This is a genomic window from Aeoliella straminimaris (genome assembly GCF_024054565.1).
GTDB lineage: Bacteria > Planctomycetota > Planctomycetia > Pirellulales > Lacipirellulaceae > Aeoliella > Aeoliella straminimaris.
Window position 1 is genome coordinate 57,672 of record NZ_JAMXLR010000073.1, and the last position, 57,671, is coordinate 115,342.

The 57,671-nt window shown below is 61.0% G+C and carries 44 protein-coding genes (2 of these 44 cut by a window edge); 24 read left to right on the forward strand and 20 right to left on the reverse strand.

The window, feature by feature from the left end; all coding sequences use genetic code 11:
* Positions 1-907, forward strand: partial view of a phenylacetate--CoA ligase family protein gene (locus NG895_RS21295; protein ID WP_252854556.1) — the 3' portion only. The gene continues 491 nt to the left of window position 1, outside the view; the window shows 907 of its 1,398 coding nt (coding positions 492-1,398); the start codon falls outside the window, past its left edge; the stop codon is at positions 905-907.
* A gap of 10 nt (positions 908-917) precedes the next feature.
* Here NG895_RS21295 and NG895_RS21300 read toward each other — a convergent pair whose 3' ends face one another.
* The gene (locus NG895_RS21300) at positions 918-2,009 is read right to left on the reverse strand and encodes a DUF2817 domain-containing protein (protein WP_252854557.1); all 1,092 of its coding nucleotides are present in this window, start codon (positions 2,007-2,009) and stop codon (positions 918-920) included.
* A gap of 89 nt (positions 2,010-2,098) precedes the next feature.
* Positions 2,099-3,001 (reverse strand): ABC transporter ATP-binding protein, encoded by a 903-nt coding sequence (locus tag NG895_RS21305; RefSeq protein ID WP_252854558.1) that lies wholly within the window; start codon positions 2,999-3,001, stop codon positions 2,099-2,101.
* Positions 3,002-3,115: 114 nt separating this feature from the next.
* Between NG895_RS21305 and NG895_RS21310 the strand changes: the two genes are divergently transcribed.
* From NG895_RS21310 to NG895_RS21350, 9 genes are all read left to right on the forward strand, one after another.
* Entirely contained in the window at positions 3,116-4,210 is a 1,095-nt protein-coding gene (locus NG895_RS21310; RefSeq protein ID WP_252854559.1) for an aromatic ring-hydroxylating oxygenase subunit alpha, read from the forward strand.
* Entirely contained in the window at positions 4,207-5,982 is a 1,776-nt protein-coding gene (locus NG895_RS21315) for an AAA family ATPase (protein WP_252854560.1), read from the forward strand. The genes NG895_RS21310 and NG895_RS21315 overlap by 4 nt, the downstream gene beginning before the upstream one ends.
* Before the next feature lie 117 nt (positions 5,983-6,099).
* A complete protein-coding gene (locus NG895_RS21320; protein WP_252854561.1) occupies positions 6,100-7,938 on the forward strand; it encodes a hypothetical protein in 1,839 nt (612 codons plus the stop codon).
* Positions 7,939-8,024: 86 nt separating this feature from the next.
* Positions 8,025-8,951 (forward strand): vWA domain-containing protein, encoded by a 927-nt coding sequence (locus NG895_RS21325; RefSeq protein ID WP_252854562.1) that lies wholly within the window; start codon positions 8,025-8,027, stop codon positions 8,949-8,951.
* A gap of 100 nt (positions 8,952-9,051) precedes the next feature.
* Positions 9,052-10,599 carry a phosphate ABC transporter substrate-binding/OmpA family protein gene (locus NG895_RS30665; protein WP_252854563.1) on the forward strand — a complete coding sequence of 516 codons (1,548 nt, stop codon included), beginning with the start codon at positions 9,052-9,054 and terminating at the stop codon, positions 10,597-10,599.
* Positions 10,600-10,672: 73 nt separating this feature from the next.
* On the forward strand, positions 10,673-11,398 hold the full coding sequence (locus NG895_RS21335) for a hypothetical protein (RefSeq protein ID WP_252854564.1): 726 nt from the start codon (positions 10,673-10,675) through the stop codon (positions 11,396-11,398).
* 71 nt (positions 11,399-11,469) lie between these two features.
* Positions 11,470-12,279, forward strand: a complete 810-nt coding sequence (locus tag NG895_RS21340; protein ID WP_252854565.1) for a coiled-coil domain-containing protein — start codon at positions 11,470-11,472, stop codon at positions 12,277-12,279.
* A gap of 69 nt (positions 12,280-12,348) precedes the next feature.
* Positions 12,349-13,431 carry a type 2 periplasmic-binding domain-containing protein gene (locus NG895_RS21345; RefSeq protein WP_252854566.1) on the forward strand — a complete coding sequence of 361 codons (1,083 nt, stop codon included), beginning with the start codon at positions 12,349-12,351 and terminating at the stop codon, positions 13,429-13,431.
* 106 nt (positions 13,432-13,537) lie between these two features.
* Positions 13,538-14,332 carry an ABC transporter permease gene (locus tag NG895_RS21350; RefSeq protein WP_252854567.1) on the forward strand — a complete coding sequence of 265 codons (795 nt, stop codon included), beginning with the start codon at positions 13,538-13,540 and terminating at the stop codon, positions 14,330-14,332.
* A gap of 22 nt (positions 14,333-14,354) precedes the next feature.
* Here the strand turns inward: NG895_RS21350 and NG895_RS21355 are convergent, their stop codons facing one another.
* Complete coding sequence (locus tag NG895_RS21355; protein WP_252854568.1) at positions 14,355-16,844, reverse strand: beta-L-arabinofuranosidase domain-containing protein; 2,490 nt, start codon at positions 16,842-16,844, stop codon at positions 14,355-14,357.
* Between the two features lie 192 nt (positions 16,845-17,036).
* Between NG895_RS21355 and NG895_RS21360 the strand changes: the two genes are divergently transcribed.
* Positions 17,037-18,551 carry an alpha-L-fucosidase gene (locus tag NG895_RS21360; protein ID WP_252854569.1) on the forward strand — a complete coding sequence of 505 codons (1,515 nt, stop codon included), beginning with the start codon at positions 17,037-17,039 and terminating at the stop codon, positions 18,549-18,551.
* Positions 18,552-18,554: 3 nt separating this feature from the next.
* On the opposite strand, the gene NG895_RS21365 is transcribed toward NG895_RS21360, so the two are convergent.
* Complete coding sequence (locus NG895_RS21365) at positions 18,555-19,511, reverse strand: carbohydrate kinase family protein (protein ID WP_252854570.1); 957 nt, start codon at positions 19,509-19,511, stop codon at positions 18,555-18,557.
* A 320-nt stretch (positions 19,512-19,831) separates the two neighbouring features.
* On the opposite strand from NG895_RS21365, the gene NG895_RS21370 reads away from it, so the two are divergent.
* Complete coding sequence (locus tag NG895_RS21370) at positions 19,832-20,479, forward strand: SdrD B-like domain-containing protein (protein WP_252854571.1); 648 nt, start codon at positions 19,832-19,834, stop codon at positions 20,477-20,479.
* Between the two features lie 25 nt (positions 20,480-20,504).
* On the opposite strand, the gene NG895_RS21375 is transcribed toward NG895_RS21370, so the two are convergent.
* Entirely contained in the window at positions 20,505-21,779 is a 1,275-nt protein-coding gene (locus tag NG895_RS21375) for a BBP7 family outer membrane beta-barrel protein (RefSeq protein ID WP_252854572.1), read from the reverse strand.
* 693 nt (positions 21,780-22,472) lie between these two features.
* Positions 22,473-23,822, reverse strand: coding sequence for a 1-acyl-sn-glycerol-3-phosphate acyltransferase (locus NG895_RS21380; protein WP_252854573.1), 1,350 nt, complete (start codon positions 23,820-23,822; stop codon positions 22,473-22,475).
* A gap of 519 nt (positions 23,823-24,341) precedes the next feature.
* Here NG895_RS21380 and NG895_RS21385 point away from each other — a divergent pair.
* The gene (locus NG895_RS21385; protein WP_252854574.1) at positions 24,342-24,722 is read left to right on the forward strand and encodes a hypothetical protein; all 381 of its coding nucleotides are present in this window, start codon (positions 24,342-24,344) and stop codon (positions 24,720-24,722) included.
* Positions 24,723-24,753: 31 nt separating this feature from the next.
* On the opposite strand, the gene NG895_RS21390 is transcribed toward NG895_RS21385, so the two are convergent.
* On the reverse strand, positions 24,754-25,215 hold the full coding sequence (locus NG895_RS21390) for a ferritin family protein (RefSeq protein ID WP_252854575.1): 462 nt from the start codon (positions 25,213-25,215) through the stop codon (positions 24,754-24,756).
* A 181-nt stretch (positions 25,216-25,396) separates the two neighbouring features.
* Entirely contained in the window at positions 25,397-26,905 is a 1,509-nt protein-coding gene (locus NG895_RS21395; RefSeq protein ID WP_252854576.1) for a S10 family peptidase, read from the reverse strand.
* Between the two features lie 225 nt (positions 26,906-27,130).
* On the opposite strand from NG895_RS21395, the gene NG895_RS21400 reads away from it, so the two are divergent.
* The 4 genes from NG895_RS21400 to NG895_RS21415 all read left to right on the forward strand — a co-directional run bounded on the left by NG895_RS21400 (position 27,131) and on the right by NG895_RS21415 (position 32,103).
* The gene (locus tag NG895_RS21400) at positions 27,131-28,972 is read left to right on the forward strand and encodes a sigma 54-interacting transcriptional regulator (RefSeq protein ID WP_252854577.1); all 1,842 of its coding nucleotides are present in this window, start codon (positions 27,131-27,133) and stop codon (positions 28,970-28,972) included.
* 73 nt (positions 28,973-29,045) lie between these two features.
* Entirely contained in the window at positions 29,046-30,263 is a 1,218-nt protein-coding gene (locus tag NG895_RS21405) for a PQQ-like beta-propeller repeat protein (protein WP_252854578.1), read from the forward strand.
* Between the two features lie 51 nt (positions 30,264-30,314).
* Positions 30,315-31,601, forward strand: a complete 1,287-nt coding sequence (locus tag NG895_RS21410; protein WP_252854579.1) for a phenylacetate--CoA ligase family protein — start codon at positions 30,315-30,317, stop codon at positions 31,599-31,601.
* A gap of 211 nt (positions 31,602-31,812) precedes the next feature.
* Positions 31,813-32,103, forward strand: a complete 291-nt coding sequence (locus tag NG895_RS21415; protein WP_252854580.1) for a hypothetical protein — start codon at positions 31,813-31,815, stop codon at positions 32,101-32,103.
* A gap of 300 nt (positions 32,104-32,403) precedes the next feature.
* Here NG895_RS21415 and epmA read toward each other — a convergent pair whose 3' ends face one another.
* From epmA to efp, 4 genes are all read right to left on the reverse strand, one after another.
* The gene (gene epmA / locus NG895_RS21420; RefSeq protein WP_252854581.1) at positions 32,404-33,291 is read right to left on the reverse strand and encodes an EF-P lysine aminoacylase EpmA; all 888 of its coding nucleotides are present in this window, start codon (positions 33,289-33,291) and stop codon (positions 32,404-32,406) included.
* Positions 33,288-35,294 carry a M48 family metallopeptidase gene (locus NG895_RS21425; RefSeq protein WP_252854582.1) on the reverse strand — a complete coding sequence of 669 codons (2,007 nt, stop codon included), beginning with the start codon at positions 35,292-35,294 and terminating at the stop codon, positions 33,288-33,290. The genes epmA and NG895_RS21425 overlap by 4 nt, the downstream gene beginning before the upstream one ends.
* Before the next feature lie 77 nt (positions 35,295-35,371).
* Positions 35,372-35,986 carry a LemA family protein gene (locus NG895_RS21430; protein ID WP_252854583.1) on the reverse strand — a complete coding sequence of 205 codons (615 nt, stop codon included), beginning with the start codon at positions 35,984-35,986 and terminating at the stop codon, positions 35,372-35,374.
* A 134-nt stretch (positions 35,987-36,120) separates the two neighbouring features.
* Positions 36,121-36,699, reverse strand: coding sequence for an elongation factor P (efp, locus tag NG895_RS21435; RefSeq protein ID WP_252854584.1), 579 nt, complete (start codon positions 36,697-36,699; stop codon positions 36,121-36,123).
* A 137-nt stretch (positions 36,700-36,836) separates the two neighbouring features.
* On the opposite strand from efp, the gene epmB reads away from it, so the two are divergent.
* Together epmB and rlmN are read left to right on the forward strand one after the other, a co-directional pair.
* Complete coding sequence (gene epmB / locus NG895_RS21440) at positions 36,837-37,853, forward strand: EF-P beta-lysylation protein EpmB (RefSeq protein ID WP_341871474.1); 1,017 nt, start codon at positions 36,837-36,839, stop codon at positions 37,851-37,853.
* Positions 37,850-38,932 (forward strand): 23S rRNA (adenine(2503)-C(2))-methyltransferase RlmN, encoded by a 1,083-nt coding sequence (gene rlmN, locus NG895_RS21445; protein WP_252854585.1) that lies wholly within the window; start codon positions 37,850-37,852, stop codon positions 38,930-38,932. Before epmB ends, rlmN begins: the two co-directional genes overlap by 4 nt.
* 284 nt (positions 38,933-39,216) lie before the next feature.
* On the opposite strand, the gene NG895_RS21450 is transcribed toward rlmN, so the two are convergent.
* The 6 genes from NG895_RS21450 to infA form a co-directional block, all read right to left on the reverse strand.
* Positions 39,217-41,040 carry a DNA methyltransferase gene (locus NG895_RS21450; protein ID WP_252854586.1) on the reverse strand — a complete coding sequence of 608 codons (1,824 nt, stop codon included), beginning with the start codon at positions 41,038-41,040 and terminating at the stop codon, positions 39,217-39,219.
* A 96-nt stretch (positions 41,041-41,136) separates the two neighbouring features.
* Positions 41,137-41,442, reverse strand: coding sequence for a type II toxin-antitoxin system RelE/ParE family toxin (locus NG895_RS21455; RefSeq protein ID WP_252854587.1), 306 nt, complete (start codon positions 41,440-41,442; stop codon positions 41,137-41,139).
* Positions 41,439-41,675, reverse strand: coding sequence for a hypothetical protein (locus NG895_RS21460; protein ID WP_252854588.1), 237 nt, complete (start codon positions 41,673-41,675; stop codon positions 41,439-41,441). Before NG895_RS21460 ends, NG895_RS21455 begins: the two co-directional genes overlap by 4 nt.
* 448 nt (positions 41,676-42,123) lie before the next feature.
* Positions 42,124-43,377: a diaminopimelate decarboxylase gene (gene lysA, locus NG895_RS21465; protein ID WP_252854589.1), complete on the reverse strand. Its 1,254-nt coding sequence runs from the start codon at positions 43,375-43,377 to the stop codon at positions 42,124-42,126.
* A 174-nt stretch (positions 43,378-43,551) separates the two neighbouring features.
* Positions 43,552-45,237, reverse strand: coding sequence for a hypothetical protein (locus NG895_RS21470; protein WP_252854590.1), 1,686 nt, complete (start codon positions 45,235-45,237; stop codon positions 43,552-43,554).
* Positions 45,238-45,589: 352 nt separating this feature from the next.
* A complete protein-coding gene (infA, locus tag NG895_RS21475) occupies positions 45,590-45,814 on the reverse strand; it encodes a translation initiation factor IF-1 (protein WP_252854591.1) in 225 nt (74 codons plus the stop codon).
* 283 nt (positions 45,815-46,097) lie between these two features.
* Between infA and NG895_RS30670 the strand changes: the two genes are divergently transcribed.
* From NG895_RS30670 to NG895_RS21490, 3 genes are all read left to right on the forward strand, one after another.
* Positions 46,098-48,212 (forward strand): efflux RND transporter periplasmic adaptor subunit, encoded by a 2,115-nt coding sequence (locus tag NG895_RS30670; RefSeq protein WP_252854592.1) that lies wholly within the window; start codon positions 46,098-46,100, stop codon positions 48,210-48,212.
* A gap of 107 nt (positions 48,213-48,319) precedes the next feature.
* Positions 48,320-49,297: an efflux RND transporter periplasmic adaptor subunit gene (locus NG895_RS21485; RefSeq protein WP_252854593.1), complete on the forward strand. Its 978-nt coding sequence runs from the start codon at positions 48,320-48,322 to the stop codon at positions 49,295-49,297.
* Between the two features lie 118 nt (positions 49,298-49,415).
* Entirely contained in the window at positions 49,416-51,698 is a 2,283-nt protein-coding gene (locus NG895_RS21490) for a hemolysin D (protein ID WP_252854594.1), read from the forward strand.
* A 37-nt stretch (positions 51,699-51,735) separates the two neighbouring features.
* Here NG895_RS21490 and hypD read toward each other — a convergent pair whose 3' ends face one another.
* Together hypD and NG895_RS21500 are read right to left on the reverse strand one after the other, a co-directional pair.
* Complete coding sequence (gene hypD, locus NG895_RS21495; protein WP_252854595.1) at positions 51,736-54,096, reverse strand: trans-4-hydroxy-L-proline dehydratase; 2,361 nt, start codon at positions 54,094-54,096, stop codon at positions 51,736-51,738.
* Positions 54,097-54,112: 16 nt separating this feature from the next.
* On the reverse strand, positions 54,113-55,024 hold the full coding sequence (locus NG895_RS21500; protein ID WP_252854596.1) for a glycyl-radical enzyme activating protein: 912 nt from the start codon (positions 55,022-55,024) through the stop codon (positions 54,113-54,115).
* Positions 55,025-55,192: 168 nt separating this feature from the next.
* Here NG895_RS21500 and NG895_RS21505 point away from each other — a divergent pair, with 168 nt between their 5' ends.
* Both NG895_RS21505 and NG895_RS21510 read left to right on the forward strand, forming a co-directional pair.
* Positions 55,193-56,590 (forward strand): DUF6055 domain-containing protein, encoded by a 1,398-nt coding sequence (locus NG895_RS21505; RefSeq protein ID WP_252854597.1) that lies wholly within the window; start codon positions 55,193-55,195, stop codon positions 56,588-56,590.
* A 33-nt stretch (positions 56,591-56,623) separates the two neighbouring features.
* A protein-coding gene (locus NG895_RS21510) for a glucuronyl esterase domain-containing protein (RefSeq protein WP_252854598.1) crosses the window boundary here: on the forward strand, positions 56,624-57,671 show its 5' portion. The gene runs 395 nt beyond the window's last position; 1,048 of the gene's 1,443 nt are visible here — the first part of the coding sequence; the start codon lies at positions 56,624-56,626; the stop codon falls past the right edge of the window.

Consider the following 57,671-nt stretch of genomic DNA (forward strand, 5'->3'; position numbering starts at 1 on the left):
AGCGGTGACCCTGAAGCCGGGATTCTACCCGTCGGGTTCGGCGTTTCAGTACATGCCCGACGGCGTCAAGAACTTTATCGACGTACTGCAACTGAGCTTGAACGACGAGAATCTGCTGGCGCGACTGGCAGAGTTCAAGCCAACGCACCTGACTACCTACGCCAGCATCCTGCACGAACTGGCCCGTGCGGTGGAAGCAGGCGAGCTCGATTTTGGCGATCACCTGGAGCAAGTGGTTAACATCAGCGAGAAGCTGATGGCCGGCCCCCGCAAGCGATACGAGAAGCTGTTCGGCGCGCCGGTGCTGGACGACTACGGTATGGGCGAGTGCCTGTTCCTGACCAGCGGCTGCATGACGAGCCAGGGCATGCACGTCAATTCCGACTGGGCCATCCTCGAGGTGGTGGACGACGACAACCAGCCCGTTCCCGCCGGCGAGCGGGGTGCCAAGGTGTTGCTCACCAACCTTGCCAACCAGATCCAACCGTTCATTCGCTACGAAGTGGGCGACGTGGTTGTGATGGCCAGCAAAAACTGCGACTGCGATGTCACGCTGCCACTGATCGCCGAAATCGAAGGACGCAACTCGGAGATTTTCTACACGCAGGTCAATGGCAACTTGAGACCAGTGCACCCCGCGATTGTCGAGCAAGCCATCGGACAAACCACCGAGGTTCGCGAGTATCAGATCGTGCAGGACGGTCCAAAGTTTTTGCAGATAAGCGTCGAGCCCATTGGTTCGGCAAGCATCGATGCCCAGCAAGTGCGGCAGCAGGTACTCGAGCGGCTGGCGGACGAGGGCGTTACCGAACTCGAGGTGCAGGTCGAAGTGGTCGATCGGCTGGTGCCCTCCGACCAGGGCAGCAAGTTCCAACGGGTGATCACCAACTTCGAACCCGAGCAGTGACTCCGAGGTTTCAGCCGGCGAGCACGTTCGCCGCGTGTGCTACCAGTTGGCTGCCGGTGTCGAAGCACTTCTGCCGCCAGTTGGGCCGCTTGGGGGCGAAGGCCTCGGACAATCGCACGCGCGACCAATGGGTGGCCGGCAAGTTCTCTTGCCATTGGGTCCAGCGGTTCTCGTCCGCCAGGCAGCGAACCACCTGCAGGGCCGCGTAAGTGCCAAACTCGGCCGTGGCGTAGTGGTATCGGCAGTCGGGAAACAGCGACTGCAGCCAGGGACCAAAGCTGCCGCGGACCTGGTAGCGGCTAATCTGATCCGACTCGACCACTTGAAACGCGGAGAAGTTGTCGTGCCACCACGCAGCGCCATCCGACGATTCGCTTTCGGAGAGCAGCAGTTCGCAATTGGCCCACCGCCCCAGCCCCGTGTGAAAGTCGAGGTGAATCACCTCTTCGGCGGCGGGCAGCAGTTTCGGTAGCGAAGCGCCCAGCAACTCGCCCGACTGCGCGAGCCGCTGGCCGCCATAGAAAATCCAATCGGGGTGATCGTACTGTCCGACGGGCAGGGTCTCCCAGAACGATCGCTTGCCGTGCCTGGCGGCCAAGTAGCCCATCCGCAGCGTGGAGGTAGCGATGCGGAGTGGCCTGGTGGGCGGCCCCAGTACCTTGCGGAACTTGCCGGCGAGTGGTGGTGCGCCGTGGTACGGCTGGTCGGGCAGCAGGAAGTTGCGATTCAGATCGACGTTCTGCTCGTTAAACCGCCGACGCATGGCAAAGCCATAAGGATTCACCGCGTGGATCAACACGAGCGACTGCCCGTCCTTCGGCAATGTCATCGCGCGCAGATTCTCGAGCACGGCGAGCTGCAAGGCCGAACCGAGGGGCGCCTCGACGCCATGCACACCGCTGGAGAGTGCAACCCATCGCGTCGCTTGGGATGACCCGATCACGGCAATATCAATCGACAGTGGTTGCTCGAAGTGGTCGTCGAGTGCCAGCTCCAGGGCATGATGTTCCCCCCCCGCTGCTTCGCAGGCCGCAACAAAGCGTTGCCGAGCCTCGAAGTAATCGCTGGAGAAAAAATCGATTGCGGAACTGGTGCTAGCCACATCTCCACCAATGAGTGTGTTGGACGGACTAACCCATTATGCGCTATTTTTCTCGCGCATCGAACCGATCAACTCGAGAGAGGACGTGCTCAAACCTTCGTTTCCACCGGCTGTTTTTCGTGTTGGGCCCAGAAGGTGATGAACTTGCGGTGGTCTTTCTGGAACGAGGGGCTGAAGACGCAACTAATCAGTTCTTCCTTCTGCTCGACAAAGCGGGTAACGTCCTTTGGCTGGTCCGGCGCGAAGATGGGAGCCGCGCGGTCGTACACGATCGTAGCTCCGTTGGCCCCGTCGTTGTGATATTGCGATAGGCCCACGACGCGGTCGCTAACAAACAAGGCTTCGTTCAACTCGTGCGTGACGATGATCACCGTGTAGGGGGGCACGCGGTCTTCCTCGCGGGCTCGCACGTTTTCGGCGTACAGCTTCAGCAGCATCAACTGCAGTTCTTCCCGCGTTGCTTCGTCCAGAGCGCCGAACGGTTCGTCCAGCAGCAGAATGCGTGGCTCCATGATCAATGCTTGCGCGATGGCCACCCGCTGCCGCATGCCGCCCGACATCTCGCTGGGGTACAAATCACGGGCGGCGTGGAGGCCCACCTTTTTAAGGAACTCGTCGGCTTGCTCCAAATGTTGCTTGCGCAACTTCCGCCACGAGAAGTATTGAAACACGCGATAGGGCGTGGAAGTCTGGTCCAGCAGCAGGCCAAACGCCACGTTCTGCCGGGCGGTGAGGAACTCGTACAGGCTGTAGTGCTGGTACACGATGCCGACATCGCGCGTGGGACGTTCGACCTGATTGCCACCAACCAGCACCTGCCCCTCGGTGGGCGGGTGGGTGCCGAGCACGGCCCGCAGCAGGGTCGATTTGCCGCAGCCACTGGGGCCCACGAGCGCGACGACTTGCCCCGCGCCGACGCGGAGATTCACCTCGTTGAGCACCTTCTTGGGCCCGTAGCTGTGCGAAACGTTCTCGATAATCAGGTTTGACATAAACAGTCGCGACCAGGGATTCGGGGCAGGTGTTTACCAATCTTTCGTCTCACTGAACGAATTATCGGCACACACGCTATCTCAAACCAGTGGGCCAAGCGGTATACTGCTACCATGGACTATCAGTTCGATCCTTCGACCCCCGTGGAAGCGGCGGCAACGCCGCCTGCGTCGTGGTATACCGATCCGGCGGTGCTGGCCGCCGAGAAACGTCAGGTGTTCGAGAAGATGTGGATCGCGGTGGGACGCAGCGACCAGGTGGCCAGCGCCGGCAGCTATTTTACTGGCGACCTGGTTGGCAATCCTTATATTGTGCTTCGCGACGAATCGGGTGAACTCCGCGCGATGCACAATGTATGTCGCCATCATGCGGCAGTGGTGGCCCAGGAGTGCGGCCGCGCCACGGAGCTAGTGTGCCCTTACCACGGCTGGACTTACCATTTGGACGGCCGGCTGAAGCGTGCCCCGCGGATGGGCAAGATGACGGACTTCAACTTGGACGACTTCTGCCTGCCGACTATCGCCGTGGAAGAGTGGGGGCCGTTCGTATTGGTCGATCTCGATGGTTCGCTCGGCGGGCCAGACAATCCGCGCGACCTGATGGCCGACGTGAAACCGTTGGTGCCGCCGCTGCAGGAGCTTGGCTTCGAATCGATGCGGTGGGTCGAGCGGCGGGTATATGAGATTCGCTGTAACTGGAAGGTGTTTGTCGACAACTCGCTCGACGGCGGATACCACGTGGCCTACGCTCATGAAGGGCTGGCCGAGGGGCTCGAGTTCGGCGGGTACGAGACGCACATCTACGATCGTACCAGCATCCAGATCTGCGACGCCAGCGGCAAAGACGACCGCCTCGGCTCGAAGGTGATCTACGCCTGGCTGTATCCGAATTTTTTCATCAATCGGTACGGCCGGATGATGGATACCAACCTGGTGCTGCCGCTGACCGAGAACACGTGCCAGGTGGTGTTCGATTTTTACGTCGACTACGAGGATATTGAAGACTGGAATGCCAAGCGTACCATACGCAAGTCGGTGAGCCAAAGCCACGTGATCCAGCAGGAAGACATCGAGATTTGCGAGTCGACTCAGATCGGACTGAAGTCGATGTCGTTCAACCGTGGGCGGTATTCGTCCAAGCTCGAACGCTCGGTCCACGCTTTCCACACCATTCTCTGGAACGATATCAAGGACGATTTGCCACCATGAGTCAGACGCACGATTTCTTCACACGCTTCGCCCGACTACTCAACTCCGGCCAGGCCCGCAGTGTGATCCTGTGTGGCAACATTTACGATCTGCTGTGGGATGGCGAGGCGTACGTGCCGCTGAACTCGTTCCTGCTCAAGAAAACGGCCGCACCCGGGTTGTTACAGTTAGTGTACGAGCTGAACGGGCCAGTTCGGATGGACGACACCACCCGCGACAAACTGCGTGGCGCGTGGGTGGAATGGAAGTCGGGGGTCGATGCCAACACGCTGGCCCTGCGCGAGCTGCACCAGCGTGGCTCGAAGCTCGAGATGTACCAGGAAGAGTTCGACCGCAACATTCGCGACGCGACGGGCAATCCGACACTCGCCCTGGAGCTTCTGCGGCAACTGACTATTTGTTCGCGGGCTGCGCTGCGAGAGAATCTGATCATCATCGTCGAAGCAGCCGACATGCTGCTGCCGGAGCAGGGCAACCTGGCGGCGCTCAACGATCGGCAGATGCATCGCATCAGCATCGTGCACGACTGGTTTGGCGATCCCGAATTTGCCGAAGGGGCCGACTCGGTCTGCTTGCTCGCTGAGTCGCGGGCGCTAATCCACAACCGCGTGGCACGGATGCCGCAGGTGTTGAGCGTAGAAGTGCCCGCACCGTCCCTGGAGCACCGTGTTGCATTCATCGAAAACTACACGGAGCGGACCACCCCCAAGCCAAAACTGTGGTCGACCCCGGAGGTGCTGGGCAAATGTACGGCCGGGCTGTCGCTGCAGGCACTGCGGCAGATGCTGGCCGGTGCGGCGTACACCGGCGAAGAGCTGACGGCCGATACGGTGTTTGAGAAGGTGGAGGAGTTTATCCGCACCCAGTTGGGTGACGACGTGGTTGACTTCAAGAAGCCCACACACGACCTGGACGACGTGGTGGGCTTTACGCAGCTCAAGGAGTTCTTGAGTCGCGAGTTGATTCCCCGTTTCAAGGCCGAAGGACCCAAGGCTCTGCCCGGTGCCGCGGTGGCCGGGGCGATTGGCAGTGGCAAGACGTTCATCTTCGAAGCCGTGGCCGCCGAGCTGGATCTGCCCGTGCTGGTGCTGAAGAATATTCGCAGCCAGTGGTTTGGACAGACGGACGTGGTATTCGAACGCTTGCGCCGCGTGCTCGATGCGCTCGACAAGGTGGTGATCTTTGTCGACGAAGCCGACACCCAGTTCGGCCGCGTGGACGCCAACGCACACGAAACTGAGCGCCGGCTTACCGGTAAGATCCAGGGCATGATGAGCGATCCGCAGCTTCGCGGCCATGTGCTGTGGCTGTTGATGACCGCTCGCATTCATCTGCTGTCGCCCGACATTCGGCGGCCTGGTCGCGTAGGCGACCTGATCATTCCGGTGCTCGATCCCGTGGGGGACGATCGCCTGGCGTTCATTCGCTGGCTGCTCGACTCGGTGAAATTTGCGGGCGATGCCGATTCGACCCAAGACGACTTGGTCCGGGAGCTCGACGAAGACTTGTTGCCCACCGAGTACTCTGCCGCGTCGTTTGCTTCGCTTCGCTCGCTGCTGTTGGCGCTGGAACCAGAAACGTGGGAAGACGTCCGCGCGGCGGTCCACGACCAGATCTCGCCCGACATCGGGGCCACGCGCGAGTACCAGACTCTGCAAGCACTGCTGAACTGTACGCGACGTTCGCTGCTGCCGAATCCTGACTTCACGGTCGAAGATCGCCAAAACTGGGAACGCCGCATCCGCGAACTAGAATTGGACGGCATTGGGTAGTTGGGGCTGTGGCCTGAGCGCGGTAAGTTGCACCTAGCAGCTTGATGGCAATTTCTGCACCAATATTGGGCGATTCTTTGCGAATACGCTTTCAAATCCACTCATGGGGAGGTTTTGATGCACATTCAACGTCTATCTTACGTCATGGCCCTGTTGTTGCTGGTGGCAACGCCTGTTGGCGCCCAGCAGCTTTTTTCCAGTTTGACCGGCCCGCTTAGTGTCGAGCCGGTGGAAGACGGCGCCGTTACCAACGTGCCCTACATCACCTGGGGCGGCGACGTGGCCACGTTCTTGGCCAACGGCGGGCTGGAGACCAAGCCCGATTCCATCTACGGCAAGAGCGGACTGAAGCTGAAGCTCACGCCGGGCGACGACTTCGTGCAGCAGGTGAAAGACTACATGGGCGGCAAATCGCCCTACCTGCGGGGCACCTTCCGCATGCTGGGGCAAGCCAGCGAAGTGATTGGCAGCGACCCCCGCACCAAGCCAGTGATTATCCTGCAGCTTTCGTGGAGCGGTGGCGACCACGTCGTGGCGCGTAAAGACTTGCGAACCCTGAACGACCTGAAACGCGATGGCAAGAAGGTCCGCATCGCTTGCCAGCAAGGCGGTCCGCATGTGGGTCTGCTGTTCGACGCCCTGGCGGCAGCCCAGTTGACCAACGAGGATGTCGAGATCGTGTTCGTCGACGACCTCACCGGTCCGAACGGCGCGGCGGAGAAGTTTCGCAACGACAAGACAATCGACGCTTGCTGCGTGATCACTCCCGACATGATTGGTCTGACCGGTGGGCTCGACTCTACCGGCACCGGCGCCGAGGGCACCGTGGAAGGCGCGCACGTATTGGTCTCGACGCAGAACATGTCGCGTTCGATCGCCGACGTCTACGCCGTGCGGAGCGACTGGTATAAGACGCATCGTGAGGAAGTCGAGAAGTTCGTGGCCGGCTACCTGCAGGCGACGGGCGAGGTGACCAAGATGCGCGACGACTTCGAAAAGACACAGCGGATGTCCAACGACTACCGCCAGTTGCTGACCATGAGCCAGCAGATCTTCGGCGAGGACGTGTTGCCCACCCTGGAAGTGGACGCCCATGGATTGCTGCTCGATTGCCGGTTTGTGGGCCTGCCCGGTCAGATTGCCTTCTTCCAGCAGTCGGGTAACCTGAGCGGATTCGAGCCCAAGTTGACGGCCGCTCTGGACCTGGCCACCACCTGGGGGTACGCCAAGAGTCGCAAGGGTTTCGAACCCGCCAACTTCGACTACCGGCAGCTTGCCAACATGGCGGGCGTGAAGTACAGCGAGCCCAAGCGCGTGGTGAAGGCGGAAGGTCTGACCGAGTTCCCCGACGACGATCTCGACGCCGGCACCATCGTTAGCTTCACCATTTCGTTTGAACCGAACCAGACCGACTTCTCGGTCGATCGCTACGGAGCTGAGTTCGACCGTGCCCTGCAGTCGGCCAGCACGTTTGGTGGGGCAGCGGTGGTGATTCGCGGTCACTCCGACCCAACTAAGACCCTGGTGCAGCTCATCAAGAGCGGCATGCAGAAGGGACTCATCCGCCGCTCGGGTCAGAAGGGCAACTACCGCTATTTCCTCAACGCTCAGGGCGGCAATAAGGAACTCGACCTCAGCCAGACCGAAACGATCGTCCAACTGATCGAGTCGGGTGCGTTCGAAGGCGCTGCCGACAGCCCCCTGCAAACCATGCAAGCCGCACTGAACCTGTCGCAGGCTCGCGCCGAGCAGGTGAAGCAGGCCATTATCGATTACGCCGAACAGCGTGGGGTGAACGTGAACCTCTCGCAACTTCAGCCGCTGGGGGCCGGTATCTCCGATCCGATGATCTCGAAGCCCTCCAACATGGCTGAAGCGAAGCAAAACATGCGAGTGGAGTTCCGCATCGTGAAAGTGAACCCTGAAGACCTGTCCGAAGAGGACTTCGACTTCTAGCGTGACCTGGCGTTTGTCTCGGTAATATGATTCGCTGGCGGGTCACGACCCGTCGGAAAGACGCTCCCACAGGAAGGACGAAACCGATGTTGCGAAGCCTGATGATACTTTGTGTCATGGTCGCAGCGATTCTGATCGCCACGCCGGTACGAGCGGCGAGCGATTTGAATCTGGTCGTGATCCTGGACAACTCGGGATCGATGGATCAACGCATGCCCGGTGGCGGCACACGCATCGCCGCGGCCAAGCAGGCGCTGCTGAAGGTGCTGGACCAAACGCCGCCGGACGCCGAGGTAGGTGTGCTGCTGCTTAACGCTGGTCGCAACGGTCGGTGGCTCATCCCACTGGGGCCGCTCGACAAAAAAGCGATGGCTCAGTCGGTCAGAGGTCTGTCGGCCGAAGGGGGCACGCCTTTGGGCGAGACCATGAAGATGGCCGCCGATGCGTTGCTGGAGCTGCGTGAGAAGCAGTGCTATGGAACCTATAAGATGCTGATCGTCTCCGATGGCGAGGCCACCTATCCCAGGGTCGTTGAAAAGTACCTTCCCGAGATACAAGCTCGCGGTATTTTGATCGACGTGATCGGCGTCTCGATGGCCCAACAGCATAGCCTGGCAACGCGAGTGGCTACGTACCGCCGCGCGGACGACCCCGCTTCGCTGGAGCAGGCCATCTCCGAGGTGGTGCTGGGGGAGAGTACCAGCGACGCTGCGGGCGATGCCGGCGAGAGCGACTTCGAAGTAATCGCGCCTATCCCTAACGAGATGGCCGCCGCATCGCTTGCCGCACTTACTCGGCCGCAGAACGTGGCCGTGGGCGAAGGCGATTTCACTCCACCGTCGGCGGTAGCCTCGCCGGCAACCGGCCAAGCGATGCCCGCTCAGCAAGTGCAGCAGCCTCAGCCGCCCAACGATCGTCGTGGGCGTGGCGGACTGTCCTTCACGACTATCATTATCGCTGGAATCGTCCTGATATTCTTCCTGCGTATTTTCGCCTCGATTGGCAATCGCTAGCCACCAAGGCACAATAGTGGCATGAAGCCATTGATGGTCTGTTTTTCGAGCCTGGCCGCCCTGCGTGCGGCAGTCGCCCGGTGTATCGGAGGAGCTTGAAGTGTCCAAGGGCAAGTTACTTGCCGTGAGTATCGTGTGGCTGCTGATTCTTGCAGTTGGCGTCGGTGTATGGAAGATCGTCTTCGCTCCGGCCGTGGAACTGTCGAAAGAAGAACAACAGCGCCGGGCCGCTGAACAAGCGCAGCAAGAGCGTGATGCGGCCCTGCGTAAAGGTGGCTCCGACAGTCGCTACCGCACGCAGGTGAACATTGCCCTGGATGGATTCAGCGGCTACGCCGTACTCCGTTCGCCCGAATTTGCCGAAGAGCTGCGCAGTCAAGGTATCAAGCTCGAGCTGATTGACGACGGTGCCGACTATGAGGAGCGGCTCAACTCGCTCAAACAGGGCGATACCGACATGGCGGTGTTCACCGTGGATGCATTGGTGAAGACTTCCGCCAAGCTGAATGCACTTCCGGCCACGATTGTGGCCCTGGTAGACGAGACGGTGGGCGCCGATGCCATCGTGGCCTACAAGGAGACGTTTCCCAACGTCGCCGCGCTGAACGACCCCGACACAAAATTTATCCTGACGCCCGACTCGCCCAGCGAGACGTTGGCCCGGGTGGTGATGTCGCGATTCGACCTGGATCGGCTCGGTAGTGAGCCGTTTATCAAAGTGAACGATGCCGCGCAGGTTTTGGAGCGATACAAAGCGGCCCGTCCTGGCGATAAGTTCGCTTACGTGTTGTGGGAACCGTACGTTACGCAGATGCTGCAGAACGACCGCGTGCACGTGGTGGTCGATAGCTCGCGGTTTCCGTCGGCCATCGTCGACGTACTGGTTGCCAGCGACGACTACATCGCCAAGAACCGCGAGACGGTGGTCGCGGTGGTAAAGGCCTACCTCAAGGTCAACTACCAATACCGCAGCGATGCTGCCCGCACCAAGCTGGTGATCGCCGATGCCAAGGCCAGTGGCACCGCGCTCAGCGAGGCCGAAGCCAAGAGGTTGGTCGAGGGAGTGTGGTGGAAGAATACGCAGGAAAACCTCGCCCACATGGGGGTCCGCACCGGCACTCGGCTGCCCCATCTGGAGGACATGATTGCCGGCGTGGTGGCGGTGCTGCTGGAGTCGGATTCCATCGCCAGCGATCCCACCGATGGCCACCCCAACTACTTGTATAACGACTCGGTCATGAACGACCTGGCGGCATTTCATCCAGGCGTGGACTCAGAGCAAATTCGCGGCACCGAGATGCCCAAACTCAGCGACAGCCAGTGGAACTCGCTGGTCGAGGTGGGCACCGCACGGGCGCCTACGCTGGTATTTGCCCGCGGCACGGCCCGCCTGACTGAGCGAAGTCGCTCGCTGCTCGACGAACTGGCTGGCACACTGCAGTCAACACGTTACTATGTAATTGTCCGCGGCAACGCATCGCGGCGGGGTAACCTGGAGGCAAACAAGAAGCTTGCCGAGCAACGGGCACATGAAGTAGAGCAGTATTTGACCAGCCAGGGGGTCGACGCCGATCGAATTCGTGCGATTGGAGTCGAGCCGAGCGGCAGTACCTCCGTGACGTTCCTGCTGGGCGAACTGCCGTACTGACACTTGGTCAAGCCGAAGAGATTCGTTTGACGAATTGTGAACACCCAGCCCGGCAAAATGCACATCACGGTTTATGGACGACGTCAAAAAGAAGGTCTTGCTCGATCTGTTCGTCTCGCCGTGGACGGTGGTGCCGATCGTGGGGGGACTTAGCGCCTTTTTGCTGTCTTGGGGAATGGATGGGAGCACCGCGCTGAACCTCGTCGGACTGGCGGGAGTGCTGGCGGGTTTAGGCATCCAGGCCTCGCGGTTGATCTTCGGCATCGAGGAGCTAACTGAGAAGGCGCACGGGTACCTGACCGAACAGGAGCGGCGCGAACAAGAACTACGGCTGGATGCGCTGGCCGAGCGATTGGGCCAAGATGACGACCCGCGGAGCGAAGAGTGTTTGAGGCGTTTGCGAAAACTGTACGCCTCGCTGGAGACGTTGCCGCCCACGGGTTCGACGGCCACGTTGTTCCGCGAAAAAGTCGACAAGTTATTCCGTGCCGCGGTTCGGCAACTGGAAAAATCGCTCGAGCTATGGGAAAAAGCAAATAGACTGCCCGGCCAGACGGGGCGGCCCCTGTTGGCCGAGCGGAAGAATGCCATCGACGAGGTAGTACTCACCGTGAATCACCTGGCCCGCACCGTCGAGCAATTCCATGCCTTTCAACTGCAAGATAGCGACGACGAACTGGCAAAACTTCGCGAGGAACTCGATCGAACCATCGAAGTGGCTCGCAAGGCCGACGAATACATCGACGCCATCGACACCCCCAGCATGTATGACGAGTCGGAATACGAGAACCTGAACTGACATCATTCTCAGCCGGCGCGTGCGCCGCATCGATAATAACGGAATCAACTGTATCAATCACGAGGGTCTAGATGTTCAAAGCACTGGGTAAATACGTTCGAGCCGTGTGGTATCTGGTCACATTTCGCATCGACAAGGCGAGCGAAACGCTCCGCATGAATCCCGGCGTGGTGTCCGCCAATTACGACCGCATCATCGACGAGAAGCGAAGCCGCATCAATCAATACAAGGATGCGATCAGCGCGATGATCGCGCAGGAAGAGACCAAGAAGAGCAAGATCAAGGGGCTGAGCGACGAGATCGAGAAGCTCGAGAAGCTCAAGGCCGGCGCGGCTGCCAAGGCCCGGCAGGTGGCCGAGAAGTTTGGCGGCGATGCCGAAGCGACCCGCAATGATCCGGAGTACCTGAAGTGTCAAACCGCTTTTAAAGATTTCAGCAACACCCTGAGCGAGAAGCAGGCTCGCGTGGCGGAACTCGAAGGCGATGTCGAGCAGTTGATGGAGAACATCAACCGCCACAAGCTGCAGATCCAAACGCAGATGCGCGAGCTCGAGAAGCTGGGCGAGGAGAAGCACGACGCCGTGGCCAGCATCCTGTCGGCCAAGGAAGAACAGCAAATCGCCGACCTGATGACCGGACTGTCCGAGGATCGCACCAGCGAGGAACTGCGAGAGCTTCGCGAACTGCGCCAGAAGGCGTCGGCCAACGCACGCGTCAGCCGCGAACTGGCCGGGCTCGATACCAAGCAGGCCGAAGCGGAGTTCATGGACTACGCTTCGGCGAGTCAGGCGAACGACGAGTTCGATGCGCTGATTGGTCTGACAAACAAGTCGCCGGAAGCGGAATCCGGTCCCGATGCGGCAAGAATTCCCGAATCATGACGAATGAGTGGCAGGCCATGACTTCCAAAACCAATGGCACAACACTCCAACCCAATGGAAGGAACACTGATGACACGATTACAGCTTGCGACTTGTACCCTGCTAGTGGCCGCCTGCATGGTGGGCTGCAACAACAAGAGATCAACAACCACAGGCGGCGGCGGCCCAGGCGGCGAAACCCCTGTGATGAGTCTCGCCTGGAGCGAGTACCCCAGTTGGTCGGTGTTTGGCGTGGCTCACGAGAAGGGCCTGTTGAACAAGGACGAAGGCGCCCAGGGCGAACTTGAGAAGAAGTGGGGTGTCGACATCGTGCTGGTACAGGCCGACTACGATACCTGCCTGAGCGAATACGGTAACTCGACGGTCGATGCGGTTTGCATGACCAATATGGATAGCCTTGCACCTTCACTTGGCCGCGATTCGGTCGCGATCATCCCCACCTCCACCAGCGTTGGCGCCGATGCCTGCATCACAGTGGGGGTCGACTCGCTCGAAGCCCTGAAGGACGTGCCCACGTACGGCCTGGAGAAGTCGGTATCGCAATATGCCTTTGAGCGTTGCCTGGAAATTGAAGGGGCGAACCCCGATGACTACGAATTCAAGAACATGGATCCCGCTGTCGCCGCGCAGGGCATGCAAACCGGGGATGCCAACGTCAAGTCGATCATGGTCTGGAATCCGTTTGTGATGCAAACCTTGCGGGACCGGGAGGGAGCCAAGCGGATGTTCGACTCCAGCAAGATCCCCGAAGAGATCATCGACATGGTGGTCGTCAGCAAGTCGAAGCTGGCCGAACCGGGTGGCGAAAAGTGTGCCTGCGCCATCCTCGATGCCTTCTACCAGGTGAACGCCATGCTGGCCGACGACGCCGAGCGTGACGATACCCTCAAAGCTTTGGGCGAGAAGTTTTCGAGCCTGGGTGTCGAAGATATGGAGGTTGTGGTGAAGGAGACGCAGATGTACGCCACGCCTAAGGATGGAATTGAGCTGTTCGAGAAAACTGAGTTCAAGGACAAGACCATGCCGATGGTGGTCGACTTCTGTTCCGCTCACGACATGCTGGACGAGAAACCGTCGGTGGGCTTTGGTGATGCCGACGCCCAGTTGAACTTCGACGCCTCGTACATGCAGAAGGTGCAGGAAGGGGAGTAGCCGTTTTCTCCCCACAGATTTGATACTACGATGACGAGGGTACAGAGCGGAGGCTTTGTGCCCTCGTCGTTTTTGTTAGTGCTCCCCCTGTTCATAGGATGCCCCGATGATTCGTAAGCCGATTCCCCGCCTGCATCGTATCGTGCTGGGCATCGTGGGCTTTGTGATACTGCTGGCAGGCTACTCGTGGGTATCGCATCGGGCGCACGTCGAGAATCCTCGCAACAAGACGCTGCCCAACTTCTCGCAGTTTCAGGAAGGGTGGCACCGCATCGCCACCGGCGAAGGGGGCATCGAGTTTTGGGCCGATGTCACCGCGTCGGCGAGTCGCCTGGCGATTGGCGTAGGTGCGGGCGTGTTGCTGGCCTTCATCATCGGCTTGGCCATGGGCTGCTTTCCGGTCATCGAGTCGTTGCTGATGCCACCCCTCGCGTTCTTTGCCAAGATACCGCCAACGGCCATGTTGGCTGTGTACTTTGTGTTCTTTGGCGTGACCGGGATCAAGATCTTCATCGCGCTGATTGCGTTTGGTATCTTCCCCACGCTTGCCCAGGCGATTACGCAAGCGGCTCAGAAAGACGTGGATGAACACACCTTGTACAAGTCGTACACGTTGGGAGCTTCCAACTTCGAAGTGGTGTGGGAGGTGGTGCTCAAGCAGATCCTGCCCCGCATCATCGAAAACGCCCGTTTGCAGATTGGTCCCGCCATGGTGTTTCTGATCGCGGCCGAGTTCGCCCTGGCCGACCAGGGCTTTGGCTACACGCTACGCATGCAGTCGCGACTGCAGAACATGAACATCGTGTACACCTACCTGGTAGTGCTAGGTGTCTTTGGACTGGTCATCGACTGGCTGCTGATCCTGCTGCGCCGCCTGATGTGCCCCTGGTTCGGCGATTGAACAGAGCGGCCATCGCGGGCGATCACTCCTCATCCAGCCATGGAAAATACGACACTCGGAGCTTCGTAGCGCCGAACGGTACCAGGCGGACGCGCTCGGTCGGTTGTGCCGACTGCACGGGGCTGGCCGGCGGCTCCTGGGCATCCGAGGAGCCGGACAAGTTGGTAACGCCAACGTAGTAACCGTGGTACTTGTCGAGGCCATCGGCCAGTTCGCCGACGCGGAACAACAGCCCTGCGTTTCCGCCCGGCTCGACCTTCAGCGTGGTTTCCAGCGCGAATTGCTGGCCGACCTGCGTATCGCGCAGAACGGCTTTGGCGCCACGGTGCTTGCCAACGGTCATTTGGCCGTCGACTGGGGCCCAACGCCCGCCATACGACTTCCATTTAGACAGGTCGCCGGCAAAATCGTCCAGCACGCGACCATTGAGTTTGAAGTCGTCGAACTGGGTCGCCGCTTCGTAGGTACGCAAGCCGACCATTCCCTGCTGGGCTCGGCCATCGCGGCCCTCGAGCACCGAGCGGCGTGAGTCGTTCAGGTAGACGCGATACTCGCCGCCGTTCATCTTAATCCGCAGACGGTAGGGCTGTTCGCCCTCGATTTCCACGGCAGCTTCCGCCATGGGGTGCCATGCACCGTTGGCGTAACCGATTTCCACCTTGGCCATTCGCGGACCCAGTTGCCACTCGGGTAATTTGCGGGCGGTGGCGGTCAGCACGACCGGCGCGGACTCCAGTGCCCACGGCACATCGCCCACGGTTTGAGTTGCGACTTCGATCGAACGTTCGGGATGACTCGGATCGATCTCGAGGGCATAGTTCCATGGCGATCCCGGGGTGATGGTGTACTCGTCGAAGGGACCATCGTAGTCGGCGTTTTTGTGCCACTGCTCATTGATCTCCAGGCCATACGTCAGGGGCCCACGCTCGATGCCCAGCGAGTTGTTCGCCCAGCGACTGGTTCGAACGGTCATGGGAAACGTCAGCTCGACGGTGTCGCCGGTCTTCCAGGTGCGCTTTACTCGGTGGAACACCCCCGACTTCGGGGCCGGTTGCTCTTCGCCGTTGATCCGTAGTTGAGGCTCATCGCACCACACCGGGATACGGAGCAGCAGCGGAAACTCGCTGGCTTGAGAGACATCCACGGCCAGGCGAATCACTTCGTCGAATGGGTACTCGGTTGTCTCGCGGATTGTGACGGACGTTCCCCCAGCGATGGTGGTGTGCACCTTGCAGGGGCCATACGCCACGGCCGCCAGGCCGCCATCGCTGGTGGCCGCCCACATGTTCTCGACGAACTTCGGCCACCCCATGTGCCAGTTGTAGCAGCAGCAAGGGAAGCCGCTGTACGGACCCGGCACGATGCTGTTGTGATAGTCCTGCTCGAACCCGTGTGGTGTGTAGACGCAGTTCACCTGGTTGAGTAGTTGGTAGTAGGTCATGCCGGTCATTTGGCTGGTGGTGTGCGCCGGCAGGGAGTTGTAGGCCACTTTTTCCATCGAATCGCCAATCGTGGCGGTGCCAAGAACGCGAATCGCTACGCCATCGGAGACGATCCGCTCGACGTCGGCACACAACTCCACGCCATCGGTGCTGCGGAGGCCGGAGAGCATTTCGGTACCGCTAATCTGGCCGTCGATGCGACCGTACTGTCGCCGCAGATGCTCCAGCCCCTGGGCGTGGGCCGCCTTGTCGGCTGATTGGTGGGTAAGTTGCCACACGACCGGCGGGAACTTCATCGCCTGGCTGACGTTCACGATGTGATGAGGATGAAACTCCTCGAACGTGCCATAGAACTGGTTCTTCGCGTAGATGTCCGACCATGGATAGGCTTGCCGGCGGAGCAGCTCGGCAAGCTCGAGCAGCCACTCGTCGCCCGTTTGGTTGTACACCCACAGTACGATCTCGATATTATCGGCCGCACGGGCTTTGCCCCAATCGCGCAGCGGCCTACCAGGAAGCTCCGCGAGCTGGTAGCGAAAGTAACGCGTAAGAAACGGTAGCACCCGCGAATCGCCCGTGGCTTCGTAGTAGTCGCGGAGGTAATAGAGCACGATCATCCGCGGCCACCAGTCGTCGTTGCTGGTGGGACCAAACGAGCCGTCTTCCTGCTGGCTGACGAAGACCCACTCAATCCACTTCTGCGCCCGCTGCTGAAGCTGCTTGTCGTCCAGCGTGTAGGCCAGGGCGACGATTCCCTTCACGTAGTAGGGGGCTTTCTCCCAACCATCGCCCTGGCCGCCCAGCCAACCGGAGTTGGCGGCCGCGGCATCGTACAGCTGTTCGGCCGCGCCGGTCAGGCCCTGCTTTTGCAGCGTCAACTGGCGTGCGAGCCAACCGTCCGGTTGCACGCTACCGATGGGCAATCGCAGCAGCGGAGTTCTCTCCAAAGGAGCGCGGTTTTCGACCACCGAGCGATGAGCGGCGACAGTTGGAGAATTCTCTGCGGCGTGGGAGGTCAGGCCGCAAGCGACTACTAGCAGGCAAGCAAAGGGGCAAAAATTGGTATTCATGCCCTCCAGTATTGGAAGCGAAACTGCCGCCTTCAAGTGCCAAATGCCATCGCGCAGAGTTTGCCCGCTTCGCATACCCATCTGGGAGTCTAGCTATGTTAGAATGCGACCGACATGTGACCAGAGCTTGCCGGGGGATCAATCCCGCAAGCGACAGGCGGAAGTACCCTTTTTTCGAACTGGCACCCCACCATGATGAATTACCTGCGACAGACAATTGTGTTGGCAGCCGCGCTTTTCCTGACATGCTTGTCCTGCAAGTCAACGTTGGCAGCGGAGCCTGCGGGAGCTCCCGAGCCTTACGGCCCAACGCCCAGCGAGCGGCAACTGAAGTGGCATGACATGGAGTTCTACGGCTTCCTTCATTTCACGACCAACACATTTACCGACAAAGAGTGGGGCTACGGCGACGAAAGTCCCGACGTGTTCAACCCCACCGACTTCGACGCCGAGCAGATCGTCGGCGTGGCGAAGTCAGCCGGCATGAAGGGGCTGATCCTCACCTGCAAACATCACGATGGTTTCTGTCTCTGGCCGAGCAAGTACACCGAGCACTCGGTGCGAAACAGCACCTGGCAGGATGGTCAAGGCGACGTGGTGCGAGCGATTTCCGATGCCTGCAAGGCGCAAGGCATCGCCTTCGGCGTCTACTTGTCGCCCTGGGACCGTAACCACGCCGCGTATGGCAAGCCCGAGTACGTGGAGTACTATCGCAATCAATTGGAGGAACTGCTGACCGAGTACGGTCCCGTGTTCGAGTTCTGGCTCGATGGTGCCAACGGGGGCGACGGGTACTACGGCGGGGCGCGAGAGACTCGCAAGATCGACCGCTCCACCTACTACGACTGGGACAACACCATCGACATCGTGCGCCGCTTGCAGCCCGAGGCGATGATCTTCTCCGACGCTGGTCCCGATGTACGCTGGATTGGCAACGAACGCGGCATCGCTGGCGACCCCTGCTGGGCGACTTATACACCGCATGCCAACGAAGGCGAGAAGAAACCGGCGCCCGGCACGACGAAGTCTCGCGAAGGAACCACGGGCCATGCCGACGGCGAACTCTGGTTACCAGGCGAGGCCGATGTGTCGATTCGCCCTGGCTGGTTCTACCATGCTTCGCAGGACGACCAGGTTCGCTCGCCCGACAACTTGATGGATCTCTACTTTGTGTCGGTCGGACGCGGCGCTTCGCTGCTGTTGAACCTGCCACCCGATCGCCGCGGTCAGATTCATGAAAACGATCAGGCGTCGCTGACCGAGTTTCGCAAGCGACTCGATGCACTGTTTGACACGAACCTGGCGGAGCAGGGCACCCTCACCGCCTCGAACACCCGGGGCGAGAGCCAAGACTTTGCTGCACAGAACCTGGTGGACGGCAACCGGGATACCTATTGGGCGACCGACGACAACGCGAGCGAGGCGAGCTTCACGGTCGAGTTTCCCTCGGCGGTGCGTTTGAATGTGGTCGATTTGCGGGAATACCTGCCGCTGGGGCAGCGCGTACGATCGTGGGCCATCGATCGTTGGGACGACGGGTCCTGGCAGGAATTCGCCAAAGGCGAGTCGATTGGCAGCCGGCGACTATGGCGGGGTGACGACATCGAAACCACGAAGGTCCGCGTCCGTCTCAGCGGACCCATTTGTCCGGCCATCAGCGAATTCGGTCTGTACCGCGAAGCAAAAAACGACGCCGGTTCCGAATAGCCGTTACGCGTTCAGCCCGGCTAGTGCCGCAGTAGAAGCGAAGTCGCCCACCGCGGTCGTGGCGCCCAACGCCGTGACGCACCGCGCGCCGCAGGCGGCGGCCAGCCGACCTGCCTCGGCAAGTGGCATCTCACGCAGCAGACCGCACAGTAGCCCACCGATGAACGAGTCGCCCGCACCGGTGGTGTCGACCACAGGCCCGGGCGGTGGGACCGGCGGTACTTCGATCAAGCGTCCATCGGCGTCGCTGACCAGTGCTCCCTGCGCGCCGAGTTTCACACCGACAACACCGGGCGCGCCGGCCGAACGAAACTTCGCAATCATCTCCGCCGGGTCGGAGAGTCCGGTTTGGTGGCTCGCTTCCTTATAGCTGGGGACGTACACGTCCACTTGGGGCAGGACGGGCGACAGTTCGTCGAAAGTGCCTCCGGTCCCCGCGGCATCGAGAGCCGTCATGCACCCCACGGCGCGAATGGCGGCCAGCACTTCGGGCAGGTCGTCGTGCAGATTGGGCAGCAGCGAGAAGTAGCCCAGCAGCATAAAGCGACTTTGCGCGAAGTAGTCCAACTGCGACAGGAACACCTGCTTGTCGAGCAACTTCGGCGCACCCACGGCATGCAGGAAGCTCCGCTCGCCGGCCGGGTCAATCAACACGGCCGTGGTGCTGGTGGGAGCACTGGGGTGAGCCATCAGGTGGCTGGTGTCGATGCCCTCGGCCTGGTATCGCGCTTGAATGACATCGGCCCACTCATCGTTGCCACGGTAAGTAAACGCCGCGGTACGCATTCCCAAACGCGCAAGCGTGATGCCGGCGTTCGACACGATGCCACCGGTCGTCAGCCGTAGCGGCTCGGTGCGGACTAACTGTCCGCCACCGATCGGAACGTCGAGCGCCACGGGCCGCACCAACACGTCGACCACGCACGAACCACAGGCGATAACGTCTAGTGTTTTTTCCATAAGACAACCTCCAGCGCGAGAAGTGCGGCGACGTCATGTAGTTGATGGTATCAATACATGCCTGTACGGATTGTAATAATGATGTTGGTTGGCAAGCGAATTGGTGTTTTTCTTCTGGCGGTACGGCGACCGCGGATTATAGTGAAACTTGGTGCGGTGCATGGCGCTCAACGAGCGCCGGCGTCCAGCCAGATTTTTCAGTAGGAGAACCGGACGGAACTAATGAACCAAATCTCACGCGACTGACGACGGCGTGCGCCGCTCGTTCGGATGCATTGGTTCATCCTTCTTTCCGTTACTGATTCTTTACCGGTTCTACCATGTTCCTACATCGCTTCGGCGGGTGGTGGCGTGCGTGTGCGTGGTTCATCACCTGTGCCACGTGCGTGTCGTCCACCTCGGCCGCTACTATAACATCTTCCGGCAACAGCATGCTGTCGGGTTGGGTTTACATCGATCGCAACAACGATGGCTTGCTGGCCTTTGATGACGAACCCGATCCCGAGTGGATTATTGCTGGCGCCGAAGTCCAACTGTTTGAACTTTCCTCGTCAGGCGAGTCGCTCGTGGCGATCACTCAGACCGACGAGCACGGACGTTACGTGTTCAGCAACTTGGCCGCGGGCGATTATTCCCTGCGCCAGGTGCAGCCCGTGGAGTTTGTGGACGGGCTCGATACGCTTGGCGCGCTGACCACCTTCCAGGGGCAGCCCGTCTCCCAAGGGGTCGACCCGGGCGTGGTGGCCGCTGATGCGTTCGAGGGTATTCGCATCACCGACAACGTGATGGGCAATTACTACAACTTTGGCGAGCGGGGTTTGCTTCCGGAGTACGTGTCAAAACGATACCTGTTTGGCACCGCACCGCCCATGCAACCGGCGCAGCGAGTTCCCGAACCGTCGGCCGTTGTAATGGCACTGCTGGCGGGCTGGGGGGGATTGATAATTAGCCGGCGCCAGCAGCGCTGAACAGGTCCGCCAGGCGGACGCATCGCTAGTACGTGAATTCCAGGCCTAGGTCGATGCCGTGGGCGACCAGTGTCGAGCCGCGCAAACCGGGAAACTCCGGTTCCGGACCACCTCCCGCTTGAACGGGCGGCAGGTTCCGTGGATCGACTTCCAACCCAGGCGGCAGGTGATGGGCGGCCATCACAACGTCGTCCCACACAATCACGTTGTAGCCAAAGTGTCCACTCACGCGCTGCGTCAACTGACAACCCAGGGCGAGTCGGAAGTTCGGGATCACCGCGGCCCGTGTATCGCTGTAGTGGCCGATGTTCGTCACCTCGGAGGTCAGCAGCCCGCCGGCTGCGGTAGAAGTGCCCACCGCCGGTACGGTGTTGGTCGTGGAACCGTTGACCGAGACGCTGCGATGATGGCCACCTACGGCCACGGCGGCCAGCCCCTCGAGCCAGACGTACGATTGCGTGAGGCGTCCCTTCAGGCCGATCTCGCCGCCGTGGAATTCGTTGCGCGAGCGGAAGCCATCGCTCAGATCAATGGTCGTGCCCGGCACTAGTGGGGTGCTAGTTCCTGGTAGCACGGTCAGGTCCTCGGTAATCGCCAGTTGCGAGTTGTATTGGTAGTAGCGATAGCCGCCCACCAAGTCGAGATTCCAACTGGGACCACAACAGGGATCGCAGCAGCGGCGCAGGCATCGTTGTAGCCCTAAGTAGGCACCGCGAAACTCATCCGACGCCGAGACACGAACATCTCCATCGAGCTCACCATCCAAGTACACCAACTCGGTATCCTCGGTATCCAGCTCGGTATTGTAGAACGGCCGCGTGATGATCAGGGTGGGATCGGAACCCTGGGCGAAGCGATAGTCGTCGCTGCCGACGTCGAAGTACTCGCCGGTAATGGCCCACGTCTGGCAGGCATCCAGCCAATAACCGCCTTGCAGGCGGAATCCGCTCCGCCAACCATTGTTTACCTCGGCGTTGCCCGAGAGGATCTGTGTGGTGGGATCGCCCAGCACACCAGCGTTCGATACGGGCGTGCCCGCCGGGCTGGCGGTAACCAGCGGTGGCAGGTCGGTTCCGCTGAGTTGCCAAGACAAGTAGTCGGCGTTGAGCCACAGTCGGCCCTGTCCGGCCCAACCCGTCAGCGACGACTCGCCGATGATCGGTGCGCAGCAGTCTTCCTGGTCGCTGATGTAGACAAAATCTTGACTGCTTGCGCTGCAGGCAATGCTCAGAAACAGCACCGGCAACAATCCCCCAAGGACGGTCCAGCCATGCTGGCCGCCTGCAAAATCCCCCCTCATTTCCCCCTCCACGATTCAAAAGCAGTCGAGCAGTCAGCCTCCGTGTTCCGGCCGCCGCTTAACTCTATGGAATAGCCACGGTTAACTTAATCGTCACAACCGGCTCCGGCGAATGAGTCGCATTTCTTGAATCAAAAGAATGGATTCCGTCTAAGTTCGTCTGGAATGGTTTGCTTGTCATGCGGGCTATCAGCAAGTCGCCGTGACTCAACCGGAGGGCTCCTTAACAGCTATAGAGTTGGTGGAGAATGCGCTACACCGTGCAAGCACAAGCGCAGGAAATAGACAGCGAGGTGCGGATTCTGGTATTGCCAAATCGAGGTTGGCTAAATTACTTTTGTCTCCAGTGATTGCGCCATCGCTGTTTGTGCGGACAAGAGGTCCGACAACTTTTCTGCCGTATTTCGAGACGGATCTTAACGCGATCGACGGCTTCCCAAGCCACTCGATCTGAATGCGATAGCGATTCGCGTTTTTTCGATAGCTCGTTGAGACCAAAGGGCATTTTGAAGTATAACGATCGTTCGTCCGATTCGGCTGGATGACACGCGGGCGGGCTTGGTAAATGTAACTACGCATGTGGGGCAAGTTTACCAAGAGGGGTAGGGAAGCCGAGACTTCTGCAAGGAAACGAGTCGGGCACACCAGTGGAGGCCATGGCGAGGGAACGCTCATGGCCTCCGCACCTTGAGGTTATCCAACGCCCAATCCGCTTCCTTCGTCGCTCGCTTGGCCGATCTTCTCGCCCAAGCTACCGTCAACGTCCATGGCGGTTTCATTCGCGCGGCCGATTGCGGTGAGCATGTCGCGCACTTGGTTTTCCAGATCGGCCGTCACCGAGGCAGTCGTCGCGCGGCGGTCGGCGGAGTAGTCGTCCCAGCGATCGGCCAGATTCACGGAATCGCCCACGCGCACCATCGCCTTGCGCGGACCCCATACCCGGCGGATGCCGAGTACCTCGTACTCCAGCAGCGCCAGGATGTCCATGAACCGTTCGACCGTCAGCGATTCGGTCACGTAGCCATCGTACACGGCCACGAATTTCAACAGCCGCCACAGTTCGTCGTAGGTCGCCCGAGCCATGCGGACCCGCTCGGTGTGCAGTTGCTGTTCGTAGGTCGAGGTGGGCGGCTCGTCGAGCACAATGCGGTCCACGGCGTTGAACAACGTGCGAATCCGGTCGAGCGGCATCTGTTTCATTTGCGGATTGATGTCGAACTGGTATTCCAGCTTCTCGATCGTCTGCTGCTTGATGTGTTGAATCCGATCGTCCATGGTGCTGTCGGCAGGCGGTTTGACGCCCCGTGCCTTCTCGTTGGCCGCGAGCACCGCCTCGCAGACGCGCCGCAGCCGGGCGTGAAGATCCGCGGGGCAGCCGTCGTCGCCGAGCGACAACCGCTGTTCGACGCGCGTCAGCGATTGTTTCATCTCGCTGGTCATGTCCTGCTCGTAGATGTACTTGATGGCGATCGGTACGCAGTACAATTCCGCCTGGGGATTGGTTTCTCGAGCGTCGTCCAGTCCCTTGAAAGCAAGCTGAAAGACTCCCTGCTGAAACGGCACCAACATGCCGTTCTGCCCCACGGCTTCGCCTTCGGGGAAGATGACCAGCCACCGCTTGCCCTCGGCCAGGATCTTCCGCGTCATGCTGAACGAAGCACGATCGACGGTGCCGCGGAGAATCGAATAGCAACCCAGGCGGGGCATCACCCAACGGTTCACCGCCGACTGCTCGAACACTTCGAGCGCCGCGACGAAGTAGAAGTAGTCGTCCAGCATGGTCGACAAGCACATCATGATGTGAGGTTCCCAGCCGCCTGAATGGCTGGGCGTCAGCAGGCAGCGTTTGCCTTGCAGTCCCTTGAGCCTGGCGAGGTCGTCGTCCGAGATTTCCACGTGCGTGACTCGCAGTTTGCGTCGGATGCTGCCACTAATCCCGCGCTGCACCAGACCGATGACCAGCGAGTTCGGATTCGGTGCATAGAACGACCGCGGCTTCGGCCGGGCATGAGGATCGGTCTTCTTGGAACTGTTGGAATCCATGGACTCGGATAGACGGGGGGAACCTGGGAAATCGGATGAGTACGTGGCGGCGAGTTTTGTCGCAGGCGAGAGTTTTGCCGCAGCAACGCGGCGAAACGATTCACTGCGGCAAAACTCCCTCCCGGCCAGGGCGTGCAGTGGGCGTCTCAGGCTGTGTTTTACGAGCTTTTTTCATCTCGCGGCACCCTCAGCGGAAGGAGTTGTTGCGCACGGTTTGCCGCAGGTGCGACAAAACCCCCATCGGTGATTCTGCCTGCAGCCCACCGCGCACGGCTCGCCAAGTGACATTAGATCAAATCGCCGGGCGATAGCTACAGCGAAATTTTTACAACTCGTGCAGCGACCATCTCGGCCTGAGAGCATGACCGACCATCATGCTCATCCATTCTCGATGCCGCAGGAAATGCTCCTGTCGCGATGGTAGTCCGTGTCGCCACGTGTGCTCGCTGCTTGTTGCACCCCCGCCGCTGTGCTACGCTCGCCTGCGGTTTTTCATGTATTTGGACAAGGGGGATAGCTTTGGCCGAGACAGCGAAGAAGCGACGCGCCGAGCGGTCCTCCATGCATGGGGGACTCGAAGGAAAGCTGGACATCGCCGCCTGGGGGCTGCTCGTACTGGGCAGCGCTGCCGGCTTTGTGGTCCTGCAGGACCGTGAACGCGGGTTCGTCAATACGGTGAGTATTGTTATCGAGGCGATTATTGCTTGGCTGTTGTTCCGCAGCCTGGCCGAGATCATTCGTCTGCTCAAGCACCAGGCGAGGTTGCCATATGGCGGCAAGGTAAGCGGTGTGACTGAAACGGTCGCCTGGGAGTGTTCTGCGTGCGGAGCTACCCTATACGATCCCGGGATCTGCGACCGCTGTGGTTGCGAGATCGTCGGGACGGAGGAGTCTGCATAGGTTTGGGCTTCGTTTCGCGGGGATCCAACGGCTACAAATCCATCCCCCGCAGCGTTTGCTTGGCCATCAGCTTCTCTTCCTGTTGCTCCATGTCGAGTAACTGCAGGAACAGCTCTTGCAGCCAGGCCGGTTCGGCGCGGCGGGATAGCTCCTCGTACACCTCGATCACCTGGTTGGCGATATCGAGGCCCTTTTCAACGAGTTCGTCGCACGACGCGTACGCGTTATGCGCCTCGTCCCAGTCCATCTGATCGATCAAATGGGCCACGGGTACCGTAGTGGTGACCCAGGTGCTGAGCACCTTCTCGCTGGCGCCAGCCTCCGCCTGAAGGATGGCGTCCGCCAGGTGTCGCTCGTGTCCCGCGAGGTAATCGAGCAACATTTTCGCCCGCTGTTGTTTGCACCGCATTGCCAGGTGGGCAAAGTACCTGGCAGCACGTTCGTGAATGCTACGGGTGCCTTTTAACACATATCTCACTTGTTCGCTGGCCATGACCGTTGCTCCTTTCTGTAAGGAGATGTGTCAGGCTACAGCGTGCAAATCGAGTGCCGCGCGCTTTTCGCGCGTAAGTCGAGATTCGACGCTCCGGCAGTGTGCCGGAACGCACAAATCCGTGCGAAATATTCGCCGCGGTGGGCGATTTACGAAGTCGGTTCGACGATTCGTAGCGCTCTTAGGGAGTGGCCGAGTCGTACCATTCGATCAGGTCTTCGCGCAGCTTCTTCGCCGCGGGGTCCAGAATGTACATCATGTGTCCCGCTTCGTACTTTTCGACCTGGACACGATCCAGGTACTCGGGAACCAGCATCAGATGGTCCTTCGTGTAGCGGAACGCGAACTGCGGCGTAGCCAGATCGTAATAGCCACAGGCGACGAACAGTTTGAGGTGCGGGTTCTTGCTCATCTCCGAACGGAGCGTTTCACTGGCGTCGACGTAGCGATTCTCGAAGCTGCCGTAGTTCCAACGTCGGACCCCACCACCCAGGATATACTTCCGCTCGTCTTCGTACTTCAGCACGCGGCGCAGGTAGTCGTTCATGCCGGCGCCAAACACACCGGTAATGGCCGCGTCGGCGGCATCGTAATCGTAACGCTCGCTGACGTTATCGCGATCGACGCCTTTGAAGCGACTGTCGAACCGGCCCACGGTGTAGCCTTCGTCGCGCAACAACTCGCGACCAAACCGCCACATCGGCACCCGCAGGTTCGAGTTGCGGACGTACTTTTCGTCCAGACTCGTGAGTTCCGCAAAACGCTTCACCGCTTTGTCCATCTGCTTCTTGGGCAGTGAGCTCCCCATGAGCATGGCCCGGGAGTAGAGTCCGTAGGCGAACTTTTCCGACTCGGCGACCACTTCCTCGAGCGACTTTTCCTGCAACTCCTTGCTGAGCTTGCCGTGGTACCAGGCCGTGGCCGTATAGCTGGGCAGGAACAACACGTATGGCAGATCGTTGTTGTCCGCAAAACGAATGGTCGAGAAGTCGACCACCGGCGAGATCATCACGATGCCGTTGAGATACATGCTGTAGTGATCCTGCAGCGTACCGCTGAGACCAGCGGAGCGGACACCGCCGTAGCTCTCGCCCAGCACGAACTTGGGCGACGTCCAACGCTCGTGCTTGGTGACAAAGTCGTGGATGAACTGGCCCACGCTCTTGAGGTCTTCCTCGTAGCCATGGAACTGCTTGGTGTCCTCCCCTTCGGCGGGGCGGCTATAGCCGGTGCTCACCGGGTCGATGAACACCAGGTCGGTCACATCCAGCAGCGAGTAGGGGTTGTGCTCGGTGGTGTAAGGGGGCACCGGCGTCGAGGCATCGTCCGGCACACGCACCCGCTGCGGGCCTAGCATGCCCATGTGCAACCACACGCTGGCCGAACCGGGGCCGCCATTGAAGCAGAAGGTGATTGGCCGCTTGGCAACGTCGGTGTCGTTGCGGGTGTAGGCGATCGAGAAGATCTCGGCCTTGACCTTGCCGCTGTCGTCCTTCATCTGCATCTTGCCGGCCGTGGCCGTGTACTTGAAGGTCTCGCCGCCAATGGTGGTCTCGTGCTCGGTCACGACGGGAGGCTGCGGCTTATCGTCCTCTTTTTTACCCTCTTTTTCATCCGCAGCGCGGGCAAGGGGGGCGGCCAACAGGCAGCAAGCCAACAGCAACAGGTGGAGATGGCGCGGTAGGGTCATGATGGTGAATCTCGGGGGGAGAAAGAAGGCGGATGGCGCTAAGCCGCGACCTTGGTGGGCAGTCGAGTCGCGACGGTGGGTCGAGTGCCGATTGTAATCGCCCGGCCGGCGAAACTCCAGCAACGCCAGACCGGGTGGCGATTTCCGCATCGGTGTAGCATTCCCCAGGGATTCGGGTGATAATGAGGAATTGGGCACGGACTCGCGCGTGGGATTTTGATCGACGTGTACGCATATTTGACGCTGCTTTCCGGTGAAAAGGCCGGTACGAACTACCCTCTCGATGCCGCGCACGAGACGCTCTTGGGGCGGGGGACCGACTGCCAGGTGGCACTGGTCGACGCCCTTTGTTCGCGCGTCCACGCGCGGCTGGTGTGGTGCGAGGATGGTTGGCTGCTACGCGACGCGCAGAGCCGCAACGGCACCTTCGTGAACGGGCAAAAGGTTGACGAGGCGATTCTGGCCTCCGGCAACATCGTGCGACTGGGTGATTCGGAACTCGAGTTTCAGGTCTCGGAGGATCCACCAACGGCGGGCTCGGAGACCGGCACTTCGTTCCGCCAGACCATCGTGCAGGACATTAACATCGAGGCGCAGGCGCACAACCGGGATTCGCTCGCCGGACTGCCCGACGCCGAGCAGGTCAAGGAACTGATGCTGCTCTACCAACTGTGCATCAAGCTGCTGGGGTGCAGCGATCCCAATCGAGTGGTCGACACCTCGCTGGAGCTGTTGCGTTCGCGCACCAAGGCGTCGGTCGTCGGCTTCTTATGGATGAGCGACGACGGCACGCTGAAGCCCAAATCGGTGCTGCCGGCCGATGCGGCCGAGCAGGTCACGCTCAGTCCCAATCTCACCCAACTGGTCAGCAATCGCGGGCACGCCGTGTGGGTGGCCAATCAGGCGGACGAGGATTCGAGCGTCGACCACTTTGCCGATGCTATCTGTGCTCCCTTGATCAAACGGCAGGAAGGCAAAGAGCGAAACATTCTGGGGGCCGTGCACGTATACCTCGAAGATGGCCGTTTCCGGCAGTCCGATTTCGACTTCATTATTACGGTTGCCAACCTGGTAGCTATTGCTCTAGTGCGTGCACGCGAATTAATCAGTCTGCAGAAGGATTACCAGCGCTTGTTCGAAAGGTCTGCTGGTACCGAGGAACTCCTGGGCGACAGCAAACCCATGCTGACGCTGAAGAACAAGATCCAGCGCGTGAGCCGCGCCGGCGGTTGTGTGCTGGTGCGTGGCGAAAGCGGTGCTGGCAAGGAATTGGTAGCCCGCGCCATCCATCGCGCCAGCAGCCGCGCCGATCAGCCGATGGTCAGCGTCAACTGCGCGGCAATTCCCGCCGACCTGATGGAGAGCCAGCTCTTCGGTCACAAGGCGGGGGCCTTCACCGGTGCCGACCGCGACCATCAGGGCTTCTTTCAACAGGCCGACCTCGGCACCCTGTTCCTGGACGAAGTGGGCGAACTGACGCTCGAGGGCCAGGCCAAGTTGCTGCGAATTCTCGAAGGCCATCCATTCCTGCCGGTTGGCGCTACCAAGGAGGTGACCGTCGACGTACGCGTCGTGGCGGCCACGAATCGCGATTTGCAGACCTACGTGGGTGAAGGCAAGTTTCGTGAAGACCTGTTCTACCGCCTCAGCGTGTTCGAGCTCTACCTGCCGCCACTGCGCGACCGCGAAGGTGACATCCAGCTGCTGACTAATCACTTCCTGGCCCATTTCCGCCGCGAACATGGACGGCCGGGACTCGAATTGAGCGAAGCGGCGCTCAACAAGTTGCTTGCCTATCGGTGGCCGGGCAATGTCCGGCAGCTTCGCAATGTGATGGACAGCGCCGTGGTCATGGCCGAGGGGGACGCGATCGAGCCTTCCGACTTGGCGCTCCGCGACACCGGTGGCGACAGTCTCGATACGCTGGCCATCGACCAATGGGAGCGCAAACTGATTATCGAGGCGCTGCAGCGGACCGGCGACAACGTACCCGATGCCGCCAAGTTGCTTGGCATTGGCCGCGCAACCCTGTATCGTAAGATCGAGCAGTACAAGATCGAGCGGTAACTCAGCGGTACTCTGTTGGCGGCGGCAAATTGCCATCCGTCCACGACTCGCTTGCCAGGGAGAGCAGAACCCCATGCATCACGCCCTAGCCTTATTCCTCGCCATCGTGTGTGTTACGCCGGCGATGGCCGACGAGTGGACACGCTTCCGTGGACCCAACGGCGCGGGCATCGCCCCGCCGCTCGATGTCCCGGATAGTTGGACCGAGGACGACTTCGCGTGGCGGGCCAACTTGCCCGGCGTGGGACACGGTTCGCCCGTCGTGTGGCGAGATCATGTCTATCTGACCAGTGGCGACACCCAGTTGGGCGAACTGTACCTCCACGCGTTGGACGTCGCCACGGGCCAACGGGTTTGGAGCAAAACGCACGACGTTGCGTCCTACGATATGCACACGCTGAATACGATCGCCTCGACGACACCGGCCGTCGACGAGCGGCACGTCTACGTGACGTTCTACCAGCCCGGCAACGTTACCTTGGTGGCTTACACCCACCAGGGCGACAAAGCGTGGCGCGCCGATCTGGGCGAGTTTACTAGCCACCATGGTTTCGCGGCCTCGCCCATCGTGGTCGATGGGCTGGTCTGCCTGCAGGGCGACAACCCGAAGTCGGGCTACGTCGTGGCGCTCGATGCTGAGACCGGCGACGAGCGGTGGCGAGCCACCCGCGATGCTTCGGGCAGCGAAGCCTACTCGACGCCGACCACCCTTCCGCTGGCCGACGATCGCAAGGCCGTCGTGTTCAGCAGCACCAGCGGCGGTGTGACGGCTGTCGACGCGGCCAACGGAGAAACGTTGTGGCAACAGGCCGACACCCTGCCGGCGCGGACGGTCAGTTCGCCCATCGTGGCGGGCGACCTGGTGCTCGCCGCGTGTGGCAGCGGAGGCAACGGTAAACAGATGGTCGCGCTGCGTGCGACCGACGACGGGCAGGTGCAGCCGGCTTACACGCTGACAAAAAATGTCCCTTACGTCCCAACCGGCATTGTCGCGGGCGATTTGTTATTCTTGGTTCACGACCGGGGGACGATCAGCTGCGTGGAGCTTGCCACCGGTAAACCGCTGTGGACCAAGCGACTGGGGGCCAGATACTATTGCTCGCCCATCCTGCTTGGCGACCGCCTGTTGTGCGTCTCGATGGATGGCGAAGCCATCATGTTGTCGGCCGGCCGCGAGTTCGAGGTCCTCGGCCGCACCGATCTGGGCGAAGGTACCCAGGCCACCCCGGCGGTGGCCGATGGGCGTTTGTTTATTCGCACGGCGTCGCAATTGTTTTGCTTGGCAGAATAAAAGCGAGGCGGCAGGACGCTTGCCTCGGAGCACAACAGCAAATCAGGTTTCATGACGACTCCCAGTTCTATCACGACCCCCGAACAGCGTCGCCAACTCGAATCGCTCGATCGCCCGGCCCTCGAAGCGTTCCAACTCGACCGGTTCAACGCGCTGCTCCAGCGCATCCTGCCCGCCAACGAGTTCTACGCCCAGAAACTGGCCGGCTCGCCCCAGCAGTTGGAGAGCCTGGCAGAACTCGCGCAGCTTCCCTTCACCGTGAAGGACGAACTGCTTCCCACCAGCGAGCAACCACCCCAGCCAAAGAATCTCACCTACCCGCTAGAGGCCTACGTTCGATTCCACCAAACTTCCGGCACGCGGGGGCGGCCGCTGCCGGTGTTCGACACGGCCGAAGACTGGGAGTGGTGGCTCGAAGGTTGGCAGTACGTGCTCGACTCGGCTGGGATCACCGCCGACGATCGGGCGATGCTGGCCTTCTCGTTCGGACCGTTCATCGGCTTCTGGACGGCGTTCGATTCGCTGGTCGCCCGTGGCACGCTCGTCGCCCCCGGCGGTGGAATGAGTACGCTGCAGCGGATCGACGTGATGGAGCGGCTGCAAACGACGGCCCTGTTCTGCACGCCCACTTACGCACTGCACCTGGCCGAGGTGGCCGAGAAGAATCAGATCGACCTCAAGCATCTGCCGGTCAAAAAGATCGTGGTCGCCGGTGAGCCGGGCGGTTCGATACCTTCGATTCGAGACCGCATCGAAAGCACCTGGCACGCCAAGTTGACCGACCACTCGGGCGCGAGCGAGATCGGCGCCTGGGGGTACGGCGACCTTGCAGCCCGTGGATTGCATATCACCGAGAACTTGTGCATTGCCGAATTCATCAGTGTCGACACGGGCGAGCCGGCCGTCGACGGCGAACTGTCGCACCTGATTCTCACCACCTTGGGCCGCGTCGGCGCGCCGCTCATACGCTATCGTACTGGCGACCTGGTGCGGCCGCGGTGGAACGTCAGCGGGGGGAACAACTTTGTGCTGCTCGAAGGGGGCGTGCTCGGCCGCAACGACGACATGATGGTCATCCGCGGTGTGAACATTTACCCCACCAGCATCGAGCAGATCCTGCGCAGCTTCCCCGAAGTGGTCGAGTACCGCCTCACGGCCCGCAAACGGGGCCAGATGGACAGCGTGCTGATCGAAGTGGAAGACCGCCTGGAAGAAACCGACCGCATCGCCGCCGAACTGCAAAAGCAGCTAGGCCTGTCGATCGAAGTCAAGCTGGTCGAGCCGATGTCGCTCCCCAGGTTCGAAGGCAAAGGCCGCCGATTTATCGACGAGCGGTGAGGATTAGCGACGAAGGATTCAGTGAGCCCTTTGTGTCATCCTGAGGGAGCCTAAGCGACCGAAAGATCTACGCTGCGATTCATTGCGAGTTGACCAACCAAACCTACCCCTAAGGGGTTCCGACATCGTAGCCCAGGGTTGCGTGCGGGCGAGGTACGAGCCCAAACGCTACCCTGGATTTTCTGGTGAATGAACAAGACGGAGATTCGGCTTGCGTTACCGTTTACGAACTCTGGTCTTCGTCGTTCCGTTGGTTGTGGCGATTGTGTTTAGCCTCATTGTGCGGGAGATTCTCCACGATCATGCAGTCCGGAATCTGGAGTACGCCATGACCCGCGAGCAAGTGCTCGAGCTGTGTGGTCCGCCTCAAGAAAGGCCAAACGGCGATGAATGGACCTGGACCTATGACATCTGGTGGGCACAGGGCTGGGCGAATGTCTATTTTGATGACCAGGACCAGGTGCACGGAATCGACATCGAATCGCCCTTCGATGGACTGTAAACCTCTATCGGGTAAAGCACGGCCCGGTTGCGGTCTCGGTCACACGCCGGCTGGTGGATTGCTTCTCTCTCGACCACTACCAAATACTCGCGTCAACCTGGGGCGGCACTTGGCTCGTACCTCGCCGGCGCTTGCCCCAGGCTATCATATTTCGCCCCTTCGGGGCTGCTCTCATTCGTTGCTTTTCTTCAAAAATCCGTGCCCATCAGTGTTCATCCATGGCTGAAAAGCTGCCGTAACTGCGCGGAGCTTGTTACGGCCTACGAACTCCGCGTTCTCAGTGCGCTCTGTGGTTGATAGTTAAATCACCACCTCATCAATCGACTCCGCCCCCACGGCCAGCATCAACAGGCGGTCGAAGCCCAGGGCCACGCCAGCGCAGGGAGGCATGCCGGGGTCGGTCATTGCGGCCAGCAGCATTTCGGGCAGCGGCAGGGTAGGGCGGCCGAACTCGGTGCGGCCTTCGTTGGCGATGGCCAGCCGTTCGCGCAGTTCCACCGGGTCGGTGAGTTCGTGGTAGCCGTTCGCCAGTTCGACACCCCCGTGGTACAGCTCGAACCGCTCGGCTACTTGCACGGCCTGCTCGTCGATTGTCGTCGCGGCCAGCGCCGATTGGCTGGCGGGGTAGTGATAAAGCAGCTCGGGCGCGCCCGAGCCCAACGCCGGTTCCACGTGCCTGGCCAGCAGCAGATTCAGCAGCTCGTCGCGATCGTCGAGCACTTCGCCAGCTTTCTTTTGCAATTGTTCGAGCGGAGCAGTGTGGGGATCGATGCCCACGCTGCGCTGGAACGCTTCGCGGTACGAAGTGCGTGTTGCGGTTGGTGTCCCGAGCATTTGCTGCAGCAGCTCGTCCAGCAGGCCCATGCCCGCCTGCATGTCGTCGCCGGGGCGGTACCATTCGATCATGGTGAACTCGGGCCGGTGCAGCTTGCCGCGCTCGCCCCGGCGGAAGCATTGGGCGATTTCGAAGATCGGCCCGCTCCCCGCACACAGCAGCCGCTTCATGTGCATCTCGGGCGAAGCTTGCAGGTAGCCCAACCCCGGGGCCTCGAAAGGGTCGATGTGCAGTTCGGGAATGATCTCCACGTCGACGCGCGGTGTGGCGACTTCGGTGAAGCCTCGGTCGCTGAAAAACTGCCGCACGTTGGCCAGCAGTTCGGCGCGTCGCTTCAATATCGCGCTGGTCATGCGTCCTTCGCTCCCCAGAACGCGGGGGCGGGGTTCACCGGCTGGCCAGCGATCAACGGTGGTACCGGACAGTCGAGCAAATCGGCAATGCCGCGGAGCAACTCGGCCTCGGCCACCTTCACTTCGCCGTCGGCGCAGATCACTTCGGCGCTGGCGTCGAGCACCAGGCCGCGCTGCCGTTCGGCAACGCGCGAAAGGGTGTCGAGGGCGTCCTTCAACTTGGCAAGGCTGCACTGATTGCGGGGCAGCCAGGTGAGCTTCACGTTGGGCAGCATCGGCTCGGCCGTGCGAAACGCCTGCTCGGCTTGCTGGTCGTTGTGACCCACGTGGGCGAGCGTGGCCAGCAGCATCGAGCATTCGTCGCCCAGACGCTGCAAGCCATAGTACAGCGTGACCACGCGACGCTGACTGCGGTACTCTGGCTCGAGGTGCCGCTCGATGATGCGGCCGAGTGTCCACTCGAACAGCCCCAGGTTTTCATCGGCGGCCACCAGCGCGTGCACGCACTTGGTGAATACGTCGAATTGCGAAGCTGACATCGAGCGCAGGGCCGGAATGCACATGTCCACAAGTGGCAGCCTGCCACGGGGCTCGATATTGGCGACATCGCGCTGCAACTTGCTGGCGGCGTGCAGTACCGCAGGATCGGCCGTTTGTCGCAGTGCGGCGATCTGCTTCTCCCGCACTTCGCGGCGGCTGTCGAGCAGCAGGCAGTACACCACGGCGCGGGCTTCGTGGGGTTCGCGGGCCGCGTCGCGGACGGCCGCGGGCAGTTCGGCGATGACCTTGGCCGCGTGCTGGCGATGAATTTCCTGAGGTTCGCCCACCTGTTCGACGGCATCGTCCACAATGCCCAGGTCGACGATATCGCTGGTGTCCGCCGTTACGGCCGGAGTATCACCCGCCAGCGAAGAGACGCCCGCCACGCCGGCGCTCGAGGCCGCGGCGCCGCTTGCTGCCACGCTGGCGATCGGTTCGGGGTACTTTCCATCCCAGGTGGGTTCGATCGCCAGGATGCGTTTGGGCAGCGGCGGGTGGGTGGCCATCAGGCCGCTGAATCCCTCGAACACGCCTTGGGCGAAGAACATGTGGCTGGCTTCGTTGGCGGCTGGTGTCTTGAGTTTCGAACCGTTCGCCGCGGCGCCAATGCGCTTCAGTGCGCCACCAATACCATCCGGATTGCGGGTAAACTGCACCGCCGAGGCGTCGGCCAGGTACTCGCGCTGACGCGAGACGGCCGCCTTCATCAGGCCGCCGATAAATGTGCCGATGAACCCCAGCACCATCAGCGCCAGGCCAATGGCCAGTACCACCAATACGGCGCTTCCTTTGCCGCGGTCGCTTCTACTGCGGCCGCTGAAGAACGTTGACCGCAGGAGCAATTGTCCAGTGAGCCCCAGCAGCAGAATGCCATGCAGGATGCCGATGAGGCGGATGCTCATCTTCATGTCGCCGTTGAGGATGTGGCTGAACTCGTGGGCGATCACGCCTTGCAGTTGTTCGCGCGAGAGTTGCTCGATGGCCCCACGGGTTACCCCCACCACGGCGTCGCTCGGTGTGTAGCCGGCGGCAAAGGCGTTGATACCGGGCTCCTCCATCAGGAATACTGGCGGCACCGGCACGCCCGAGGCGATGGCCATTTCCTCCACCACGTTCAGCAGCTTTCGCTCGGCGAGGCCCGACTCGTTGGGGTGAAGCCGACGGCCACCCAGCCGGCTGGCGACACCTGAGCCACCGCCGCTGCGAAGTTCAAAAACCTTGAACAGCGTACCGCCCACCACCATAACGAGTGCTCCGCCGGCAGCCAGCAGCGGAATCTCGTACCCGCGTTGCTGGCCGTGGCCATCCAGCGCGCCACCGTACGAATCGTACCCTTCCATGGCGAACAGGGTGACAAAGAACGTGGCAACAACGATGCCCAAGGTTGCCAGCAGGAACATGCCGATCAGCCAAACCGTGTTGCGACGCGCCGCGGATTGCCGTTCGAAGAAGTCAGTTGCCATTACCAACCATTTGTGGAATGGATGCGTAGGGTGCGAGCTGGAGCGCTAGTCTGTCCAATGTCCGGCTCGACCGGAAATCAGTCGAACGAGACGGACGGTGCCTCGGCGATGGCGGCCGAGTCGAACTGCAGCAGTTCGGCGTTCATCGTGTGGCCGAACATGCTGGCGAACACCACCGGCGGGAACGACTCGCGGTAGGTGTTGTACTCGGTAACCGAGTCGTTGTAATGCTGCCGGGCGAAGCTCACCTTGTTTTCGGTGGCGGTCAGTTCCTCGGTCAGCTGCATCATGTTCTGGTTCGCTTTCAGGTCGGGGTAGGCCTCGGCCACGGCGAACAGTCGGCCCAACACGCCGCTCAGCCCCTTCTCGGCACTGGCCAGGTCGGCCATCGCGCCGGCCGCCCCAGGATGCTCGGCCGCTGCTTTCAAACTGCCCAAGGCCTGGTTACGAGCCGAGATCACCGCCTCGAGGGTTTCGCGTTCGTGCTTCATGTAGCCCTTGGCGGTCTCGACCAGGTTGGGAATCAGGTCGTACCGTCGCTGCAGTTGCACTTCGATTTGCGAGAACGCGTTCTCGTAGCGGTTCTCCAGCGTGACCAGGCGGTTATAGATGCCGATGCCGTACATCAGTGCAATGACGCCGAACGCAATGACGACGCCCACAATGATCAGCAGAATGGTTCCAGATCCCATGCGTGTATTCCTGTTGGTTGAGGTCGGTTGACGCTAGGTGGTATTCGCCGCTGGCGCTGGAATCTTGATTCGTGGCCGTTTGCTCCGCAAACGAGCAATAGGGCCCTGCCGACGAGCAGAGCTAAATTCTAGCATTATTCCGGCGCGTTGGTCCGCTCGATGTACTCGAAAGTGCGGGTGTCGACGCGGAGCCAGTCGCCCGTGTTGATGAACGCGGGGGCCTGGATTTCGGCGCCGGTTTCCAGCTTCACCGGCTTCGAAACATTGGTAGCCGTGTTGCCCTTAGCGGCGGGCTCGGCGTACTCGACTTGCAGGATGACGTGGTTGGGGGGCGTCACGCCGATCGGCTGGTTGTTGAAGGTAATGATCTGGCAGTCGAGGCCCTCTTTGAGAAACCCGGCGAAGTCGCCCACCTGCTCGGCGCTCAGTTCGTATTGCTCGTAGTCGATGTTGTTCATGAATACGAACGCATCGGCCTGGCGGTACAGGTACTGGGCGGTGAATTCCATGACGTCGGCCGCTTCGAGCGTTTGACCCGCGCGGTAGGTGCGGTCGACCACGGTGTTGCGAATGAGGTTCTTCAGCTTGCATTCATACAGCGCGGTGCCCTTGCCCGGCTTGCGGAAGTTCATTTCCACCATCAGAAATGGTACGCCATCGATCTGGACCTTCAGGCCCTTGCGAAAGTCGCTGGTGTTGTACGTGCTTGGCACTGCTTCGGTTCCGTTTTCAAGTTGATCGAATTTAGTGTATTGTACGAGGTCAGCCTCCATTTCCGGCGAGTCGCAGCTCGTCGGCTGGGGCTTCTGGCGAGACCGATCCCCGTTAAGCCTACCTTAGGGAATCCACCATTTTAGCGACCACCAGCCAATCTGTCCGCCCCACTCCGGATGCCCAAAACCCCAAAGATTGGCGGGATGCCCTGCGCAGTGCGTTCCGCACGCCCGACGAGCTGTGCGACTACCTGGGCCTGCCGCGCGAGGTGGCGGCCGCGGCCCGCGATTTCCCCATGCTGGTGCCGCGGAGCTATGCCGGCCGTATGCGGCATGGCGACGCCGCCGACCCACTGCTCAGGCAGGTGCTGCCGGTCGATGCCGAGCACCTGCCGCTGCCCGGATTCACCACCGACCCGGTGGGGGATCGCCAAGCCGAGTCGGGCCGGGGACTGCTACATAAGTACCATGGGCGGGTGCTGCTGGTGCTCACGGGGGCCTGCGCCGTGAACTGCCGCTACTGCTTCCGCCGCCACTATCCGTACAACACAGCCTCGGCCGGCCCGAAAGAATGGAAGGCGGCACTCGAAGCGATTGCGGCGGACGACTCGGTGGAGGAGGTCATCCTGTCGGGGGGCGACCCGCTGATGCTGGCCGATGCGCTGCTGGCGGAACTCGCCGAGGCTATTGAGCAGATCTCGCACGTCCGTCGGCTCCGCATCCATACCCGGCTGCCGATCGTGATGCCCGAGCGGGTGACCGACCAATGGACCCAATGGCTCGCGGCCGGGCGGCTTACGAAGGTGGTCGTGGTGCACGCCAATCATGCGAATGAGCTCGACCGGCAGGTGGGCAGTTCGCTGGCGCGATTGCGGGCCACCGGCGCAACCCTGCTCAATCAGGCGGTGTTGCTGCGGGGCGTGAACGACTCGACCGCCGCTCAGCGCGAACTGTGCGAGCGGCTGGTCGAACAGGGCGTCACGCCGTACTATTTGCATCAACTCGACCGCGTGGCCGGCGCTGGGCACTTCGAGGTGCCGGTGCCCGAAGGCTTGGAGATTATTCGCCAACTGCGCGCGACGCTGCCCGGTTACATGGTGCCGCGGTACGTGCAGGAGATTGCCGGCGAGCCGAACAAGCGAGTGCTGGCATGAGCGACCTGCCCATCCTCCAGAACGTTTCTCTTTACGACGCCGCTGCCGTGGAATCGCTGCGGCGCGCGCTGGCGCTCGATCCCCACCTGGTGCATCGCCTGCGAACGGTGCTATGGAAGAAGTTCGCTGGCCGCGAGGCGGCGCTCCACGAACTGCCGCCGGCCGCTCGGGAGGTATTCGCCCAGCACGTGGAGTTTCACCCGCTCACACTCGACGTCAGGCTCGACTCGGCCGAAGACGGCGCCACCAAGCTGGTGTTTCGCACGGCCGGCGATCAGCGGATCGAATCGGTGCTGCTGCGGGCCGGGACGGGGCGGACCGCGCTGTGCATTTCGAGCCAGGTAGGCTGTGCGGCCAATTGCGATTTTTGCGCCACCGGCAAAATGGGCTTCTTCGCCAACCTGTCGGCCGGCGAGATGCTCGATCAGATTGTACAAGCCAACGAGCAGATCAAGGACGAGGGCCGCACCGTACGAAACATCGTGCTGATGGGCATGGGCGAGCCGTTTCACAACGAGCCGGCCGTGTACGAGGTGCTCGATACGCTCACGGATGGCCGCGGCTTCAACCACCCGGCCAGCCGCATTTTGATTTCCACCGTGGGCATCCCCGACGCCATGCTGCGTTGCGGGCGGCGTTATCCCAGCGTGAACCTGGCGCTCAGCCTGCACTCGGTCCGTCAGGAGGTCCGCGAGCGGATTATCCCGCTGGCCAGGAAGCACCCGCTCGACGAGCTTCGCCAGGCCATCGTGGAGCTCAACGCCATTCAGCCGTCGACCGTGATGATCGAGTACCTGATGCTCGCGGGCGTGAACGATTCGTTGGAGGACGCCGCGGAGCTGGTCCGCTACCTCGACGGCCTGCGCGTGCACGTGAACCTGATCCCGTACAACCCGATCGAAGGCGCTCCCGAACTGAAGAGTTCGCCGCGCGAGGTTAGCGACCTCTTTGCCGACCATCTAAAGGCGGCCGGGCTGACCACGACCATCCGCTACTCGATGGGCGCGGATATCGAAGCCGCCTGCGGGCAGTTGGTGCAGCAGCTGGAACGCAAGCGGAGAACCACTGCCACTCAGTGAAGGAATTCGTCGCGGATTTGCGCGGATTGGGCCGGATTACCGCGGATGAAAGGTAATCAGGCGGGCCGTCGAGAAAGAAGGCTTGTTCGATTCTCGCGAGATGTTCTTAACCACAACGGCACAACAAACAGGACGTAAGAGAGACGCCTGCATTCCGCTACGATCCAAATCCGCCGTTGTGATCGTTGTGCCGTCGTGGATGATCTGGATCAGCTCTCCGAAACATCTGCGTGCATCCGCCTAGATCCGCGCAAATCCGCGACTGATCTCGCTTGAGTGGGCTTCTACTTCAGGTTCCACTCCGGCTCATACCGCTTCGTGAGATCGACCTTCAGCGGGGCGCGATACTCGCTGCTTGGCAGTTCGTCTTCCAGGATCACCGCGAAACCGGTGACCTTCGACTTGGTGCCGGGGGCGATTACGTGCGTGGCGATCCTGGCGCCCAGGTCGAGTGCTTCACCCACGAACAGGGGCGTGCGGCCCTTGCCCGTCAGCAAGTACACGCCCGCCTGCCCATCAAACTTTGCAGCGGTGCGGACGGTCGGCTTGCGGATGCTGGGGAAGTCGCGAGTGGCGAAGACGTAGTCGTACGCTTTGGCTTCTTCGGCCAGGGCGTGGCGGCTCTTGCGGAAGTCGATGGCCGCCCAGCGGTAGTTGGCCGCGTCGAATCCCGGCGCAAACCGCGCCGCCTGGCGATCGAACCAGGCGGCTTGCTCGGGCGAGATGAAGATTTCGTCGATCGACTCGATGCCGAACTTCTCGCTGGTCAGCTGCCAGGCAATTTCGGCGGCAAACTGGTACTGGTCGAGCTCGGCGGCCGTGACCGGTGTGGTCTTCGCCCGCGGCTGCTTTGGCAACTTGCCCGACTTGCGGAGCCGCACCAGCTCGTGATTCCAGATCTCGCCATTGCCCAACAGGCCCGACTGTTGGCACTGTTCGTGGAACGCCGCCTGCAGTTCGGGGCTGGCCAGCAGGCGGTCGACCGATTGCCCACTGGACGCGGCGAGGAACGCCTTGCCCACGGCGGTTCGCTGGATCTTGCGCAGGTTGATCTTCACGGGGCCCGTGGGGGCAGGTGGTTCCTCGGGGGCGGGCTCTGCGGCAGGGGACACCTCCGCGACCGTCGCCTGTGGCTCGACTGGTTCCGGCTCCTCGGGCAGTTGTTCGGGCGCCGGCTCAGGAGGCGTGAAGTCCGCATTCTGGAACGTGGGCAGCAGCGGCTGACCTTTCAGCCGCCGACCGTTGGCCGTGTTCGGTGCGCTGGCAATGGCGTCGGCCGGTCCGTCGAGTGTATCGTGCTCTTTCACCGACTCGAGTCGCTCGCTGGCGTAGCGGACATACTCTTCGGAAAGCTCGGTGCCGCTGAACTTGCGGCCCAGCTTCTTGGCCACCGCTAGCGTGGTGCCGCTGCCGGTAAAGGGGTCGAATACCATGTCGCCCGGGTTCGAGCTCACGCGGATGATGCGGCCCAACAGCTGTTCGGGCATCTGGCAGCCGTGGAAGCCTTGTCGTTCCTTGAACGTGCCGGCCACGCGGGCAAAGTACCAGGTGTCGTCCATGGCGTCGAAGCCGTAGCGGTCCGACTGAAAATCTTGCGGCCGCAGGATCCAGGTGTCGTCGGGCAATCGACCGTTGGGGTTGGCTCGCTTGTCGCCGTACACCAGGGCGCGGGCCGAGGGGATCCGCACGGCCGGATCATCGGCATTGAACGTGAAGCGATCGGGGTCTTTCACAAAGTGGAAGATGTGCACATGCGAGCGGCTGAACTTACGCTTGCAGTTCACTCCGAACGTGTAGTACCACACCACCCAGCTGCGAGTGGAGAAACCGATTTGCCGATCGGCAATCACCTTCAGGTCGGCCGCATACTCGTCGCCAATCGCCAGCCAGAAGGAACCTTCGGGTGTCAGCAGACGATGGATCTCTTCCATCCACTGCCGCGACCAGGTGAGGTACTCGTCGTCTTCCTGCTCGTCATGATACGTGTCGTATTCGTAGCCGATATTGAACGGCGGATCGGCAAACGCCAGGTCAATCGAACCAGCAGGCATCTCGCGCATCAGCTGGATGCAATCTCCTTGGCGAATCGCGGTATCGACGGCGGGCATGGACGGTTCCTGCGGCATGCGAAAGAGGACAATTGACCTTACAAGCTAACTCAGCTAGCACGCCGCTTCAAGCGGTTGGACTCTACTTAGTCAACCTTACGACGTTCTACCGGTGTGCCTCACCCGCAAGACGCGTACAGTTTGTCCGACAACCTCGAATACAATCCGGTGCGTAGTACTGCCACCCAGCCCAAACAGCATTTGCCGCAGTTCCTCTTCTTTCAACTCCGGCTCGTCGCACAAAGAAAATCTTTCGGGCATCTCCGAAAGCGTATCCAATACCCTGAGGATCTCGCGATACCATCGACCTGCCTGTTCAGGTGAGCGATTCTGAGCCCGCCAGAGATAGGCCTCGTCCATGTCGGACTCGGCCAACGGTGTGATCTCGACCTGGAAGCTCACCGCGCGGAGTCCATGTCTACGTCCATGTCTATGGAGTGTCGCTCGCGAAACTCCCTATCAAATTCCTCCAATGGCCTAACCTTACCGGCTCTAGCCTCTTCAAGACCTTGGAGGATGGCAAGTCGCTCGCGATCTCGTTCGATCAGCTGGACCACGTACTCTTCGACCCGATCGAAACCGGCCATCGAAGCTTGCTGTTTGACGAGATCGCTATTCAGAAATTCGGCTTGCATGGTTCCTCAAGTCCTCCTTCCCAAAGTATACTCCGCCGGTAAGTGGACTGTCAAAATTGCGGTCGCGCCGAGGTTTCCTGTGACGGTCGCGATTCAGCCATCACTAAATGGACTTCTTCATGTCAGATACGCAGTGGTCATTCGACCAACCCAGGAACTCTGCGGTCATCACCCTAAGGTCGATTTTGAGCGGAGACGATGCGATTCTGTATGTCACTCACGATGCCGAAGATCATGGATGGCAATTTCTGCACGGAGGCGAGGTTAATCCTGACAATGCAGCGGTCGTAGGTCTCGGAGAGGTTGTCGAATACGATCCATCTGTGCTCGAAGTCGTAGATTTGCCACCCGGTTGGTACGCGACACGGTCGTCGCCATCATCGGGTTGGCAACGGGCGCAGCACGTATCGACTCGGTCATGAGGCGAATCTAATTACCTGCCCGACCTTTACCCCGGTATCCGTTCGTGACGGATCAAGTCGTCCAGCGATTGACGCTCGCGAATCAGGTGAGGGGAGCCATCGGAGATCAGCACTTCGGCCGTAAGAGGCTTCGAGTTGTAGTTGCTGGCCATCGTGTGGCCGTAGGCCCCGGCGCAGCCAATCACCACGTAGTCGCCTACGTGGGCCTCGGGTAGCGAGCGGCTCGAGACGAAGCCGCCATCTTCTTGCGTGAAGATGTCGCCCGACTCGCACAGTGGGCCGCCGACAACCACCTGTTGATGTGCCCGCTCCGTGTCGCCATTGGCCGGGCAGACGGCCATCGGGTGATACGAACCGTACATGATGGGGCGGGCCAGGTTGTTGAAGCCCGCGTCGAGCAGGTAGTAGCGATTGCCGCCCATCTGCTTGACGGCTCGCACCTCGGCCACCAGGTAGCCGCTCTCTGCCGCCAGGTAGCGGCCCGGCTCGATCTCGAGCGAAACGTGGTGGCCGAACTCTTTGGCCAGGCGTCCGCGGGTGGCGTCCCATTGTTCGTAGTAGGCGGCCGTGTCGACCAGGTCGTCGCCATCGCGGTAGGGCGTGGGCAGCCCGCCGCCGGCGCTGATCGAAGTGATGCTCGAACCAACGACCAATGCCGCCTGCTCCATGGCCGAGCTTACCTGGCTCAGATGCTCCATGTCGGTGCCCGAGCCGATGTGCATGTGCAGTCCCGCGATGGTGAGGCCATGCTCGTTGGCGCGTTCGATGCAGTCTTCGATTTGCTCGTGCCAGATGCCATGCTTCGATTGCTCGCCGCCGGTGTTGGTCTTCTGGCTGTGCCCGTGACCAAAGCCGGGGTTGATGCGGAGCGTGATCGAATTGCCGGGGGCCCGTTGGCCGTACTGCGAGATCATGTCGGGCGAGCCGCAGTTCACGGGCACGCCCAACTCAACGACCATGTCGAGCGTCTGATGGTCGAAGATGTCGGCCGTGTAGACGATTTCGGGCGGGTCGTTGAAGCCCGGCTTGTACCCGGCTGCCATGGCGCGATGGATTTCGCCGGCGCTCACCGCGTCGACCAGCACGTTGTTCTTCCGCACCAGATCGAGGATGGCAATATTCGAGCAGGCCTTTTGGGCATACCGCACCACGTCGAAGGCCGCGAGGTGACCAATTCGTTCGAGAATGGTCCGAGCGTCATATACATACAGCGGGGTGCCGAACTGTTGGGCGAGTTCGGGAATGGCCAGGCCGGCGATCTCGTGAACGAGCGGTGTCATGGGGCGTAGGCGGTTGGGGACCTGCGGAAGGGGGGAGACGCACCACGGCAGCACGTCTATCGCCAACCGTAAACTAGCGCCGTCAGTGCCACCAGGGGCCGCGCATGAAAAAGCGGCGCCGGAAGGACTCCGGCGCCGCTGGAAAGGTTCGATTTTCTCGTCTGCGGAGGGCGACTAGAAGCCGGCGCCCGCACCCTGGCGACGGGCTTCCATCACGGCAGCACCAATGGCGTGCAGGACGCCTTTTTCCAGCTCGAGCCGGGTACGCAGCTTGCCATCGGTGTTGATGGCCGTAATGTGCACCGAGTCCATGCCCTCGCTTTTGGTCACCACGGCATTCAGCATGGCGTCAGCGGCGGGGTTCGGCTCGACTTTAGCGATCAACTCCAGGATGGGGGTCAGTGCCAGCGAGAACTGGACCGGAGTGATCGGCGTGGCCGAGCTACCCGAGGTGTCCATGGCCTCCTTCAGCATGCTGACGGCACCGGGGCCAGCGGTCACGTAGAACTGCTCGGGGCCAATACCGACGGCCACTTCCAGGCTCTCGCCAAACAGTGCCTGCTCATCTGGATTGTTGATCGGAATCAACAGCGTGTGAATCTTCGCGTCGCCGTGCGAATCAGCGTTCCACTGAACTTCGGGGCCATCGCTCAACAAGGCCGAGAGCTTCTTCAGCGAGGCTTCCACCTTGCCGGGCTCCTTGGTGTAGCCACCAGTCACGGCGGTCAGCTTGCCATCTTGAACGGCGACGTGACCGGCCATGTCCATCTTGCCCGACATGGCAGTCGCTTCCAGGGCGTCCAGCAGATCGTTGACGGCCTCTTTCAAGGTTGCGCGTGCTTCTTCGTTCAGGTCGCCCAGCTTCTGGTCGATGCCATTCATGGCCTGCTGACGCATCGAAGCCATCTGGCCTTCCATCTGAGCCTTGTAGTCGTCGAGCAGGTCGGCCGGCGTGGTGACCGAAGCATTGAACGTGACGGCCGCACCATCTTTCAGGCAGCCGGCAAACAACGTCTTGGCGTCCTTGTACACTTCAATGCCCTGCGCCAGCTGGGTGTCCGGCACGGCGCTGTAGGTGAAGTCGAGAATCACGTTGCCTTTATCGGCATCGGTGTTGAAGCCTACCGTCAGTTCGTCCAGGTCGTTGATGAACTGTTCGATCTGATCGATGCTGGCCTCGGTCGACTCGCGACGGGCCTGGTAGGCTTCGTCCGACTCGCCCGGATTCTGCTGCAGGCCCTGTTCGGCCCCAGCACGAAGCTGCTGGATGGCGATCATGCGGAACATCTCGGGCACGTTCTGCACCATCACTTGAGCTGCAATGTCGTAGTCGGTCGTCATCTTGTCGAACATGTCGCCAGGATCCGCCGGGGCATTTTCCAGCATCTCGGGCTTGGCCGAGGCGAAGGCCCAATTGCCGGACTTCTTGACGTACATGCTCTGGTTGGGCATCTCGATTTCGGTGATGCCATCGCCCATTTCCGAAGTGGTCATGCCGAAGCCCTCGACCAGGCCGAGCACGGCATCCAGGTCGGTAACCGGCAGACAGACCACAGCGCCGTCGACGTGCACGATGACGCCCCAGGCCTTGGTCTTGTCGACGCCTTGCAGGCCTTTACCTTGGGTGAAAAGCTGCAGCATGTTGTCGAGTTGCTTGCCGGCGCCGACCTGGCCGCCAAACTGACCCAGATAGTCGATATCGCTCACCAGAGCGTCGTATCCGGTCACGCCCACGATGGCCACTGGCTTGGCGGCATCGGATTGGGCTTGGGCAGCGGGGGCCAGCAGCGGGGCCGTCGCCACGGCGACGGCACAAGCCAGCATTCGAAATGCGGTGCTCGAAAGCAGGAAGTTAGGCACGGTGGTGCTCCTGTGGTTTGAAAAATATCGGCCACGACGCCGGGTTCATCACGACGGTCGCCGCTCTGAGGGACGTTCCCAAGTCTACGCCATGTAAGACGTTGTAGTTCGCAGGTCGAACTTTGAACGGCCGAGAATACTTACCCCCGGCGTCAGCCGGTGGTTTGGGAATTTTGCGGGATTATAGCGATTCTGCACAACTCTGGGCACCCAACCGACAGAGGTGTCTCGATTGGCGAATTCCGACCTCCGCCAAATGGACACTGTTGGACACTATGGCGCAGCGGAGCAGGCGGCAGGCGACCCAGAGGGGGCCACACGCGTAGATAGCGATCTGGCGGCAAGCGCGCTCTTAGCGCTCGCGGTAGGTGATGCGGCCTTTGGTCAAATCGTACGGCGAAAGCTCAACACGAACTCGATCGCCCGGTACAATACGGATAAAGTGCTTGCGCATGCGACCAGCGACGTGGGCTGTGACCAAGTGTCCGCCTTCGATCTCGACGCGAAATCGCGTATTTGCCAGTGCTTGCGTGACGGTGCCCTCTACCTCCAGGGCCTCTTCCTTTTGCTTCGACATATAGACTTGCTGTTCCCCTGGCAGTGCGGGGATCTCCGTTGAGCGTTGGTGAAATCTGGATCCAACCGACGTTTGGCGTGGACCGCTATCACCGGAAAAATACAATCTTTAATAGTATCGCCGATTCCTCGGCCAAGTCCAGTGAGTTAGTGCCTAGAGCCTTGTTGGACTGTTCCGAAGGTGCCGAAAATGCCGATTGACCGCTTTGGGGCCCGAATTCCACGACCTAAGTTGCGCCACATGCTCGCCGCAACTGCAAGCTTGCGATTACATTTAATAGTCTGTGAGCACTGAATATTCCAACGCGCCCCGTTCCAGTGAGTCGTCCGTGTCGGTCGATCCGGAAGATGTACAACGTGCCAAACGCGAGATTCAGTCGATCGTTCAGCAGATAGCAGAGCTATCGCGGACAGATGCCTCGATCGAGCAGTATTACGACGAGTTCCTCAACAAAGTGGTCCAAGCTCTCGCGGCGGCCGGCGGTGCCGTCTGGTCCCTGTCTCCCACCGGGCTGCAGCTCACTTACCAGATCAATCTGCGGAACACCGGCCTGGTCGAGAATCCCATCGGGCAGGAACAGCATGGACGGTTGCTGCAGCGATCGCTTACCTCGGAAGAGGGGTTGCTGGTCGCTCCGCACTCCGGCTCGGCCATGGGCACCGACGATGGCGACGAGCACGCCGCGGCGAATCCCACCGATTTCTTGCTGGTGATGGTGCCCGTGCACAACGACCAGGGCCCCCAGGGCATTGTCGAGGTGTTCCAACGCCCCGGCGCCCGCCCCGCCACGCAGCGCGGTTACCTGCGGTTCCTGCAGCAGACCTGCGACCTGGCGGGCGAGTTTCTCCGCGGTCGCCGGTTGCGGCACCTGGCGGAAAAGCAAAGCCTGTGGGAGCAACTCGAATCGTTCACCCGCTCGGCGCACGAAACGCTGGATGTCCGCGAGGCGGCCTATACCATTGCCAACGAAGGTCGCCGGTTGATTGGTTGCGACCGAGTGAGTGTCGCCATCCAGCGCGGCAGCAAGTGCATCGTCGAGGCCGTTAGTGGCCAGGACACGTTCGATAAACGTTCGAACGTGGTGTCGCTGCTCAATCGCGTGGCCCGCGCCGTCACCAAGACTGCCGAAGACGTGTGGTACACGGGCGACACCTCGGACCTGGCGCCGCAGGTCGAAAGGACGCTGGACGCTTACGTCGACGAATCGCATACCAAGAGCATGGCGATCCTGCCGCTGTTCCGCCCCGAGCGGGACGTGCAGGAAGGTCAGCCCAACGAAAAGAAACGCCGCGACGTGATTGGCGCGTTGATCGTCGAGCAGATGGTCGACACCACGCCCAGCGAAGGTTATACGCAACGCGTCGACGTGGTGCGGACCCATAGCGCCACGGCGCTGGCCAACGCCCTGGAGCACAACAGCCTGTTCCTGATGCCCGTGTGGAAGACACTGGGCAAGGCCACCTCGCTGTTCCGTGGGCAGACCAAATGGAAAACACTGGGCATCACCGCCCTGGTGTTGGGGGTGATTGCGGGGGCCGTATTCTACAAGACCGACTTCAACTTGGAGGGCGACGGCAGCCTGCGGCCCACAACGCTGCAGGGCGTTTACGCCCGGGCCGATGGCGAGATCAGCAAAGTACTCGTTGAGTACAACGAGGAAGTCTCGGCCGATCAGCCGCTGGTCGTGATGTCGAGTCTCGATCTGGACAAGGAAATGGCCACCCTGCAAGGCAAGCTTGACGAGATCATTGCCGAAATATCCCAGGCCAGGGGGGCCGGCCGAAGTGGCAGTCGCCAGGACAGTGACAATGTGGAACTGGCTTCGAAGCTGAACAACTTGCGAATTCAAAAGAAGAGCATCGAGGGGCAGATCGACAAAGTGATGGAGCAGATCAATCGGCTCCAGATCAACAGCCCCATCGCCGGCCGCGTGATTACCGGCAAGAGCCAGATCGAACAGTTGGACAATCGGCCCATTGGCCGCGGGCAAATGCTGCTGGAAGTGGCCGACCTGACGGGCGATTGGTACCTGGAAGTACTGATGCCCGAGACCCGGATGCGACACATTGCCGACGCGGCCCGCGAGGCGAAGAATGAGGACAAGAAGCTGGAGGTCACCTTCTACCTGGCCACGCAGCCCAACGAACTGTTGCACGGGCATGTCGATTTTATCGAAACGACGGCCGAGGCCCGCGGCGAGGAAGGTAACACGGTATTGATGCGTGTGAACTTTGACGAGGGCGAGCTAACGCGGCTTCGCGAAATCCTGCACGGCGCCGACCCCAAGGTGGGGACCGAGGCCATTGCCAAAGTTCACTGCGGCGAGAAGTCGATTGGATACGTTTACCTACACGACGCGATCGACTTCTTCGTCAAGTCGTCGTTCAAATTGTGGTAGCACTGCACGCAGGCCGGAGCGGCAGACTGACTGCTGTTCGTTCATTACTACCAGCAACCTAGGCGCCGCCCCTGGGCGTCGCCCCTTCGCATGAAAGCGAGGCAGACATGAAAACTACCGCCCTGGCCCTCCTGATCGGATTGTCGGCGTCGACGTTGCTAGCCCAGTCGGCCGACAGCGGTAACCCGGTGATCGAAGACTGCCAACTGTCGTTGCTGCCCGAGAACGAGATTGAGATCTCCGCCATCAAGGCGGGCATGCTCGAGCAGCTGAACGTGCACGAAGGCTCCATCGCCGAAGAGGGAGAGGTGATCGCCAAGCTGGACGACATCGAAGCCAGAATGCAGCTTCGCGTGGCCCAACAGAAGCAACAAGCGGCTGCCGATCGAGCGACGGACAAAGTGGAAGAGGAATACGCCGAGGCCGCGGCCGATGCCGCCGAGGCCGATCTGATCGACTTTCGCGCGGCCAACAACGCCGGTGTCGAAGGGGTCGTGGCCCCCACCGAATTGCGGGCCAAGGAACTCGAGCTGACGCGCGCCAAGCTGCAGATCAAGAAGGCCTTCAAGGACCGCCAACTGGCCATCAGCGACTGGCGGGTCGCCAAGGTCGAGACCGAAGCCGCCGACCTGGAAATCACGCGCCGCCGGGTGACCGCTCCGTTCAGCGGTCAGGTGGTCGAGTTGTTTCGCAAGCAGGGCGAGTGGGTCGACCCCGGCGAGCCAATTCTGAAGTTTGTTCGCTACGACGTTCTGCAGTGCGATGGCTACGTGAACCTGGAGAAGTACGATCCCCGCGAAGTCGACGGCTGCGAAGTCACTATCGAGGTCCATGTGGGCCATGGACGCTTGGAGCAGGCCAAGGGCCGCATTACTTATGTCGAGCAGCAGGCCCGCAACGAAGGCTACTTCACCTATCGCGTGGTCGCCAAGGTGCCCAACCATGTCGACCGCGGACGCTGGGCCCTGTATCCCGGTCTCAAGGCCACGATGACCATCCATCTGGGCACCGCCAACCAGGCCATGACCAGCCGCATCGAAGGACTCCCCAGCGTGGAACGCCGGGCGATGAACGAAGGACGATGAGCGGAGAGAACGTGCTAATGGATTTGGCGTTCATCGCTGCTCGCTGCTCGTCGTAGCCCATCGCGGCGATTCGCGATGGATAGGAATGCTATCCCGATAACACATTTTCCCACCTCCCGTGCCTTCCACAACGCTTGCCGATAGCCTGGTTTCGAGTTCGTCCAGGCCGCTCCCCATTCGGGCGCGGCCCGATCTCGAAGCGCGCAAGCAGCGCTACCAGGGACGCATCTATTGGGTGGTGAAAGACCCGGTGGGCCTGCAGTACTTCCGCTTCGAGGAAGAAGAGTTCGCCATCCTGCAGATGCTGGACGGCCAGGCCAGCCTCGACGAGATTGCCGAGCGGTTCGAAGCCGAATTCCCACCGCAGACCATTCGTACCGAGGAACTGCAGCAGTTCATCGGCATGCTGCATCGCAGCGGCCTGGTGATTACCAGCTCGGGCGGGCAGGGGGTGCAGCTCAAGAAGATTCGCGACGAGAAGGTGGGCAAGCAGCGGATTGCCAGCCTCAGCAACATCCTGGCCATTCGCTTCAAGGGGATCGACCCCGATCGCATCCTGAACGTCCTGCACAGCTACTTCTGGTGGTTCTGGACCAAGCAGATGCTGGTGTTGAACCTGTTGTTGATCACGTCGGCCGCGCTGTTGATTCTAGTGCAGTTCGACGTGTTTCAATCGAAGCTTCCCTCGTTCGAGGCATTCTTCTCCGCCCAAAACTGGCTACTGATGGCCGCCGTGCTGGCCTGCACCAAGATTCTGCACGAGTTCGGGCATGGGCTCAGTTGCAAGTATTTCGGCGGTGAGTGCCACGAAATCGGCGTCATGTTCCTGGTGCTCACGCCCTGTTTGTATTGCAACGTTTCCGACTCGTGGATGCTGCCCAACCGCTGGCATCGCGCGGCCATTGGCGCTGCCGGTATGTACGTAGAGCTCGTGCTGGCCTCGATCTGTACGTTCATCTGGTGGTTCAGCGAGCCGGGCCTGTTGAATTACATCTGTTTGAATGTGATGTTCGTCAGCTCTGTCAGCACCATCCTGTTCAATGCCAACCCGCTGCTGCGTTACGACGGCTACTACATTCTGAGTGACATCATCGAGATTCCGAATCTCCGCCAGAAAGCTACGTCGATCCTCAGCCGCAAGCTCGGCCAATGGTGCCTGGGCATCGAGCCGCCGGACGATCCGTTCCTGCCGCAACGCAACCAGGCCTTCTTCGCCCTGTACAGCGTGGCGGCGGCCCTTTATCGCTGGGTGGTGCTGCTCTCGATTCTGTATTTTCTCAACAAGATCTTCGAGCCCTACGGACTCAAGATCCTGGGGCAGGCCATCGCCCTGATGTCCATCTACGGACTGGTGGTCATGCCGATCTGGAAGCTGTACAAGTATTTCAAGGTGCCTGGGAGGTTAGGGAAAGTGAAACGCTGGCGACTGGCAGTATCGACGGCGGTGGTAATCGTGGCGATCGTGGGCGTGATGAGCATTCCACTGCCGGCCTATGTCTATTCCGACCTGGTGGTGCAGCCGCTCGACTTCGAGAGCGTTATGGTCCGTGTCGATGGCGTGCTGGAGGAGGTGCCCGAAGGCATCGAGCCTGGTGCACATGTGGAGAAGGGCCAGGTGCTGGCCAAGCTGTCGAACCTCGAACTCGAAGTGGCCGTGCTGGAACTCGAGGGCCAACTGGAGATGAGCAAGGCGCGGCTCAACTCGCTCCGCACGCTCCGCAGTGTCGCCAACAGCAAAGACCGCCAGGGCCTGGAGAGCGAAATCTCCTCCACCGCCAAACGCATCGATACCATCCAGTCGCAGCTCGAGCTGCAGCACGAAAACCTCGACCGCTTGACGATTCGCGCGCCTCGCTCGGGTGTGATCATTCCGCCGGAACTGGTGCCCGAGCCCAAGCAAACCGAAGGCCAGCTGAAAACCTGGTGGGGTACACCGCTCGACAAACGAAACATTGGCGCCACGCTCGAAACGGGCACCAAGTTCTGCAGTATCGGTGACCCGTCGGTGCTGGAAGCGCGCATGCTGATCGAGCAGGACTTTTCCTCCGAGGTAACCGTGGGCCAGACCGTATACGTGCTGCTGAACCAGTCGACGGCCGACAACCTGATGAAGATCGAGTACTACACCAGCCAGATTCGCGACGTGGAGAAAGGCAAGGAGGTGCCGGTCGCTCCCAGCCGACTGTCGAGCCTGAACGGCGGCCCGCTTCCCGCTCAGATGGACGCCCAGGGCGTGCCGCGTCCGCTGACGCCGCACTACTTCGCCTACGCCCTGTTGCCGCAGGACCAGGATCGCCTGCGGGTGGGCCTGGTGGGCATGGCCAAGATCGCCATCCCCGACCGCACCCTCTGGGAGCGGCTGTACCGCTACGCCGCGCGGACGTTTAACTTCGATCTGTAATTGGGATGGCAGACCACCAGGTTGCACCCGAGATCGGTCAAAACCCCATGTGCTCGGTACGGGCGATGATCTCCTCCTGCAGTTCTTCCGACAGGTCACAGAAGTAGTCGCTGTAGCCGGCCACGCGAACGATCAGATCTCGGTGCGCCGCGGGGTTCGCCTGGGCGCGGCGCAGGGTCTCGGCTTGCACGACGTTCAGCTGCACGTGGTGCCCGTCCATTTTGAAGTAACCCCGCACCAGGCTGGCCACGGCGTTGATGCCGGTCTCGTCTTGCAGCAGGCTGGGTGTGAACTTCATGTTCAAGAGCGTGCCGCCCGTCTTGATGTGGTCCATCTTGGCAGCCGAACGCACCACGGCCGTGGGCCCGTGGCGATCGGCCCCCTGCACGGGCGAGATGCCCTCGGACAGCGGCAGCCCCGCCTGGCGGCCATCGGCGGTGGCTCCCACGACCGAGCCAAAGTACACGTGGCATGTCGTCGGCAGCATCTCGATCTGGTAGCGACCCCCCTTGGTGTTGGGTCGGCCATCCACGCGATCGAACACCGCCTGAAATGCGCGGCGCATTAGCGTGTCGGCGTAGTCGTCGTCGTTGCCATACTTCGGCGTGCGATGCAGCAACTGCTGCCGCAGCGGCTCATGCCCAGCGAAATCGGTATCAAGCACGCCGCAAAGCTCCTCTAGCGACAATTGCTGCTTGTCGAACACCAACTGCTGGATCGCCGCGAGGCTGTCGGTCAGACTGCCGATGCCAACGAACTGAATGAACGTGTGGTTGTACCGCGCACCCCCCGCGTTGTAGTCCTTGCCCTTCTTGATGCAGTCGTCTGTGATCACCGACAGGAATGGCGCTGGCATCAACTGGGCGTACATCTGTTCGATAATCTGGTTGCCGCGAATCTTGATCTCCAGGAAGTGCTCCAACTGGCGGCAGAAAGCGTCGAACAGTTCGTCGAACGAACCCAAGGTATCCACCGACCCCGTTTGTGGTCCCAGTTGCTTGCCGCTTCGCGGGTCGACACCATTGTGCAGCGTGAGTTCCAGCACCTTCACCAGGTTGAAGTAACCCGTGAGAATGTAAGCCTCCTTGCCGAACGCCCCCGTCTCGACGCAGCCACTGCACCCGCCGGCGCGGGCGTCCTCGAGCGACTTGCCTTGGCGGACCTGCTCTTCCACCACCGCGTCCGCGTTGAAGATGGAAGGAAAGCCGTACCCTTTGCGGAGCACCCGCAGGGCGTGCTTCAGCACGGCGTCGGGCGTCTTGCGCGATAGTTGCACGTTGTTGCTGGGTTGCAGCAGGTGCATCTCGTCGATCACTTCGAGCAGCAGGTGCGTCAAGTCGTTCGAGCCATCCGAACCATCCGGTAGCAACCCTGCCAGGTTGATGTTGGCGAAGTCCGTATAAGTACCGCTCTCGGCCGCGGTGACACCCACCTTAGGCGGCGCGGTGTGGTTATTGAACTTGACGAAGAACGCCTCGAGCAGTTCGCGGGCCGTGTCGCGGGTGAGCGAGCCATCGGCGAGACCCTGCTGATAGAATGGCCACAGGTGCTGATCCAGATGACCCGGGCTGAAAGCGTCCCAGCCGTTGAGCTCGGTGATCACCGCCAGATGGCAGAACCAATACGCCTGCAGGGCTTCGTGAAAATCACGCGGCGGGTGGGCCGGCACATGGCGACAAACATCGGCGATCTTCGCCAGTTCCGCCCGCCGCTGTGCATCCGCTTCGCCTCGGGCCAACTCGTCGGCCAGTTCGGCGTGCCGCTCGGCAAATCGGATCACTGCGTCGCAGGTAATGTCCATCGCCCGCAGTTGTTCGCGCTTCTGGTAAAAGTTGCCATCGCTTGTGGCGTCGAGGGCCTCTAGAGCTTGGGCAATGTCGCGTTGAAAGTCGCGCATCCCTTTGCGATAGATCTTGTCGTCCAGCACGGTGTGCCCCGGCGCCCGCTGCTCCATGAACTCGGTGTAGAGACCCGCCTCGTAGGCATCGCACCATTCGGGCGACAGAGCAGCGAAGATCTTGTCACGCATCGTCCGCTCGCGCCAGTACGGAATGACCTCGTGCTCGTAGGTGTCGAGGCACTCCTGATCGACCGAGTACTGCGTCTTCGGCCGGCTATTGAGTGTCCGCAGATCGTCCAGCGAGTGGCACGTCAGTTCGGGGTAAGTCGACACGGCCTTTGGTCGCGGACCACGTTCGCCGACGATCAGCTCGTCCGGCCCCAGGTAGATTGTCTTCTGCTGACAGAGGTTCAGGAACGACTTGGCCCGCATCACCGGTACCGAGTGCTTGCCGTCCTGTTCGCGGTAGAACTCGGTGATCAGCCGGGCTCGTTCGGCAGAGATGGCAGGAGAGACGTCCAAGCTGGACTGACGCAGACGCGTGGTTCGTTCGTTCATGACAGAAAAGGGTCGGCTACGTTACGTACACTTCGTTGATCCCAAACGATTGGAAGAGCTCTGCGGCGTGCTGCATGGTTTCGTTAGTGGGGGCGGTGGCCGTGTGCGAAGAGCTCGATTTGCCAATCCGCTCGTGCTTGTGGCTGCCAAGCGGATGGTACGAGAGTAAGTCTACTCTTTGGATGCCATGGATCGTAGAGACAAATTGTGCCATCGCCTCGAGTTCAGCGGTCGAATCGTTCACGCCGGTTACCACCGGAATGCGAATCCAGACGTTCGTGTGAACGCGGCCTAAGGCGACAAGGTTGTCCAGTATTCGCACGTTCGATACGCCAGTGTGCTCGCGATGCACCGCGTCGTCCATCGCCTTCAAGTCGTAAAGGAACAGATCGGTAACGGGTGCAATCGATATCAGTGCCTGCTGGTCGCAATAACCGCAGGTATCGACCGCGGTGGGAATGGCTTGCTCGCGGCAGGCTAAGAGCAGCGCATGGACGAAGTCGGTTTGCATCAACGGCTCGCCGCCGGACACCGTGACCCCTCCGCCCGACTCCTCGAAGAACAATCGGTCTTTGGCGACTTCCGCCATCACCTCGGCCACAGATTGGCGATCGCCCAGCAGGTTCCGCCCACCGGTGGGGCACACCTCGACGCACTCGCCGCACACTGTGCAATGTTCCCTGTCGTTCAGCGGCCCGGGGCATTCTGCGAGGGGCGAGTTGTGCGGACAGGCCGACCAGCACTTGCCGCACGACACGCACACGGCCGGATTGATGGCCAGCTCTGTGCCCTTGGCTTGGCTCTCGGGATTGTGGCACCACCAACACCGCAGCGGGCAGCCCTTCAGGAAGACGGTGGTCCGGATGCCGGGCCCGTCTTTCACCGAATACCGCTGGATGTTGAACACATTGCCGTAGATGTTGGGCATAGTCGAATCTCGTACCGCAGCGAGTGACGGTTCCATTCTAACTGCGAACCGTGGCTTGGCGTAGAGATGCGTCCGCCTCTGGAGGGACGAACACTTCGTGCAATTCGGGCGCGATTCGTCTACATTGGGCAACGTTGCAGGCGTAACCTACTGCAATCAAGGTTCTGTATGCAAAGCAAACTCTTCCACGGTTCGCTGGCGACCCGCGGCTTCGCACTTGCCATCGCCCTCTTGCTCAGTCCAGCGGCCTGCGCGACGCCCACCGATCAACAGGCGTCCGATGGCAAAGGACTGTTCCTGCCCGAGAAGATCGGCCGCGTCCCGGACGACAACGACTTCGACGATCCCGAAAGCGACTATTGCTTCGACCGGATGGTCCAGGGGCCGAACGTCGCCATCTTCTGGCACAAGGAGTATGGCGAAGATCCGATGGCCAACCCCAACGAGCGGCGGCGGTTCGACGTTCAGAAGATGCTCAGCGAATGCGAGCGGTTCTACGACTACTACGTCGACGAACTGGAAGTCGTGAAGAAGGGCGATTCGATCAGCGACGACTACAAGCTGCTGATCTTCGTGTTCGGCGGCGACGAGGGTACCGCCTACGGCGGCGGCATCGAAGGCAAGGTCGGCGCCCTGTGGACGCCGGCCGTGCGGGTGAATCGCGAGCCGTATGGCGTGCTGGCTCACGAAATGGGTCACAGCTTCCAGTTCATGTCCCGCGTCGATGCGGGCACCGGAGCTGGCGGACCGATTGCCGAGATGTCGGCCCAGTACCTGTTGTGGCAGGTCTATCCCGACTGGATGACGTTCGAGAACTACCACCTGGTCGACTTCATGAAGAAGACGCACTTTGCGCTGTTCCACGCCACGAACATGTACCATTCGCCCTACGTGCTGGAGTACTGGGCCGGCAAGCATGGCAAGACCTTCTACGGCGAACTGAACCGCCAAACACGCCGCGGCGAAGACGTGGTGACCACCTACAAGCGGATGAACGACCTGACGCAGGAGGAGTTCAACGACGAGATGTTCGACGCCTCGCGGCGGTTCATCACCTGGGATCTGCCACGCGTGGAAGAGGTGGCCCGCCGGTATGCCAATCAGCACCAGTGTGCCCTCCAACCGGCGGAAGACGGTTGGTACCGCATCTCGCCTGATCGCTCGCCGCAGGATTACGGCTACAACGGCATCCAGCTCAATGTGCCGGACGAAGGCACCACAGTCGAGCTGGAGTTCAAGGGCCTCACCGTCGCCGCAGGTGCCGACTCGGAGAACGCGGAGAAGGCTGGCTGGCGGTACGGCTTCGTGGCCTACCTGAAGGACGACAGCCGCGTCTACGGCGACGTCTACCGAGATGCCGACGGTAAGGCGACGTTCGAGGTGCCGGCGGAAACCGAGCACTTATGGCTGGTGGTGATGGGTGCACCCACCGAGCATTCGCCTCCCGTGATGCGCCGCGGCCGTCGCCGGCCCGGGCAGAACGTGCCCGAGGCCGAGTGGCCGTATCAGATCAAGCTGACCGGTACGATGCTCGACGAGTCGTGCGTGTCCATTCCCAAGGAATAATGCTCAACGAGATCGTTCGAAGGAGAATCTGCGATGCAATCAAAGGCGGCGGTTTCATTGGCACTGTTCGTTAGCGCCCTGGCCACGATCCTCCTGGTTGGCCACGCACAGGCACAACCGAATCGCGGCGGCTTTGGCGGTCGCAATCAACCGCCGCCCCCGTCGTGGATCGAACCGGGGTACAACGATCACCAGCACATGCTCGATCAGCTCGGCATCAATAAGCTCCGCCCCGGCAAGAACGGTGGCAACCAGTCGGGGCCCGGGTTCGACGAAGCGACCGCCAACGAGTGGATGCCCACGCTGCCCGACGCCCTCACCATGAACGATGGCACCAAGGTCACCAGTCCCGAGCAGTGGCCGCAGCGTCGGGCAGAGATTGTGGAGGACTTCGAGCGCGAAATCTACGGCCGCATCCCCGACAATGTGCCTGCGGTCAAATGGGAAGTCACCGAAACCACCGAGGGCACCGTGGGAGAGTTTCCCATCCTCACCAAGACTCTGGTAGGCCACGTCGATAGCAGCGCGTTTCCCGAGATCACCGTCGACATCCAAGCCAGCTTCACCGTTCCGGCCAATGCGGACGGGCCGGTGCCCATGTTCATGCAGTTCGGTGGATGGTTCGGCGGTTTTGGTAGGGGCGACGGCCGGCTGAATACCAATGGCGTTGCGTACCAGGCGCTTAGCCATGGCTGGGGATACGGCACGATTAATCCCAACAGCATCCAGCCCGATCGCGGCGGCAACGCCCTGCGACAAGGCATTATTGGCCTCGCGAACAAGGGGCAGCCACGCAAGCCCGACGACTGGGGCGCCCTGCGCGCCTGGGGTTGGGGGGTAAGCCAACTGATCGACTACTTCGAGGCCCACCCCGACGCCAAGGTCGATCCCAAGAAGGTGGCCATAGAGGGCGTCTCGCGCTATGGCAAGGCGGCCCTGGTCACCCAGGCGTTCGACCAGCGCGTTGCTGCAGCGCTAGTAGCTTCCTCCGGAGAAGGCGGCGCCAAGCTGCACCGGCACGACTTTGGCGAAGCGGTGGAGAACCTCACAAGTTCCGGCGAGTACCACTGGATGGCCGGCA

Excerpts from the sequence above, each read along its gene's own strand:
- NG895_RS21325 (WP_252854562.1), top strand. The coding sequence starts at position 8,025 with ATGTTGCGAAGCCTGATGATACTTTGTGTCATGGTCGCAGCGATTCTG.
- NG895_RS21370 (WP_252854571.1), top strand. The coding sequence starts at position 19,832 with ATGTTCCTACATCGCTTCGGCGGGTGGTGGCGTGCGTGTGCGTGGTTC.
- NG895_RS21430 (WP_252854583.1), bottom strand. The coding sequence starts at position 35,986 with ATGGGATCTGGAACCATTCTGCTGATCATTGTGGGCGTCGTCATTGCG.
- NG895_RS21320 (WP_252854561.1), top strand. The coding sequence starts at position 6,100 with ATGCACATTCAACGTCTATCTTACGTCATGGCCCTGTTGTTGCTGGTG.
- NG895_RS21365 (WP_252854570.1), bottom strand. The coding sequence starts at position 19,511 with ATGGAAAAAACACTAGACGTTATCGCCTGTGGTTCGTGCGTGGTCGAC.
- NG895_RS21315 (WP_252854560.1), top strand. The coding sequence starts at position 4,207 with ATGAGTCAGACGCACGATTTCTTCACACGCTTCGCCCGACTACTCAAC.
- NG895_RS21340 (WP_252854565.1), top strand. The coding sequence starts at position 11,470 with ATGTTCAAAGCACTGGGTAAATACGTTCGAGCCGTGTGGTATCTGGTC.
- rlmN (WP_252854585.1), top strand. The coding sequence starts at position 37,850 with ATGAGCGACCTGCCCATCCTCCAGAACGTTTCTCTTTACGACGCCGCT.
- NG895_RS21360 (WP_252854569.1), top strand. The coding sequence starts at position 17,037 with ATGATGAATTACCTGCGACAGACAATTGTGTTGGCAGCCGCGCTTTTC.
- NG895_RS21450 (WP_252854586.1), bottom strand. The coding sequence starts at position 41,040 with ATGCCCGCCGTCGATACCGCGATTCGCCAAGGAGATTGCATCCAGCTG.
- NG895_RS21410 (WP_252854579.1), top strand. The coding sequence starts at position 30,315 with ATGACGACTCCCAGTTCTATCACGACCCCCGAACAGCGTCGCCAACTC.
- NG895_RS21305 (WP_252854558.1), bottom strand. The coding sequence starts at position 3,001 with ATGTCAAACCTGATTATCGAGAACGTTTCGCACAGCTACGGGCCCAAG.
- hypD (WP_252854595.1), bottom strand. The coding sequence starts at position 54,096 with ATGAACGAACGAACCACGCGTCTGCGTCAGTCCAGCTTGGACGTCTCT.
- NG895_RS21345 (WP_252854566.1), top strand. The coding sequence starts at position 12,349 with ATGACACGATTACAGCTTGCGACTTGTACCCTGCTAGTGGCCGCCTGC.
- NG895_RS21375 (WP_252854572.1), bottom strand. The coding sequence starts at position 21,779 with ATGAGGGGGGATTTTGCAGGCGGCCAGCATGGCTGGACCGTCCTTGGG.
- NG895_RS21380 (WP_252854573.1), bottom strand. The coding sequence starts at position 23,822 with ATGGATTCCAACAGTTCCAAGAAGACCGATCCTCATGCCCGGCCGAAG.
- NG895_RS21310 (WP_252854559.1), top strand. The coding sequence starts at position 3,116 with ATGGACTATCAGTTCGATCCTTCGACCCCCGTGGAAGCGGCGGCAACG.
- NG895_RS21405 (WP_252854578.1), top strand. The coding sequence starts at position 29,046 with ATGCATCACGCCCTAGCCTTATTCCTCGCCATCGTGTGTGTTACGCCG.
- infA (WP_252854591.1), bottom strand. The coding sequence starts at position 45,814 with ATGTCGAAGCAAAAGGAAGAGGCCCTGGAGGTAGAGGGCACCGTCACG.
- NG895_RS21500 (WP_252854596.1), bottom strand. The coding sequence starts at position 55,024 with ATGCCCAACATCTACGGCAATGTGTTCAACATCCAGCGGTATTCGGTG.
- NG895_RS21390 (WP_252854575.1), bottom strand. The coding sequence starts at position 25,215 with ATGGCCAGCGAACAAGTGAGATATGTGTTAAAAGGCACCCGTAGCATT.
- NG895_RS21395 (WP_252854576.1), bottom strand. The coding sequence starts at position 26,905 with ATGACCCTACCGCGCCATCTCCACCTGTTGCTGTTGGCTTGCTGCCTG.
- NG895_RS21505 (WP_252854597.1), top strand. The coding sequence starts at position 55,193 with ATGCAAAGCAAACTCTTCCACGGTTCGCTGGCGACCCGCGGCTTCGCA.
- lysA (WP_252854589.1), bottom strand. The coding sequence starts at position 43,377 with ATGACACCGCTCGTTCACGAGATCGCCGGCCTGGCCATTCCCGAACTC.
- NG895_RS21460 (WP_252854588.1), bottom strand. The coding sequence starts at position 41,675 with ATGCAAGCCGAATTTCTGAATAGCGATCTCGTCAAACAGCAAGCTTCG.
- NG895_RS21335 (WP_252854564.1), top strand. The coding sequence starts at position 10,673 with ATGGACGACGTCAAAAAGAAGGTCTTGCTCGATCTGTTCGTCTCGCCG.
- epmA (WP_252854581.1), bottom strand. The coding sequence starts at position 33,291 with ATGACCAGCGCGATATTGAAGCGACGCGCCGAACTGCTGGCCAACGTG.
- NG895_RS21485 (WP_252854593.1), top strand. The coding sequence starts at position 48,320 with ATGAAAACTACCGCCCTGGCCCTCCTGATCGGATTGTCGGCGTCGACG.
- NG895_RS21350 (WP_252854567.1), top strand. The coding sequence starts at position 13,538 with ATGATTCGTAAGCCGATTCCCCGCCTGCATCGTATCGTGCTGGGCATC.
- NG895_RS21425 (WP_252854582.1), bottom strand. The coding sequence starts at position 35,294 with ATGGCAACTGACTTCTTCGAACGGCAATCCGCGGCGCGTCGCAACACG.
- NG895_RS21355 (WP_252854568.1), bottom strand. The coding sequence starts at position 16,844 with ATGAATACCAATTTTTGCCCCTTTGCTTGCCTGCTAGTAGTCGCTTGC.